The 57003-nt window shown below is 70.5% G+C and carries 52 protein-coding genes and 1 pseudogene; 35 read left to right on the top strand and 18 right to left on the bottom strand.

The genetic code is table 11. The features are described from left to right. Positions 1 to 49 precede the first annotated feature (49 nt). Both AB0C02_RS01990 and AB0C02_RS01985 read right to left on the bottom strand, forming a co-directional pair. Complete coding sequence (locus tag AB0C02_RS01990) at positions 50 to 982, bottom strand: hypothetical protein (protein WP_357540121.1); 933 nt, start codon at positions 980 to 982, stop codon at positions 50 to 52. Beyond that, positions 982 to 1977, bottom strand: coding sequence for a hypothetical protein (locus AB0C02_RS01985; protein ID WP_357540119.1), 996 nt, complete (start codon positions 1975 to 1977; stop codon positions 982 to 984). Before AB0C02_RS01985 ends, AB0C02_RS01990 begins: the two co-directional genes overlap by 1 nt. Positions 1978 to 2345: 368 nt before the next feature. Here AB0C02_RS01985 and paaA point away from each other — a divergent pair, with 368 nt between their 5' ends. Genes paaA through paaE form a run of 5 tightly spaced genes read left to right on the top strand, consistent with a single transcriptional unit; the run spans position 2346 to position 6028 of the window. Beyond that, positions 2346 to 3416 carry a 1,2-phenylacetyl-CoA epoxidase subunit PaaA gene (paaA, locus tag AB0C02_RS01980; protein WP_357540117.1) on the top strand — a complete coding sequence of 357 codons (1071 nt, stop codon included), beginning with the start codon at positions 2346 to 2348 and terminating at the stop codon, positions 3414 to 3416. Continuing rightward, positions 3413 to 3700: a 1,2-phenylacetyl-CoA epoxidase subunit PaaB gene (gene paaB / locus AB0C02_RS01975; protein WP_073834113.1), complete on the top strand. Its 288-nt coding sequence runs from the start codon at positions 3413 to 3415 to the stop codon at positions 3698 to 3700. Before paaA ends, paaB begins: the two co-directional genes overlap by 4 nt. After that, entirely contained in the window at positions 3697 to 4422 is a 726-nt protein-coding gene (gene paaC, locus AB0C02_RS01970) for a 1,2-phenylacetyl-CoA epoxidase subunit PaaC (protein WP_357540114.1), read from the top strand. The genes paaB and paaC overlap by 4 nt, the downstream gene beginning before the upstream one ends. Continuing rightward, positions 4419 to 4895, top strand: a complete 477-nt coding sequence (gene paaD / locus AB0C02_RS01965; protein WP_357540112.1) for a 1,2-phenylacetyl-CoA epoxidase subunit PaaD — start codon at positions 4419 to 4421, stop codon at positions 4893 to 4895. Before paaC ends, paaD begins: the two co-directional genes overlap by 4 nt. Further along, on the top strand, positions 4892 to 6028 hold the full coding sequence (gene paaE / locus AB0C02_RS01960) for a 1,2-phenylacetyl-CoA epoxidase subunit PaaE (RefSeq protein ID WP_357540110.1): 1137 nt from the start codon (positions 4892 to 4894) through the stop codon (positions 6026 to 6028). Before paaD ends, paaE begins: the two co-directional genes overlap by 4 nt. 98 nt (positions 6029 to 6126) lie before the next feature. Here the strand turns inward: paaE and AB0C02_RS01955 are convergent, their stop codons facing one another. Beyond that, positions 6127 to 6342, bottom strand: a complete 216-nt coding sequence (locus AB0C02_RS01955; protein ID WP_357540108.1) for a hypothetical protein — start codon at positions 6340 to 6342, stop codon at positions 6127 to 6129. A 310-nt stretch (positions 6343 to 6652) separates the two neighbouring features. On the opposite strand from AB0C02_RS01955, the gene AB0C02_RS01950 reads away from it, so the two are divergent. From AB0C02_RS01950 to AB0C02_RS01845, 22 genes and pseudogenes are all read left to right on the top strand, one after another. Continuing rightward, entirely contained in the window at positions 6653 to 7495 is an 843-nt protein-coding gene (locus AB0C02_RS01950) for a helix-turn-helix transcriptional regulator (protein ID WP_357540106.1), read from the top strand. A gap of 7 nt (positions 7496 to 7502) precedes the next feature. Next, positions 7503 to 7691 carry a DUF397 domain-containing protein gene (locus AB0C02_RS01945; RefSeq protein WP_357540104.1) on the top strand — a complete coding sequence of 63 codons (189 nt, stop codon included), beginning with the start codon at positions 7503 to 7505 and terminating at the stop codon, positions 7689 to 7691. A gap of 339 nt (positions 7692 to 8030) precedes the next feature. Beyond that, the gene (gene mqnC / locus AB0C02_RS01940) at positions 8031 to 9221 is read left to right on the top strand and encodes a cyclic dehypoxanthinyl futalosine synthase (protein ID WP_357540102.1); all 1191 of its coding nucleotides are present in this window, start codon (positions 8031 to 8033) and stop codon (positions 9219 to 9221) included. Between the two features lie 275 nt (positions 9222 to 9496). Beyond that, positions 9497 to 10699: a hypothetical protein gene (locus tag AB0C02_RS01935; protein WP_357540100.1), complete on the top strand. Its 1203-nt coding sequence runs from the start codon at positions 9497 to 9499 to the stop codon at positions 10697 to 10699. A gap of 156 nt (positions 10700 to 10855) precedes the next feature. Next, the gene (locus AB0C02_RS01930; protein WP_357540098.1) at positions 10856 to 11566 is read left to right on the top strand and encodes a demethylmenaquinone methyltransferase; all 711 of its coding nucleotides are present in this window, start codon (positions 10856 to 10858) and stop codon (positions 11564 to 11566) included. 109 nt (positions 11567 to 11675) lie between these two features. Beyond that, on the top strand, positions 11676 to 11894 hold the full coding sequence (locus AB0C02_RS01925; RefSeq protein ID WP_357540096.1) for a hypothetical protein: 219 nt from the start codon (positions 11676 to 11678) through the stop codon (positions 11892 to 11894). A gap of 134 nt (positions 11895 to 12028) precedes the next feature. Further along, positions 12029 to 13303: a geranylgeranyl reductase family protein gene (locus AB0C02_RS01920; RefSeq protein ID WP_357540094.1), complete on the top strand. Its 1275-nt coding sequence runs from the start codon at positions 12029 to 12031 to the stop codon at positions 13301 to 13303. 134 nt (positions 13304 to 13437) lie between these two features. Continuing rightward, on the top strand, positions 13438 to 13803 hold the full coding sequence (locus tag AB0C02_RS01915) for an NADH-quinone oxidoreductase subunit A (protein WP_357540092.1): 366 nt from the start codon (positions 13438 to 13440) through the stop codon (positions 13801 to 13803). Positions 13804 to 13817: 14 nt separating this feature from the next. Then, positions 13818 to 14495, top strand: coding sequence for an NADH-quinone oxidoreductase subunit B family protein (locus tag AB0C02_RS01910; protein WP_357540090.1), 678 nt, complete (start codon positions 13818 to 13820; stop codon positions 14493 to 14495). Further along, positions 14492 to 15229, top strand: coding sequence for an NADH-quinone oxidoreductase subunit C (locus AB0C02_RS01905; RefSeq protein ID WP_357540088.1), 738 nt, complete (start codon positions 14492 to 14494; stop codon positions 15227 to 15229). The genes AB0C02_RS01910 and AB0C02_RS01905 overlap by 4 nt, the downstream gene beginning before the upstream one ends. Beyond that, positions 15226 to 16554, top strand: a complete 1329-nt coding sequence (locus AB0C02_RS01900) for an NADH-quinone oxidoreductase subunit D (RefSeq protein ID WP_357540086.1) — start codon at positions 15226 to 15228, stop codon at positions 16552 to 16554. Before AB0C02_RS01905 ends, AB0C02_RS01900 begins: the two co-directional genes overlap by 4 nt. After that, a pseudogene (nuoE, locus tag AB0C02_RS01895) lies at positions 16551 to 17243 on the top strand (NADH-quinone oxidoreductase subunit NuoE); the annotation flags it as partial. The gene AB0C02_RS01900 and the pseudogene nuoE, both read left to right, overlap by 4 nt. Positions 17244 to 17251: 8 nt before the next feature. Further along, complete coding sequence (nuoF, locus tag AB0C02_RS01890; RefSeq protein ID WP_357540084.1) at positions 17252 to 18568, top strand: NADH-quinone oxidoreductase subunit NuoF; 1317 nt, start codon at positions 17252 to 17254, stop codon at positions 18566 to 18568. Then, a complete protein-coding gene (locus tag AB0C02_RS01885) occupies positions 18568 to 21045 on the top strand; it encodes an NADH-quinone oxidoreductase subunit G (RefSeq protein ID WP_357540082.1) in 2478 nt (825 codons plus the stop codon). The genes nuoF and AB0C02_RS01885 overlap by 1 nt, the downstream gene beginning before the upstream one ends. Further along, positions 21042 to 22400, top strand: a complete 1359-nt coding sequence (gene nuoH, locus AB0C02_RS01880; RefSeq protein WP_357540080.1) for an NADH-quinone oxidoreductase subunit NuoH — start codon at positions 21042 to 21044, stop codon at positions 22398 to 22400. The genes AB0C02_RS01885 and nuoH overlap by 4 nt, the downstream gene beginning before the upstream one ends. A 1-nt stretch (position 22401) precedes the next feature. Then, a complete protein-coding gene (gene nuoI / locus AB0C02_RS01875; RefSeq protein WP_357540078.1) occupies positions 22402 to 22977 on the top strand; it encodes an NADH-quinone oxidoreductase subunit NuoI in 576 nt (191 codons plus the stop codon). Continuing rightward, positions 22974 to 23744 (top strand): NADH-quinone oxidoreductase subunit J, encoded by a 771-nt coding sequence (locus tag AB0C02_RS01870; RefSeq protein WP_357540076.1) that lies wholly within the window; start codon positions 22974 to 22976, stop codon positions 23742 to 23744. The genes nuoI and AB0C02_RS01870 overlap by 4 nt, the downstream gene beginning before the upstream one ends. Next, a complete protein-coding gene (gene nuoK / locus AB0C02_RS01865; RefSeq protein ID WP_073834091.1) occupies positions 23741 to 24040 on the top strand; it encodes an NADH-quinone oxidoreductase subunit NuoK in 300 nt (99 codons plus the stop codon). Before AB0C02_RS01870 ends, nuoK begins: the two co-directional genes overlap by 4 nt. Before the next feature lie 26 nt (positions 24041 to 24066). Continuing rightward, positions 24067 to 26010 carry an NADH-quinone oxidoreductase subunit L gene (nuoL, locus tag AB0C02_RS01860; protein WP_357540982.1) on the top strand — a complete coding sequence of 648 codons (1944 nt, stop codon included), beginning with the start codon at positions 24067 to 24069 and terminating at the stop codon, positions 26008 to 26010. A 64-nt stretch (positions 26011 to 26074) separates the two neighbouring features. Then, positions 26075 to 27607 (top strand): NADH-quinone oxidoreductase subunit M, encoded by a 1533-nt coding sequence (locus AB0C02_RS01855; protein ID WP_357540074.1) that lies wholly within the window; start codon positions 26075 to 26077, stop codon positions 27605 to 27607. Beyond that, positions 27604 to 29157, top strand: a complete 1554-nt coding sequence (nuoN, locus tag AB0C02_RS01850) for an NADH-quinone oxidoreductase subunit NuoN (RefSeq protein WP_357540072.1) — start codon at positions 27604 to 27606, stop codon at positions 29155 to 29157. The genes AB0C02_RS01855 and nuoN overlap by 4 nt, the downstream gene beginning before the upstream one ends. A gap of 88 nt (positions 29158 to 29245) precedes the next feature. Next, positions 29246 to 30328: a polyprenyl synthetase family protein gene (locus AB0C02_RS01845; RefSeq protein ID WP_357540070.1), complete on the top strand. Its 1083-nt coding sequence runs from the start codon at positions 29246 to 29248 to the stop codon at positions 30326 to 30328. A 69-nt stretch (positions 30329 to 30397) separates the two neighbouring features. Here AB0C02_RS01845 and AB0C02_RS01840 read toward each other — a convergent pair whose 3' ends face one another. Continuing rightward, positions 30398 to 31585, bottom strand: coding sequence for an MFS transporter (locus AB0C02_RS01840; RefSeq protein ID WP_357540068.1), 1188 nt, complete (start codon positions 31583 to 31585; stop codon positions 30398 to 30400). A gap of 154 nt (positions 31586 to 31739) precedes the next feature. Between AB0C02_RS01840 and AB0C02_RS01835 the strand changes: the two genes are divergently transcribed. Further along, positions 31740 to 32522, top strand: a complete 783-nt coding sequence (locus AB0C02_RS01835) for a helix-turn-helix domain-containing protein (protein WP_357540066.1) — start codon at positions 31740 to 31742, stop codon at positions 32520 to 32522. A gap of 15 nt (positions 32523 to 32537) precedes the next feature. Here the strand turns inward: AB0C02_RS01835 and rarD are convergent, their stop codons facing one another. The 5 genes from rarD to eccE form a co-directional block, all read right to left on the bottom strand. Continuing rightward, the gene (rarD, locus tag AB0C02_RS01830; protein ID WP_357540064.1) at positions 32538 to 33461 is read right to left on the bottom strand and encodes an EamA family transporter RarD; all 924 of its coding nucleotides are present in this window, start codon (positions 33459 to 33461) and stop codon (positions 32538 to 32540) included. Continuing rightward, entirely contained in the window at positions 33458 to 33946 is a 489-nt protein-coding gene (locus tag AB0C02_RS01825) for a GNAT family N-acetyltransferase (protein WP_357540062.1), read from the bottom strand. The genes rarD and AB0C02_RS01825 overlap by 4 nt, the downstream gene beginning before the upstream one ends. Positions 33947 to 34016: 70 nt before the next feature. Then, positions 34017 to 34442, bottom strand: a complete 426-nt coding sequence (locus tag AB0C02_RS01820) for a GNAT family N-acetyltransferase (protein WP_357540060.1) — start codon at positions 34440 to 34442, stop codon at positions 34017 to 34019. An 80-nt stretch (positions 34443 to 34522) separates the two neighbouring features. Beyond that, positions 34523 to 34909 carry a phage holin family protein gene (locus tag AB0C02_RS01815; RefSeq protein WP_357540058.1) on the bottom strand — a complete coding sequence of 129 codons (387 nt, stop codon included), beginning with the start codon at positions 34907 to 34909 and terminating at the stop codon, positions 34523 to 34525. 65 nt (positions 34910 to 34974) lie between these two features. Further along, the gene (eccE, locus tag AB0C02_RS01810) at positions 34975 to 36765 is read right to left on the bottom strand and encodes a type VII secretion protein EccE (protein WP_357540980.1); all 1791 of its coding nucleotides are present in this window, start codon (positions 36763 to 36765) and stop codon (positions 34975 to 34977) included. 237 nt (positions 36766 to 37002) lie between these two features. Here eccE and AB0C02_RS01805 point away from each other — a divergent pair, with 237 nt between their 5' ends. Both AB0C02_RS01805 and AB0C02_RS01800 read left to right on the top strand, forming a co-directional pair. Beyond that, the gene (locus tag AB0C02_RS01805; protein ID WP_357540978.1) at positions 37003 to 37320 is read left to right on the top strand and encodes a WXG100 family type VII secretion target; all 318 of its coding nucleotides are present in this window, start codon (positions 37003 to 37005) and stop codon (positions 37318 to 37320) included. A gap of 19 nt (positions 37321 to 37339) precedes the next feature. Then, positions 37340 to 37633, top strand: coding sequence for a WXG100 family type VII secretion target (locus tag AB0C02_RS01800; protein WP_357540056.1), 294 nt, complete (start codon positions 37340 to 37342; stop codon positions 37631 to 37633). 105 nt (positions 37634 to 37738) lie between these two features. Here the strand turns inward: AB0C02_RS01800 and mycP are convergent, their stop codons facing one another. Next, positions 37739 to 38929 (bottom strand): type VII secretion-associated serine protease mycosin, encoded by a 1191-nt coding sequence (mycP, locus tag AB0C02_RS01795; RefSeq protein ID WP_357540054.1) that lies wholly within the window; start codon positions 38927 to 38929, stop codon positions 37739 to 37741. A 152-nt stretch (positions 38930 to 39081) separates the two neighbouring features. Here mycP and AB0C02_RS01790 point away from each other — a divergent pair, with 152 nt between their 5' ends. Next, positions 39082 to 41712 (top strand): SseB family protein, encoded by a 2631-nt coding sequence (locus tag AB0C02_RS01790; RefSeq protein WP_357540052.1) that lies wholly within the window; start codon positions 39082 to 39084, stop codon positions 41710 to 41712. Continuing rightward, entirely contained in the window at positions 41709 to 42074 is a 366-nt protein-coding gene (locus AB0C02_RS01785) for a hypothetical protein (RefSeq protein ID WP_357540050.1), read from the top strand. The genes AB0C02_RS01790 and AB0C02_RS01785 overlap by 4 nt, the downstream gene beginning before the upstream one ends. A gap of 1 nt (position 42075) precedes the next feature. Here AB0C02_RS01785 and AB0C02_RS01780 read toward each other — a convergent pair whose 3' ends face one another. The 3 genes from AB0C02_RS01780 to acs form a co-directional block, all read right to left on the bottom strand. Beyond that, positions 42076 to 43008 carry an alpha/beta hydrolase gene (locus tag AB0C02_RS01780; RefSeq protein ID WP_357540048.1) on the bottom strand — a complete coding sequence of 311 codons (933 nt, stop codon included), beginning with the start codon at positions 43006 to 43008 and terminating at the stop codon, positions 42076 to 42078. Positions 43009 to 43190: 182 nt separating this feature from the next. After that, the gene (locus tag AB0C02_RS01775) at positions 43191 to 45983 is read right to left on the bottom strand and encodes an immune inhibitor A domain-containing protein (RefSeq protein WP_357540046.1); all 2793 of its coding nucleotides are present in this window, start codon (positions 45981 to 45983) and stop codon (positions 43191 to 43193) included. 241 nt (positions 45984 to 46224) lie between these two features. Continuing rightward, positions 46225 to 48219, bottom strand: a complete 1995-nt coding sequence (gene acs, locus AB0C02_RS01770) for an acetate--CoA ligase (RefSeq protein WP_357540044.1) — start codon at positions 48217 to 48219, stop codon at positions 46225 to 46227. Positions 48220 to 48403: 184 nt separating this feature from the next. Here acs and AB0C02_RS01765 point away from each other — a divergent pair, with 184 nt between their 5' ends. Beyond that, a complete protein-coding gene (locus AB0C02_RS01765) occupies positions 48404 to 49150 on the top strand; it encodes an oxidoreductase (protein ID WP_357540042.1) in 747 nt (248 codons plus the stop codon). Between the two features lie 48 nt (positions 49151 to 49198). On the opposite strand, the gene AB0C02_RS01760 is transcribed toward AB0C02_RS01765, so the two are convergent. Together AB0C02_RS01760 and AB0C02_RS01755 are read right to left on the bottom strand one after the other, a co-directional pair. Then, positions 49199 to 50008: an HAD-IB family hydrolase gene (locus AB0C02_RS01760; protein ID WP_357540040.1), complete on the bottom strand. Its 810-nt coding sequence runs from the start codon at positions 50006 to 50008 to the stop codon at positions 49199 to 49201. A gap of 342 nt (positions 50009 to 50350) precedes the next feature. Beyond that, positions 50351 to 51235, bottom strand: a complete 885-nt coding sequence (locus AB0C02_RS01755) for a site-specific integrase (RefSeq protein ID WP_357540038.1) — start codon at positions 51233 to 51235, stop codon at positions 50351 to 50353. Positions 51236 to 51837: 602 nt separating this feature from the next. Here AB0C02_RS01755 and AB0C02_RS01750 point away from each other — a divergent pair. Next, positions 51838 to 52863, top strand: coding sequence for an IS110 family transposase (locus AB0C02_RS01750; protein ID WP_357540036.1), 1026 nt, complete (start codon positions 51838 to 51840; stop codon positions 52861 to 52863). Between the two features lie 33 nt (positions 52864 to 52896). Here AB0C02_RS01750 and AB0C02_RS01745 read toward each other — a convergent pair whose 3' ends face one another. Together AB0C02_RS01745 and AB0C02_RS01740 are read right to left on the bottom strand one after the other, a co-directional pair. Then, positions 52897 to 53334 carry a hypothetical protein gene (locus tag AB0C02_RS01745; protein ID WP_357540034.1) on the bottom strand — a complete coding sequence of 146 codons (438 nt, stop codon included), beginning with the start codon at positions 53332 to 53334 and terminating at the stop codon, positions 52897 to 52899. A 588-nt stretch (positions 53335 to 53922) separates the two neighbouring features. Next, entirely contained in the window at positions 53923 to 54717 is a 795-nt protein-coding gene (locus tag AB0C02_RS01740; protein ID WP_357540032.1) for a TIGR04255 family protein, read from the bottom strand. Between the two features lie 714 nt (positions 54718 to 55431). On the opposite strand from AB0C02_RS01740, the gene AB0C02_RS01735 reads away from it, so the two are divergent. Next, positions 55432 to 55899: a hypothetical protein gene (locus AB0C02_RS01735; RefSeq protein WP_357540030.1), complete on the top strand. Its 468-nt coding sequence runs from the start codon at positions 55432 to 55434 to the stop codon at positions 55897 to 55899. A gap of 234 nt (positions 55900 to 56133) precedes the next feature. Here AB0C02_RS01735 and AB0C02_RS01730 read toward each other — a convergent pair. Next, the coding region (locus tag AB0C02_RS01730) for a hypothetical protein (RefSeq protein ID WP_357540028.1) at positions 56134 to 57003 on the bottom strand (870 nt) is incomplete at its 5' end.

Raw genomic sequence — 57003 nt, 5'->3', positions numbered from 1 at the left:
GCCAAGTGGTGGCTGGTCGCTCACAGCTATCGCCGGTGTGGCAACTCGGTCAGGTGGCTGGTTGGAGCAGCGCCTCGGTGATCTTCTGGCAGTTGCCCATGGCGTAGTCCCAGCCCAGGTTGAGCGGGGAGCGGATCATCACGCCCATCGTCCAGGTGTCGCCGATGGCCAGGCAGCTGACGTGCATCTCCTGCTTCTCCGGCCGGTCGACCCAGCCGTTCTTGATGGCGATGGTCTTCTGCACCTTGGCGGGGAACACCTTGCGGATGCCGAAGTCACCGGCGCCGCGGACCAGCCGCATCTCGTTCAGCAGCCAATCGGTCCACTTCGGGCCGGCTGCGCGACCGTCGTCGATGCAGAGCGCGAGCCGGGCGGTGTCCTGGGGAGAGAGCATGGTCTCGCTCCAGCCGCCGTCGCTGGCGACCTTGCTGTCGGTCAGCCCGCATGTCTTGATCAGCCGCTTGATCGAGGCGGACCGGCCCACCTCGTTGTAGAACTGCTGGGCGAGGGTGTTGTCGCTGTCTCGGATGATCTTCGTGGCCTCGGCCAGCTTCGCGTTGCTCGGCGTCTGCCCGGCTTCGGCCGTACGGCGCAGGTAGTCGGCGACGATCCAGGACTTGACCATCGAGGCGGTGGTGCTGGTCTGGGTCATGTTCTTCGAGCCGATGATCTTCCCGGTGCGCTTGTCCAGCACGCTCCAGCCGTACCAGCCCTTGATGTCGAGGTCGTCGAGGCTCTGTGCGGTGAACGGCAGTGGCTCCAGCGACGGGGAGGGGCTCGGCTGGGGGCGGGTGCTGCGGTTGGCCGTATCCGTGGACCGGCCGCTCGCGATGGCGTGGGCCGTGTCGGCGGTGGGGCTCAGCGGGGAGCCGGGCACCCACCGGAGCGAGATGAGCACCAGGCCGACGAGGATCACCGCGACCGCGCTGAACGCCAGCGGCCGGTGGTGGCTGCCCGGCCGGCGTCGCTTGCCGCCGGCCATCAGAGCTTCCCCACGGGCTGCTGCGGCACCTTGAGGGCGGCACCGGGCTGCGGGGTTACGAGTTGGGTGGCGACGCTGGCGCAGACCTGCGCGCCGTATCCGAGGCCGCGGCTGGCCGGGTAGCGCATCATCACGGCGAGACTCCACTTGTTGGTGACGGCCAGGCAGTTGACGTGCCAGTTGCCGTCGTAGCCGAGCAGGGTCCAGCCGTTCTTGATGCTCACCGGCCCCTGCGCTTTGATCTCGGCGGGCAGGCCGTCGATGATGCCCCACCTGCCGCCGCCGGACGTGGCGTGCTGGTCCTTGACGCCGCCCCGGACATTGCTCATCTCGCGTAGGACCCACATGGTCCACTTCTTGCCGGCGGCCTTGCCGGAGGCGATGCAGTCACCGAGCCGGACGGTGTCCCGGGGCGACATCTCGGTGAAGCTCCACCAGCCTGCTTTCTCGGCCACGCTGCTGCGCCTGGTGTCGGTGAGACCGCAGATCGTGATGGCCCGCTGGATCACCGGGTCAGGCTTGCCGTCCTGCTGCGGCCGGTACGACCCGCCGGCGGCGAAGTAGACCTGGTCCGCCGCATTGTCATCGCTGTCCCGGATGGCCAGGCTCGCCGCCGTCTGCAACGTCGCCGACGGATCCTTGCTGCCGAGTTGGCGCAGGTAGTCGGAGACGATCCAGACCTTGAGCATCGACTCGGTCGAACTGGTCTCGCTCATGTTCTTCGAGCCGTCGATCTTGCCGGTCGACCGGTCCTTCAGGGCCCAGCCGAAGAAATCACCCTTGAAGTCCACCGAGACCGGCCCGGCGGCCAGGGTGGGCGGGGGCGGCGTGGAGGACGACGGCGTGAGCGGGGAGGGCTGCTCCGCGCCACCGCCGGCGCTGGCGAGGTTGCCCCCGTTGTTGTCGATAACGAGGCGGGCGGCGGCAGGCACCAGCATGACGACACCGACGAGGACCGCCACGACGGCGAGCGTCAGGGTCACGCGAGGTCGCATGGGTGGGTGAACTCCAGATGTCTGGCCGGGGGGACCGGCTTTTCCGAGAGATTCGGCCTGATCGCCCGGGCCCCGGGGGGATGACCTGGAACGGGTGGCGATCGTCGACAGCCGATCGGTGTGCCGGGGGAAGTCTACTTCCGGACAGGCCGGTTGCCAGGGGTCGGCACCTGGGAACTGGCTAGGAAGGCGGGGTAATCAACCCTTTGGCCCCCCTTGGGGGGATTCGCGGCCAATGCGTGGCCGACGTCACACCGGCGCGAGCTTCGGCGTCCGTCACTGAAAGCGGTCATCCAGTGGCGGAAGGTGGTCGGCGAAACCTGTTACACCCTCTGGTGTCGGCGGCCAAAAGCTGTAACACTGGCCTCATGTATGGCAACGACTTCGCTCCGCCCGAGGACGGTCCGGGCGGCGGCCTGCTCGGCGAGGTGGAGGCGGCGGAGGCGGCCCTGCGGGAGGCGGCGGCCCGGTCCCGGCATGGCGGTCCCGCCCCCGACGACGACCTCGAGGCTTACTTCGCGGACGTGATCGCCGCCGATCAGAAGATCGAGCCGCGCGACTGGATGCCGGAGGCCTACCGGAAGACGCTGATCCGGCAGATCGCCCAGCACGCGCACTCCGAGATCATCGGCATGCAGCCGGAGGGGAACTGGATCAGCCGCGCCCCCTCGCTCAAGCGCAAGGCGATCCTGCTGGCCAAGGTGCAGGACGAGGCCGGTCACGGCCTCTACCTCTATGCCGCGGCCGAGACGCTGGGGATCAGCCGGGACGAGCTGGTGGAGCTGCTGCTCGAAGGGCGGCAGAAGTACAGCTCGATCTTCAACTACCCGACGCTGACCTGGGCGGACGTGGGCGCGATCGGCTGGCTGGTCGACGGCGCGGCGATTGTCAACCAGGTGCCGCTGTGCCGCTGCTCCTACGGCCCGTACGCCCGAGCGATGATCCGGGTCTGCAAGGAGGAGTCGTTCCACCAGCGGCAGGGCTTCGAGATCCTGCACGTCCTGGCCCACGGCACCCCGGCGCAGAAGGCGATGGCCCAGGACGCGCTGAACCGGTGGTGGTATCCGTCGCTGGCGATGTTCGGCCCGCCGGACACCGACTCGACCCACTCCGCGCAGTCGATGGCCTGGAAGATCAAGCGGTTCTCCAACGACGAGCTGCGCCAGCGCTTCGTCGACATGTGCGTGCAGCAGGCCGAGATCCTCGGGCTGACCCTGCCCGACCCGGACCTGCGTTGGAACGACGAGCTGCAGTCGTACGACTACACCCAGCCCGACTATGACGAGCTCATGCAGGTGATCAAGGGCAACGGGCCGTGCAACCGGGAGCGGATGGCGCACCGGCGTCGCGCCCACGAAGACGGCGCCTGGGTACGCGAGGCCGCCGCGGCGTACGCCGCGAAGCGGGCCGAGAAGAACAAGGAGAAGGTGGCGGCGTGAGCAAGGAACAGACCCCGCTCTGGGAGGTCTTCGTGCGGGCCCGGCGCGGGCTGTCGCACACCCACGTCGGCAGCCTGCACGCGCCCGACGCCGAGCTGGCCCTGCGTAACGCCCGAGACCTCTACACCCGCCGTCAGGAGGGCGTTTCCATCTGGGTGGTGCCGGCCAGCGCGATCACCGCGTCCAGCCCGGACGAGAAGGACGCCTTCTTCGACCCGGCAGCCGACAAGGTCTACCGCCACCCCACCTTCTACGAGGTGCCGGACGGGGTGGCCCACCTGTGAACGGCCGATTCGACTTCACCCTCGCCCTCGGCGACGACGCGCTGATCACCGCGCAGCGGCTCGGCGAGTGGGCCTCCCACGCGCCGGAGATGGAAGAGGACATCGCGCTGGCGAACATCGCCCTCGACCAGCTCGGCGCGGCCCGGCTCCTGCTCACGTACGCAGGCGAGCTGGAGGGCGCCGGCCGGGACGAGGACGCGCTGGCGTACCTCCGCGATGACCGGGAGTTTCGCAACTGTCTCCTGGTCGAGCTGCCCAACGGCGACTTCGCGGTCACCATGGCGAAGCTGTTCTTCCTGGCCGCGTACCAGCTTCCGCTCTACACCGCGCTGGCCGGGTGCGCCGACGAGCGGCTCGCCGCGATCGGCGCGAAGGCCCGCAAGGAGTCCGCGTACCACCTGGACCACGCCGCGCTCTGGGTGAAGCGGCTCGGCGACGGCACCGAGGAGTCGCACCGCCGGATGCAGGCGGCGGTGGACCAGGTGTGGCCGTACACTCACGAGCTGTTCGCGGCGGCACCGGCGGCGCCGGTCGACCCGGCCACCCTGCGGGTCGACTTCGACTCCTGCGTCGACGACGTGCTGGCCGAGGCGACGCTGACCCGTCCGGCGGCCGGCTGGGCCCCCGGCGGCGGCCGGGACGGCGTCCACACCGAACACCTCTCATACCTGCTGGCCGAGATGCAGGTGCTGCACCGCGCCCATCCCGGAGCGCAGTGGTGAGTGACCCGAGGGCGGCCGTGGCGGCGGTGGTGGACCCGGAGATCCGGGTCATCACCATCGACGACCTGGGCATCCTCCGGTCGGTGGACGAGGACCCGGCCACCGGCCGGGTGGTCGTCACCATCACCCCCACCTACACCGGCTGCCCGGCGATGGACGTGATCCGCGCTGACATCCGCCGGGCGCTGGCCGCCGCCGGTCACGCCGACGCCGAGATCCGTACGGTGCACTCTCCGGCGTGGAGCACGGACTGGATCTCGGAGCAGGGCCGGGCCAAGCTCGCCGCCGCCGGGATTGCCCCGCCCGCGCCGGCCCGGGCCGGCAACGTCGTACCGCTGACCCTCGCCGTCCGCTGCCCGCGCTGCGGCTCGCCGGACACCGAACAGGTCAGCCGCTTCGGCTCCACCGCGTGCAAGGCGCTGTGGCGCTGCCGCTCCTGCCTCGAACCCTTCGACCATGTGAAGGCGCTGTGACTGTCACCATCACCCGACCGGTCCGTCGCCGGCCGGCCTTCCACCCGCTGCCGGTCGCCGCCGTCGATCGGCTCACCGACGACGCCGTGGCGATCACCTTCGCCGTACCCGAGGAACTGCGGGAAACCTTCGCGTTCTCCGCCGGTCAGCACCTGACCGTGCGTCGTCCCGCCGGAGGCGGGCTCACCGGCTCCGCCGGTGCCGACGGCGAGGACGTGCGGCGGTCGTACTCGATCTGCTCGACCCCGCAGGAGCTGGCGCGGCACGGACGGCTGCGGATCGGGGTACGGGAGATCCCCGGCGGTGCCTTCTCCGCGTACGCCTGCGGTGCCCTGCGCGACGGCGACACCGTCGACGTGCTGCCCCCGCTCGGCAACTTCACCACCGCGTTCGCGCCGGACCGGGTTCGCCGCTACGGCGCGGTGGTCGCCGGCTCCGGGATCACCCCGGTGCTCTCGCTGGTCGCGACCGCGCTGGCCGTCGAGCCGGCCAGCACCTTCACCCTGGTGTACGGCAACCGCACCGCCAACTCGGTCATGTTCGCCGAGGAGTTGGCCGACCTGAAGGACCGGTATCCGACCCGGTTGCACCTGGTGCACGTGCTCTCCCGCGAGCAGGGCGAGTCGCCGCTGCTGTCCGGCCGGATCGACGCCGACCGGCTGGCCCGGCTGCTGGACACCATCGTCCCCGGCGACACCATCGAGGAATGGTTCCTCTGCGGACCGTACGGGATGGTGGTGGACGCCAAGGCGGTGCTCACCGGCCGGGGGCTGCCGGAGTCGGCGGTCCGCACCGAGCTGTTCCACGTCGACGCCCCGCCGGAGCCGGTCCGCCGCCCCGACGACGAGCCGGGCGCCGGCGCCGAGGTGACGATCATGCTCGACGGGCGCTCGTCCAGCTTCACCATGGGACGCGACGAGCGGGTGCTGGACGCCGCGCTGAAGGTCCGCAGCGAGCTGCCGTACGCCTGCAAGGGCGGGGTCTGCTCGACCTGCAAGGCCAAGGTGGTCTCCGGTGAGGTGACCATGGCGCGCAACTACGCGCTGGAGCCCGACGAGGTCGCGGCCGGCTACGTCCTCACCTGCCAGGCGAGCCCGGTCACCGACAAGCTCGCCGTCGACTACGACGCGTAGACGGCCCGGCGTGGCTCGACGACCCGGGCACACGCTTCGTCGTCGCCTATGGAGCTGATAGCACCAACGACTCACCAGCGCGCCCCTGGCGCCGACGGTCAGTTCTGGTGGCGGAGGTTGGCGGTCCAATAGGTCAGGTCGGAGCGGTGCTCCGTCAGGGCCACCGGCTCGCCGCACGCCTCCTCGATCAGCTTGGCGGCCTCGTCCAGGTGGGCCGGGTAGTGGTCCCAGTCGGTGTCGTGGAACAGGTGGAGGCCGGCCTCGCCCCGGTCGTCGCCGAATGCCTCCGCGGCCTCCGGTGATACCAGCACCACGGTGTAGCGGGCTGCCTCGATCTCCGCCTCGGACGGCTCCGGCTGTTCCGTACGCCCCCGCCGCCGGAACCGTTCGATGACCGACGGAATCGGGCCGGGAGAGTCGGCCGGGTCGTAAGGCCGGAGCCAGGCGGGCTTGATGAGGCTTGCGAATCGTCGATTCCACGACGACCTCCTGTCGGTGGCAACGAGCCATAGCAACGTTGCTTGCGATGGTTGTGGAATGGTGAGATCAAGTCAATACTCAACGCGATGACTTCGTCACCGTGGCGAGATGCGCCGCGTTGCGCAGCGGAGGTGGCGGATGCCCATGGCGAACCAACCGACCGTCGTCGGCCGGGGCCTCGGTGGTGAGCTTCGGGAGTTGCGGCAGGCCCGCAAGCTGGCCCTGCGCCGGGTGGCGATCCGGCTCGGCTGGCAGCCGTCGAAGCTGTCCCGGATGGAGACCGGCATCCAGGGCATCCACGTCGAGGACGTCGCCTCGCTGCTGGTGATCTACGGCGTCACCGGCAACGAGCGGAAGCGGCTGCTCGGCATGGCGGAGCGGTCCGCCGAGTCCGGCTGGTGGGAGTTGATCGGCGGGCTCTCCGACGAGTCGCGGACGCTGATCCGGCTGGAGGCGGAGGCGACCACCATCGTCAACTGGGAGCCGCTGTTGGTGCCCGGCCTGCTGCAGATCCCGGACTACGCCAAGACGGTGATGCGCGGGTGCGGGATTCCGGAAGACGAGGCGCAGGCTCGGGTCGCCGCCCGGCTCGGCCGACAGGCCGTCCTCAGCCGCGCCGAGCCGCCTCGGCTGCACGCCCTGCTCGACGAGGCGGTGTTGCGCCGGGTGGTCGGCGACCGGCAGGTGATGGCCCGGCAGTTGCGGCACCTGGTGGCGGCAGCCGAGCGGCCGCAGGTCACGCTCCGGGTGGTGCCGCTGGCGGTCGGCGCGCACACCGGGCTCGACGGCTCGTTCGCGCTGCTTGACTTTCCCCGCAACCGATCCGTGGTCTATCTCGACCACAAGCTGTCCGGGTTGTTCCTTGAGGAGGGGCCGCAGGTGGCGTACTTCCGGGGCGAGGCGGATAGGCTGGCGGGCGTGGCATTGAGCCCCGCCGAATCGGCGCGGCTTGTTGCGCAGGTGGCAACGGAGCACGAACGGGAGTGAGCCGTCGATGATCATTGCCGAGCTGTCGGACGCGGTCTGGCGCAAGTCGAGCCGCAGCGGATCGAACGCCAACTGCGTCGAGGTCGCGGAGCTGCCCCGCGCGATCGCCGTACGCGATTCGAAGGACCCGGCCGGGCCGGTGCTGGCCTTCGAGCGCGCGGCCTGGTCCGCCTTCGTCGACGGCGTGCCAGAGTAGCCGGAGCGGTGGCAGCTACTCATCTACGACAATGCCGGACGGTTGATAGAAAGCCCGCCCTGCGCCTTGTGGAGGTAACCCCGATAGGGCTCCATCGCCGCCGCTGACATAGCGACATCGGCGTGGCGCAGGCGAGGGGGCACCTTCCTTGAGGCCGGTATGTCTCTGGGGCGTATTTGTGCCTAAGCGGCATATCGCTCGTACCCGTTCTTCAAAAGTAAGCACTACGCTCAGTTAGCTGTCACCTTGCAGATGCGGAGGGTGGTTGGCCACTCGGCCGGCGTCGTCCGCTGCGAGCCCTTGACGTCGGGGTTTGGTCGGGGACGTAGGCTCGGGGGCGTGACGGTGAGCCGGGAGATCGACGACATCCTGCAGCGCGGCGCGGACGGCGGGCGGATCACGCCCGAGGAGGCCCTGCTGCTCTACACCGAGGCGCCCTTCCACGCGCTGGGCGAGGCGGCGGACGCGGTGCGCCGGCGGCGCTACCCGGACAACATCGTCACGTACCTGATCGACCGCAACATCAACTACACCAACGTCTGCGTGACGGCGTGCAAGTTCTGCGCCTTCTACCGCGCGCCCAAGCACAAGGAGGGGTGGACCCACCCCACCGAGGAGATCCTGCGCCGCTGCGGCGAGGCGGTCGAGCTGGGCGCCACCCAGGTGATGCTCCAGGGCGGCCACCACCCGGACTACGGCGTGGAGTACTACGAGGAGCTGTTCTCCTCGGTCAAGCAGGCGTACCCGCAGCTGGCCATCCACTCGATCGGCCCGAGCGAGATCCTGCACATGGCCAAGGTCTCCGGCGTGAGCCTGGACGAGGCGATCGCCCGGATCAAGGCGGCCGGGCTGGACTCGATCGCCGGCGCCGGCGCCGAGATGCTGCCGGACCGGCCGCGCAAGGCCATCGCCCCGCTCAAGGAGTCCGGCGCGCGCTGGCTGGAGGTCATGGAGCTGGCGCACCGGCAGGGCCTCGAGTCGACCGCGACCATGATGATGGGCACCGGCGAGACGAACGCCGAGCGGATCGAGCACCTGCGGATGATCCGGGACGTGCAGGACCGCACCGGGGGCTTCCGGGCCTTCATCCCGTGGACGTACCAGCCGGAGAACAACCACCTCAAGGGCCGCACCCAGGCGACCACCCTGGAATACCTGCGGCTGATCGCGGTGGCCCGGCTCTTCTTCGAGACGGTGCCGCACCTGCAGGCATCGTGGCTGACCACCGGCAAGGACGCCGGCCAGCTCGCCCTGCACATGGGCGTGGACGACCTCGGCTCGATCATGCTGGAGGAGAACGTCATCTCCTCGGCCGGCGCCCGGCACCGCTCCAACCTGCACGAGCTGATCGGCATGATCCGTACCGCCGGCCGGATCCCCGCCCAGCGGGACACCCTCTACCACCGGCTTTCGGTGCACTGGACGCCGGCCGACGACCCGAGCGACGACCGGGTGGTGTCGCACTTCTCCTCGATTGCCCTGCCCGGCGGCGGGGTCGGGAAGTCGCTGCCGCTCGTCGAGGTCAACTGAGCCCTGTGCGACGCTCGACGTACGCGGGGTGACTGCGATCTGGTCGACCGAACGGCCACTACACGGTCTTCGCGGGGCTGTTTCCGATGCCCGTTCACCCGAGCGTCATCGGGCCCACCGCACAGCAAGACCCGTCAATCCAGGCAATCCTTAGCTGACTCTTAGGCGAGCAGGTGCTGGAGCCTCGGCGTGGGGGGTGGCGTGGGTGATCGCGAGTCGCTAACGTGCCGGCTCGTCCCCGTTACTTTCTTCGATCCCGCGGGGGGATTGAACTCATGATCTTCCGTCACCGGCCGCTGGTGCGGCTCGGCGCCGCCGCTCTGCTCGCCGCCGGGGCGTTCACGGCCTTCGGTGCGCCCGCCCACGCCGCCGGTACCGAGACCGACCTCGCGCTCGACGTGGTGGGCACCAAGGTCGCCGACGGTGTCAACGGCAAGGTGGCCTTCGCCAGGGTGACCAACAAGGGCGAGAACACCCCCTCCGAGCTGGCGGTCCGCGTCGACGTCTCCAAGCTCGACTGGTCGAAGGTCGTCGTGGACCCGGGCCCCGCGTGCGAGCCGGAGGGCCAGGCCACTCCGCCCGCCTTCCTCTGCCACGCGCCAAAGGACGAGCTGCCGGGCCCCGGGGAAACCTTCGAGCTGCCGTTGATCCTCCTCAAGCCGGACGGCCCGCTGGCGGCCCCCTACAGCGTCCCGGTCGGCTTCGAGATCGTCAGCAAGGACGACACCAACAAGGAGAACAACACCAAGTCGGTGAACGTCGAGTTCACCAAGGAGAGCGGCGCGGATCTGTATGTGACGGCCGACGACGTGAAGAACGCCGTCAAGGTCAAGAACGGCGACGAGATCGAGTTCGCCGGTGACCTGCACGCGGGCGACACGGCGGCGCTCATCTACGACGTGTGGAACCAGGGCGACCTGGCCACCGCCGGTTTCAAGGTGACGGTCAAGCTGCCCGAGGGCGTGACCTTCACCGAGACCGAGGACGACTGCGAGTACGCCGCGGGCAAGGGCTCGCTCGTCTGCACCTACCCCGAGCTGCCGTTCGTCCCGTGGAGCCAGGTCGGCGGGGGCGACGACGGCGTCCCCGGCGGCGTCTTCTGCCACCTGCTCTCGGTGGGCGCGGACGTCAAGGCCGGCGCGTTGACCGGGGGCACCGTCTCGGTCGAGCCGATCCTGCCGGCCAAGGGCGTCGAGATCACGTCGTTCAAGATCAAGAACAAGCCGGCGAACATGACTCTTCTGAAGAAGGCGGACCTCGACGGCGACCTCGACCCGAGCGACAACACCGACGGCTTCGCGGTCATCGTCGCGGCCGACGGCGGCGCCGGCGGTGGCCTGCCGGTGACCGGCGCCAAGGCCGGCCTGATCGGTGGCATCGGCGTGGCGGTGCTCGCCGTGGGTGGGGCGCTGTTCCTGATCGCCCGCCGGCGTCGGGTGGTTCTGGTGACCCCGGCCGACGAGAAGTCGACCGACTGACGGTCATCCTTTATCGGTCCGCGAGGGCCGTTTACATAACGCACGGCAGCAGGGGCGGGATGGGTCACCATCCCGCCCCTGCTGTCTGCGCTCACCGGCGGAATCGTCCGGGCACCCGTCGAACGCGGGTCGGCGACCGGCTGGCAGAGTGGAGGGGTGAGCCGTAACCCGCAGGGCCAGCGCGCCAGTCTGGACAAGCAGCCGCACGAGGTCGCCGCGATGTTCGACGGCGTGGCGGCCCGTTACGACCTGACCAACACCGTGCTCTCCTTCGGGCAGGACCGGTTCTGGCGGCGGGCCACCCGGGAGGCGCTCGGGCTGCGCCCCGGCGAGCGGGTGCTGGACGTGGGCGCGGGCACCGGCGTCTCGACCGAGGAACTGGCCCACTCCGGGGCGTACGCGGTGGGTGCCGACCTGTCGCTGGGCATGCTGCACGCCGGCAAGCGCACCCGTCCGGCGGTGCCGCTGCTGGCCGGGGACGCCCTGCGGCTGCCCTTCGCCGACGCCAGCTTCGACGCGGTCACCATCTCCTTCGCCCTGCGCAACGTGAACGACACCGATGCGGCGCTGCGCGAGCTGGCTCGGGTGACGCGGCCGGGCGGCCGGCTGGTGGTGTGCGAGTTCAGCACCCCGGTCAACCCCGCCTTCCGCACGATCTACCTGTCGTACCTGATGCGGTCGCTGCCGGCGGTGGCGCGGACGGTCTCCAGCAACCCCGACGCGTACGTCTATCTGGCCGAGTCGATCCGGGCCTGGCCGGACCAGGAAGCCCTCGCCGGGCGGATCGGTGCGGCCGGGTGGAGCCGGGTGGCCTGGCGCAACCTCACCGGTGGCGTCGTCGCGCTGCACCGGGCGGTCCGGGACTGACGGCAGGCCCGTTACTGACGGCCGGCCCCGACGGGCCGTCACCGGCAGTGATCCACCTAATTCCGTGAATATCCGTTTTTATTCTACTTAGTCCCGTAGGCTCGCCCCCATGACGGGACCAGACCAGGCGGCCTTGGAGGACGACGCCGCGGAACTCATCGCGCAGCTCAAGGAGCTGGCCGGCGCGGATCCCGCGGATGTGCGCCAGGTGGTCGCCGAGGTGCTGGCCGCGCTTGATCGGGCGGCCGGCGGCGCGTTGCGGGAGCACCTGCCGGAGGCCATCCGTCTGGACGCCGGCCTCGGACCTGCCGCATCGGCCCGTCCGTGACGCCAAAGTGGACTCCGACCGGCGCGTTTCCACGAAGTTAGGTATGCCTTACCCGGTGCCGGTGTAATCCCCGCCATAGACTCCAACCCGATCGGCTTGTGAAGCATTTCACGAGCGTACGGGAGGAGGCGCAGATGACCGCGGTGGAGAACGACGCCGACGTGATCGTCGTGGGCGCCGGTCCCGGAGGATCGGCAACCGCGTACCACCTGGCTCGGCACGGCGTACGCGTGTTGCTCCTGGAGAAGACCGAGTTTCCTCGGGAGAAGGTCTGCGGCGATGGGCTCACCCCCCGGGCCGTGCGGCAGCTCATCCGGATGGGCGTGGACACCTCGCCCGAGGCCGGCTGGCTGCACAACAAGGGCCTCCGGGTGATCGGTGGCGGGGTACGCCTCGAACTGGACTGGCCCGACCTGGCCAGCTTCCCCAACTACGGCCTGGTCCGGACCCGGCTCGACTTCGACGACCTGCTCGTCCAGCGGGCCGTCGCCGCCGGGGCGAAGCTGCGGACCGGCGTGAACGTGACCGGTCCGGTGCTCGGCGCCGACGACCGGGTGATCGGGGTGCAGGCCGAGGTGGGCCCGGACAAGGAACCGGCCACCTTCCACGCCCCGCTGGTGGTCGCCGCGGACGGCGTCTCCGGCCGCTTCCCGCTCGCCCTCGGCCTGCCGAAGCGGGAGGACCGGCCGATCGGTGTGGCGGTCCGCCGCTACTACCGCTCGCCCGCGAAGCACGACGACAACTACCTTGAGTCCTGGTTGGAGCTGCGGGCCAAGGGCAGCGACGCGCTGCTGCCCGGCTACGGCTGGATCTTCGGCCTCGGCGACGGCCGGGTCAACGTCGGCCTGGGCGTGCTCAACTCCTCCGCCGCCTTCGGCAAGACCAACTACCGGCGGCTGCTCACCGACTGGCTGGCCAACACCCCCGAGGACTGGGGGATGACCGACGAGACCAACGCGGAGGGCCCGATCGGCGGGGCCGCGCTGCCGATGGGCTTCAACCGGGTGCCGCACTACACCCGTGGCGTGCTGCTGGTCGGCGACTCCGGTGGCATGGTCAACCCGTTCAACGGCGAGGGCATCGCGTACGCGATGGAGTCCGGCGAGCTGGCCGCCGAGGTGGTGGTGCAGGCGCTGGCCCGGCCCGCCGGTGTCGAGCGGGAGCGGGCGCTGCAGGCGTACCCGCAGGAGCTGAAGGCCCGCTTCGGCGGCTACTACCGGCTCGGCGGGATCTTCGTGAAGCTGATCGGCCGCCCGGAGGTCATGCGGCTGGCCACCAAGCACGGCATGCCGCACCCGATGTTGATGCGCTTCGTGCTCAAGCTCCTGGCGAACCTGACCGACCCGCGGGGCGGGGACGCGATGGACCGGGTCATCAACGCGATGACGAAGGTGGCGCCAGCCGTATAGACCCCCGTCCCGAGGGGCGCCGTCGCCCCGCGGAACGGCCAGAGATCGACCCCGCCGGCCGAGGTCATGAGGGACGTGAATAGTGTGATTTTCGCTAACCACCGAGGTCAGGGAAGGACGAGCAGGAGACAACGATGACGCTCTCTCCTTACGCACCCATCATCGGGCTGTTCGCCCTCGCCGCGGGATTCGCGCTGTTCTCCGTGGCCTCCGCCCGACTCGCCGGCCCCCGGCGGCTGAACAAGGCCAAGCTCGAGGCGTACGAGTGTGGCATCGAGCCGAGCCCGCAGCCGGTTGGCGGCGGCCGGTTCCCGGTCAAGTTCTACCTGACGGCGATGCTCTTCATCGTCTTCGACATCGAGATCATCTTCCTCTACCCCTGGGCGGTCTCCTTCGACGCCCTGCCGATCTTCGGCTTCGTGGAGATGGTCATGTTCATCGTCGCGGTCTTCGTCGCCTACGCCTACGTCTGGCGGCGCGGCGGCCTGGACTGGGACTGAGGGAGGTACGGCAGATGGGCATCGAGGAGAAGCTTCCCTCCGGCGTCCTGCTCACCACCGTCGAGGCGCTGGTCAACTGGTCGCGGAAGTCGTCCGTCTGGGGGGCGACCTTCGGCCTGGCCTGCTGCGCCATTGAGATGATGGCGGCTGGTGGCCCGCACTACGACATGGGCCGCTGGGGCATGGAGGTCTTCCGGGCCTCGCCCCGGCAGGCGGACCTGATGATCGTGGCCGGCCGGGTGAGCCAGAAGATGGCCCCGGTCCTGCGCCAGATCTACGACCAGATGGCCGAGCCCCGCTGGGTGCTCTCGATGGGCGTCTGCGCCAGCAGCGGCGGCATGTTCAACAACTACGCCATCGTGCAGGGCGTCGACCACGTCGTCCCGGTCGACATGTACCTCCCGGGCTGCCCGCCCCGGCCCGAGATGCTCATCGACGCGGTTCTCAAGCTCCGCGAAAAGATCGGGCACGAGCCGCTGGGCCCGAACGGCCGCAAGATGCTCCAGGCCCGCCAGGAGCGCGGTGACGTGCCCGTGGTGCCGTACGGCTCGATGCCGTCGTCGTACCGCAACGACAAGGCCCGGCGTGCCGAGTGGACCAAGGCGGTCCGCGAGGGGCGCGAGGAGCAGCTGCGGATTGAGAACTGGATGAAGGCCCAGAACCACCTCCACCCGCAGGGGGGCCCGAAGTGAGCGCGACTGACGACAGGACCACCAACGGGGGCGTGCCGGTGCCGGCCACCCCGGCCGGGGCCACCGACGGCGCCCCGGCCGAGCACCCGCCGGCCAGCCCCGCCAGCCGCGGCATGTTCGGCGTGCGCGGCAGCGGCGACGTCTCCGGCTACGGCGGCCTGGTCCGCCCGCGCCAGCCGATCGAGGAGAGCCCCCGGCCGTACGGCGGCTACTTCGACGAGGTTCGGGACGCGCTGGAGGAGGCGTACCCCGAGTTCGGCGACGCGATCGAGAAGATCGTGGTCGACCGGGGCGAGCTGACCCTGCACGTCCGCCCGGAGCGGATCGCCGAGGTCTGCCAGGTGATGCGCGACGACCTGGCGCTGCGCTTCGAGCTCTGCTCCTCGGTGTCCGGCGTGGACTACCTGGGCGCGGACGAGCGCCGGCTGCACGTCGTCTACCAGCTCACCTCGATGACCTACCGGCGTCGGGTCCGGCTGGAGGCCGCGGTCTCCGCCGAGGACCCGCACCTGCCGAGCGTCACCAACGTCTACCCGACCGCCGACTGGCAGGAGCGGGAGACGTACGACATGTTCGGCATCGTCTTCGACGGCCACCCCAACCTGACCCGGATCCTGATGCCGGACGACTGGGAGGGGCACCCGCAGCGCAAGGACTACCCCCTCGGCGGCGTACCCGTCGAGTACAAGGGCGCTGAGATCCCGCCGCCGGACCGGAGGAGGTCCTACCAGTGACCACGTCGAACTACGCGGCCGAGCGCGAGACCACCGAGGGCAAGGTCTTCACCGTCACCGGTGGGGACTGGGACACGGTCGTCTCCGGCACCGACCCGATCAACGACGAGCGGATCGTCGTCAACATGGGCCCGCAGCACCCGTCCACGCACGGCGTGCTCCGACTGGTGCTGGAGCTGGAGGGCGAGACGGTCCGCGAGGCCCGCTCGGTCATCGGCTACCTGCACACCGGCATCGAGAAGAACCTCGAATACCGCAACTGGGTCCAGGGCTCGACCTTCGTGACCCGGATGGACTACCTCGCTCCGCTGTTCAACGAGACGGCGTACGCGCTGGCGGTGGAGAAGCTGCTCGGCATCACCGACGACATCACCGAGCGGGCCAACACCATCCGGGTGCTGATGATGGAGCTCAACCGGATCTCCTCGCACCTGGTCTGGCTGGCCACCACCGGCATGGAGCTCGGCGCGATCTCGATCATGCTGTACGGCTTCCGCGAGCGGGAGTACATCCTCGACATCTTCGAGACCATCACGGGCCTGCGCATGAACCACGCGTACGTGCGGCCGGGCGGGGTGGCGCAGGACGTGCCGGACGAGGCGATCGCCAAGATCCGGGACTTCCTCAAGATGATGCCGAAGAAGCTCAAGGAGTACGAGGACCTCCTCTCCGGCCAGCCGATCTGGACCGAGCGCACCAAGAACGTGGCCGTGCTCGACGTGACCGCCTGCCTGGCGCTCGGCGTCACCGGTCCGGTGCTCCGCTCCGCGGGTCTCGCCTGGGACCTGCGCAAGACCATGCCGTACTGCGGCTACGAGACGTACGAGTTCGACGTCCCGACCCACACCGGCGGCGACGTCTGGGGCCGCTACCTGGTTCGGCTCGCCGAGATCCGCGAGTCACTGAAGCTGGTCGAGCAGGCGGTGGACCGGCTCGGCAAGCGTGGCCCGGTGATGGTGTCCGACAAGAAGATCGCCTGGCCGGCGCAGCTGGCCATCGGCGTCGACGGGATGGGCAACTCGCTGGAGCACGTCGCCAAGATCATGGGTCAGTCGATGGAGTCGCTGATCCACCACTTCAAGCTCGTCACCGAGGGCTTCCGCGTCCCGCCGGGCCAGGTGTACGTCGGCATCGAGTCGCCCCGCGGCGAGCTGGGCGTGCACGCCGTCTCCGACGGTGGCACCCGGCCGTACCGGGTGCACTACCGGGAGCCGAGCTTCGTCAACCTCCAGGCGCTCCCGGCGATGGCCGAGGGTGGCCTGATCGCCGACGTGATCGCCGGTGGCGCCTCGCTGGACCCCGTGATGGGTGGATGTGACCGATGACGACTGCTTTTACTGAAGAGACTCGGGCCCGGGCGCGGGAGATCATCGCCCGGTACCCGGCGGACCGGTCCCGCTCGGCGCTCCTGCCGCTGCTGCACCTGGTCCAGTCCGAGGAGGGATACGTATCCCCGGCCGGTGTCGAGTTCTGCGCCGAGGTGCTCGGCCTGAACAAGGCCCAGGTCGGCGCGGTGGCCACCTTCTACACCATGTACAAGCGCAAGCCGACCGGCGACTACCTGGTCAGCGTCTGCACCAACACGATGTGCAACGTGCTGGGCGGTCAGGAGGTCTACGACACCCTGTCCGAGCACCTGGGCGTCGGGCACGACGAGACCACCGAGGACGGCAAGATCACCCTGGAGCACGCCGAGTGCCTGGCGGCGTGTGACTACGGCCCGGTGATGACGGTCAACTACGACTTCTTCGACAACGTCGACGCGCAGTCCGCGCTCGGCGTCGTCGAGGAGCTGCGGGCCGGGGGCCGGCCGATGCCGACCCGGGGCGCGCGGCTCTGCACGTTGAAGGAGATGGCCGTGCAGCTCGCCGGCTTCGCCGACGAACGGGAGGGCGCCGTCGCCGACGGCGGGCCGGGCGAGCCGACCCTGCGCGGCGTGCGGCTCGCCGAGCAGCACGGCATCTCGGTGCCTGGGTTCGACCCGAACACCCCGATCCGCAGCAAGGAAGCGGAGGCTCAGAAGTGACGACGCCTCGGCCGGAGACGCTGGCCAAGCTCACGCCGGTGCTGACCAAGCGCTGGCTGTCGCCGGACGCCTGGCGGATCGGCACCTACGAGAAGCTGGACGGCTACGCCGCCCTGCGCAAGGCGCTCAAGGCGCACCCGGACGACCTGATCCAGCTGATCAAGGACTCCGGGCTGCGTGGGCGCGGTGGCGCGGGCTTCCCGACCGGTCTCAAGTGGGGGTTCATCCCGCAGGGCGACGGCAAGCCGCACTACCTGGTGGTGAACGCCGACGAGGGCGAGCCGGGCACCTGCAAGGACCTGCCGCTGATGGCCCACGACCCGCACTCGCTGGTTGAGGGCGTGATCATCGCCTCGTACGCGATCCGGGCCAGCCGGGCCTACATCTACATCCGCGGTGAGGCGGTGCACGCCGCCCGCCGGCTGCGCAGCGCCGTGCAGGAGGCGTACGCCAAGGGCTACCTCGGGCGGAACATCCTCGGCAGCGGGTTCGACCTGGAGCTGGTGGTGCACTCCGGCGCCGGGGCGTACATCTGCGGCGAGGAGACCGCGCTGCTGGACTCGCTGGAGGGCTTCCGGGGCCAGCCCCGGCTGCGCCCGCCGTTCCCGGCGACCCACGGCCTGTACGCCAGCCCGACCGTGGTCAACAACGTCGGCACCATCGCCAGCGTGCCGTACGTCGTGCTCGGCGGCGCCGACTGGTGGAAGACCATGGGCACGGAGAAGTCCTCCGGCCCGATGATCTACTCGCTCTCCGGCCGGATCGCCAACCCCGGCCAGTACGAGTGCTCGATGGGGATCACGCTGCGCGAGCTGATCGAGCTGGCCGGCGGCATGCAGCCCGGGCACAACCTGAGGTTCTGGACCCCGGGCGGCTCGTCCACCCCGCTGCTCACCGCCGAGCACCTGGACGTGCCGCTGGACTTCGAGGGGGTGGCGGCGGCCGGCTCGATCCTGGGCACCACGGCCACGCAGATCTTCTCCGACCAGGACTGCCCGGTGTACGCGACCTACCGGTGGCTGGAGTTCTACCACCACGAGTCGTGCGGCAAGTGCACCCCGTGCCGCGAGGGCAACTACTGGATGGTCCGGGTCTACCGGCGGATCCTCGCCGGCCAGGGCACCCACGAGGACCTGGACACCCTGCTCGACACCTGCGACAACATCCTCGGCCGCTCGTTCTGCGGTCTGGGTGACGGTGCGACCAGCTCGGTGACCTCGTCGCTGAAGTACTTCAAGCAGGACTACCTCGACTACATCGAGGGACGTACCGCGCCGAAGCTGTCGGACAAGCAGCTGGTGGGAGCGCACTGATGACCGACGTAGCCAAGCAGACCGAGACCGTCACCCTGACCATCGACGGTGTTCAGGTCACCGCGCCCAAGGGGACGCTGCTGATCCGGGTCGCCGAGCAGCTGGGCACCGAGATCCCGCGCTTCTGCGACCACCCGCTGCTGGCCCCGGCCGGCGCCTGCCGGCAGTGCCTGGTGGAGGTGGAGGGCCAGCGCAAGCCGGTCGCCTCCTGCACTCAGACCGTCGCCGAGGGCATGGTGGTCCGCACCCAGCTCACCTCGCCGGTCGCCAAGAAGGCGCAGGAGGGGGTGATGGAGCTGCTGCTCCTCAACCACCCCCTGGACTGCCCGATGTGTGACAAGGGCGGTGAGTGCCCGCTGCAGAACCAGGCGATGTCCACCGGCCGCACGGACTCCCGCTTCCACGAGCACAAGCGGGAGTACCCGAAGCCGCTGCCGATCAGCACCCAGGTGCTGCTCGACCGCGAGCGCTGCGTGCTCTGCCAGCGCTGCACCCGTTTCTCTGAGGAGATCGCCGGCGACAAGTTCATCGACCTGATGAACCGGTCGTCCGCCGAGGAGATCAACATCTACCGGGACGACGCGTACGGCGAAGAGGGCGACGCCGGGAACGTCCCGTTCAACTCGTACTTCTCCGGGAACACGGTGCAGATCTGCCCGGTGGGCGCGCTGACCGGCGCGCAGTACCGGTTCCGGGCCCGCCCGTTCGACCTGGTCTCCACCCCGAGCGTCTGCGAGCACTGCTCGGCCGGCTGCGCCCAGCGCACCGACTGGCGGCGCGGCAAGGTGCTGCGCCGGCTGGCCGGCGACGACCCGGCGGTGAACGAGGAGTGGAACTGCGACAAGGGCCGCTGGGGCTTCCAGTACGCTCGCGCGTTCGACCGGCTCACCACCCCGCTGGTGCGGGACGAGCAGACCGGTGAGCTGCGCGAGGCGTCCTGGAGCGAGGCGCTGACCCGGGCCGCCGAGGGGCTGCGCGCCGCCCGCGACGGCGGGTCGGGCACGGCGGTGCTGACCGGTGGCCGGCTGACCGTCGAGGACGCCTACGCGTACGCGAAGTTCGCCCGGGTGGCGCTGCGCACCAACGACATCGACTTCCGGGCCCGCCCGGTCTCCCGTGAGGAGGCCGACTTCCTGGCCAGCAGCGTCGCCGGGGTCACCGACGTGACCTACTCGGACGTGGAGAACGCGCCCGCGGTGGTGCTGGTCGGCCTGGAGCCGGAGGAGGAGTGCCCGGTCCTCTTCCTGCGGATGCGCAAGGCGTACCTGAAGAACAAGCTCACCGTGTACGCGATCGCGCCGTTCGCCACCCGCGGCTTGGAGAAGCTCGGGGCCAAGCTGGCCCGGGTGGTGCCGGGCGAGGAGGCCAGCGTGCTGGCCGAGCACGCCACGGTGGCCGAGGCGCTGAGCCGGCCGGGGGCGATCCTGATCGTCGGCGAGCGGCTGGGTGCGGTGCCCGGCGGGCTGTCCGCCGCGGCGGACGTGGCCCGGCGTACCGGCGCGAAGCTGGCCTGGGTGCCGCGGCGCGCGGGTGACCGCGGCGCGGTCGACGCGGGCTGCCTGCCCAACCTGCTCCCCGGTGGCCGCCCGGTCACCGAGCCGGCCGCCCGCGCCGAGCTGGGCGAGGCGTGGGACATCGCGGCCGGGGTGATCCCGAGCCAGACCGGCCGGGACACCGACGGCATCCTCACCGCGGCGGTCAACGGTCAACTCGGCGCCCTCGTGGTGGCCGGTGTGGACCCGGCCGACCTGGCCGACCCGCGCCTGGCCGAGCAGGCCCTGGACGCGGTGCCGTTCCTGGTCAGCTTGGAGCTGCGGATGAGCGCGGTGGCCCGCCGGGCGGACGTGGTCCTCCCGGTCGCCCCGGTGGTCGAGAAGGCCGGCAGCTTCCTGGACTGGGAGGGCCGGCTGCGCACCTTCGACAAGGTGCTGGACACCGCGGCGATGAGCGACGGCCGGGTGGTCGACGCGCTGGCCGCGCAGCTCGACGTCCGGCTCGGCACCGGCGACGTGGCGGGCGTCCGCCGGGAGCTGGGCGGGCTGCCGCCGACCCGGGCGGACCGGCCGTCCGCGCCGTCGGTGGAGCCGGCCGCCGTCCGACAGCCCGGGCCGGGCGAGGCCGTGCTGGCCACCTGGCACCAGCTGATCGACCTGGGCACCCTCACCGACGGCGACGAGCACCTCGCCGGCACCGCCCGCCCGCCGGTGGTCCGGCTGGGCAAGGGCACCGCCGAGGCGATCGGCGTGGCCGATGGTGACCCGGTGACCGTGGGCACCGACCGCGGCGCGGTCACCCTGCCGGCGGCGATCACCGAGATGCCGGACGGCGTCGTCTGGCTGCCGACCAACTCGCCCGGCTCGACCCTTCGGCGCAGCCTCGGCGCGGCGGCCGGCGCGGTCGTACAGATCTCCGCCGGCGCGGTCGGCGATGCGGCCGGTCGCCCGGGTCCGCTCCTCAACGCAGGGGGTGTTCAGTGAGCCCGGTCATTCTGGCCGCGCAGGACCCGACGCTGGCCGACTTCGGCAAGGACCCCTGGTGGCTGGTCCTCGGGAAGATCGTCTTCGCGTTCGTCTTCGGCCTGCTCGCCACGCTGCTCGGCGTCTGGTTCGAACGGCGGGTCGTGGGTTACATGCAGGTCCGCCCCGGGCCCAACCAGGTCGGCCCGTTCGGTCTGCTGCAGACGCTCGCCGACGGTATGAAGATGGCCTTCAAGGAGGACATCCTGCCGCGGGCCGCGGACAAGGTCGTCTACTTCTTCGCGCCGACCATCTCGGTGATCTGCGCGGTCACCGCGCTGTCGGTGGTGCCGTTCGGCCCGATGGTCAGCATCGCCGGCCACCACACGCCGCTGCAGGTCACCGACGTGCCGGTGGCGGTGCTGGTGCTGCTGGCCTGTTCCTCGATGGGCATCTACGGCATCGTGCTCGGCGGTTGGGCCTCCGGCTCGACCTACCCGCTGCTCGGCGGCCTCCGGTCCACCGCCCAGATGATCTCGTACGAGGTCGCGATGGGGCTGAGCATCGTGGCGGTGTTCATGACCGCCGGCACGATGTCCACCAGCGGGATCGTCGCCGCCCAGAAGAGCGCCACCCAGCTGAACATCCTGGGCGTCGACGTCCCGGCGCCGGGCTGGTACGCCATCCTCCTGCTGCCGAGCTTCGTCATCTTCTTCATCGCCACCGTCGGCGAGACCAACCGGGCGCCGTTCGACCTGCCCGAGGCGGAGTCGGAGCTGGTCGCGGGCTTCATGACCGAGTACAGCTCGCTCAAGTTCGCACTCTTCATGCTCGCCGAGTACGTCTCGATGGTGACCATGTCCGCGGTCACCACCACGCTCTTCCTCGGTGGCTGGCGGGCCCCGGCCCCGATCACCACCGTCTGGGCCGGCGCCAACTCCGGTTGGTGGCCGATGCTCTGGTTCTTCGCGAAGGTGGTCCTGCTGGTCTTCGTCTTCGTGTGGCTGCGGGGCACCCTTCCCCGGCTTCGGTACGACCAGTTCATGCGCTTCGGCTGGAAGGTCCTGCTGCCGATCAACCTGGTCTGGATCCTGGTGCTGAGCGGGCTGCGCTCGATCGAGGGCTGGGAGACCAGGGACCGGCTGCTCGTCACCGGCATCGGCGCGGGTGTGCTGCTGCTGATCACGCTTTTCTGGCCGAGCAAGAAGAAGGAGCTGCAGCCGACGCTCCAGGAGCAGGTCAACAGCCGTCCGCACGGCAGCTTCCCGCTGCCGCCGATGGATCTTCAGGTACCGCCGAGCCCGCGCATCACGCGCGTGGTCGCCGAGCGGGAGCCGGCCAATGTCGTCGCCGGCTCGGACTCCAGGGAGGTGTGACGTGGGCACGATCACCGGAACGTTCAAGGGCTTCGGGGTCACCTTCTCGCACATGTTCAGGAAGGTCGTCACCACCGACTACCCGTTCAAGCCGCCGGTCTCGGCGCCGCGCTACCACGGGCGGCACATCCTCAACCGGCACCCGGACGGCCTGGAGAAGTGCATCGGCTGCGAGCTGTGCGCGTGGGCCTGCCCGGCGGACGCGATCTTCGTGGAGGGTGGCGACAACACCGAGGAGCAGCGCTTCTCCCCGGGTGAGCGGTACGCCAGCGTCTACCAGATCAACTACGCCCGGTGCATCTTCTGCGGGCTCTGCATCGAGGCCTGCCCGACCCGTTCGCTGACCATGAGCAACGAGTACGAGCTGGCCCGGGACAACCGGCAGGACCTGATCTTCACGAAGGAGCAGCTGCTCGCGCCGCTGCTGCCGGGCATGGAGCAGCCGCCGCACCCGATGCGGCTGGGCGACAGCGAGAAGGACTACTACGTCGGCGCGTTGACCAACCCGGGTACCTCGGCCGGTGCCGAGCGCTCGCCGATGAGCCCGGCCGCGGCTGGCAAGGGAGACACGGCATGATCACGCAGACGGTGCTCGCCGAGGCGGCCTCGGTCTCCACCGGCGAGGCGGTGACCTTCTGGATCCTCGCCCCGCTCGCGCTGATCGGCGCGATCGGCATGGTGTGGGCCCGCAACGCGGTGCACTCGGCGCTCTGGCTGGTGCTGACGATGCTCTGCCTGGGCGTGTTCTACGTCCTGCAGGCCGGGCCGTTCATCGGCATGGTGCAGATCATCGTCTACACCGGCGCGATCATGATGCTCTTCCTGTTCGTGCTGATGCTGGTCGGCCGGGACTCCTCGGACTCGCTGATCGAGACGCTGCGCGGGCAGCGGGTCGCCGCGGTGCTGCTCGGCCTCGGCTTCGCCGGCCTGGTCGGCAGCGGCCTCTACCGGGCCCTGGAGGGGGTCCAGGCCGTCGGCCTGGACAAGGCCAACGCCGACGGCAACGTGCAGGGCATCGCCCGGCTGCTCTTCACCAAGTACGTCTTCGGCTTCGAGCTGACCTCCGCGCTGCTGATCACGGCAGCCGTCGGCGCGATGGTGCTGGCGCACCGGGAACGGCGCAAGGAGGACCGGATGGACCAGGTCGCCACGATGAAGGCCCGGTTCCGCCCCGGCAACTACCCGGGCCCGAAGCCCGGACCGGGTGTCTTCGCCACCTCGTCCTCGGTGGCCACCCCGGCCCGGCTGCCCGACGGTCGGCTGAGCGACCGCAGCATCCCCGAGATCCTGCCGGTCCGCGAGCTGTCCGCCGAGGAGACCTCTTTGAAGGGGACGGAGAAGTGACCCCGGACTACTACCTGATCCTCGCCGCGGTGCTGTTCACCATCGGTGCCGTCGGCGTGCTGATCCGGCGTAACGCGATCGTGCTGTTCATGTGCGTCGAGTTGATGCTCAACGCGGCCAACCTGACGCTGGTCACCTTCAGCCGGATCAACGGCGACCTGAACGGCCAGATCATGGCGTTCTTCGTGATGGTGGTGGCGGCGGCCGAGGTCGTCGTCGGGCTCGCGATCATCATGTCGATCTTCCGGACTCGGCGCTCGGCGAGCGTCGACGACGCCAACCTGCTGAAGTACTGAGGGGTCCACCGGTGGATGAGATTCTGATGCATGCTTCGGCTGCTCCGGAAGGTGCCATCACCTTCGCTCCGGCCGACGGCCTGCTCGGCAGCGTCTGGCTGCTGGTGGCCGTACCGCTGGTCAGCGCGGCGATCCTGCTGCTGTTGGGCCGGCGCGCGGACCGCTGGGGCCACTGGCTGGGGGTGGGCGCGATCGCCGCCACCTTCGGGCTCGGCCTGACCTATTTCCTTCAGCTCCGCGGCCTGGAGAACAAGCAGGTCCAGCTGAGCCTCTGGCAGTTCATCGCGGTCGGCGACTTCAAGGTGGACTTCGGTCTGCTCTTCGACCCGCTGGCCGCGGTTTTCGTCCTGCTGATCACCGGGGTGGGCTTCCTGATCCACCTCTACGCGGTCGAGTACATGGCGCACGATGAGGGCCGGCGGCGGTTCTTCGGGTACTTCAACCTGTTCGTCGCCGCGATGCTGCTGCTGGTGCTCGGCAACAACTACGTGATGCTCTACTTCGGCTGGGAGGGCGTCGGTCTGGCGTCGTACCTGCTGATCTCCTTCTGGTACGGCCGGCCGAGCGCGGCCACCGCCGGCAAGAAGGCGTTCCTGATGAACCGGGTCGGCGACGCCGGCCTGGCCATCGGCATCTTCGTCCTCTTCGCCACCCTGGGCACCACCCAGTACGACCAGGTGTTCAACGGGGTCGGCTCGCTGTCCGCGACCACGGTGCTGGTGCTGGGCCTGCTGCTGCTGCTCGGGGCGACCGGTAAGTCCGGCCAGTTCCCGCTCCAGGCGTGGCTGCCGGACGCGATGGAGGGCCCGACCCCGGTTTCCGCGCTCATCCACGCGGCCACCATGGTCACCGCGGGCGTCTACCTGATCGCCCGCTCCAACCCGATCTTCTCGGCCAACGCCAACCTCCAGCTGGTGGTGGTCAGCGTCGGTGCGGTCACCCTGCTGATGGGCTGCCTCATCGGCGCGGCGAAGGACGACATCAAGCGGGTGCTGGCCTGGTCCACGGTGAGCCAGATCGGCTACATGTTCGTCGGTGTCGGCCTGGGTGGCGCGGCGTACGCGCTGGCCATCGTGCACCTGCTGGCGCACGGCTTCTTCAAGGCCAACATGTTCCTCGGCGCCGGCTCGGTCATGCACGGCATGAACGACCAGGTCGACATCCGCCGCTTCGGCGCGCTGTCGAAGCACATGAGGGTCACCTGGCTGACCTTCATGATGGGCTGGCTGGCCATCATCGGCATCCCGCCGCTCTCCGGCTACTTCTCCAAGGAGCCGATCATCGCGGCCGCGTTCGAGCGGGGGGACTGGACGTCCTGGCTGTTCGGTGGCGCCGCGCTGCTCGGCGCCGGGCTCACCGCCTTCTACATGACCCGGCTCTTCGTGCTCACCTTCCACGGCCCGGCGCGCTGGACCGAGGACATCGAGCACCCGCACGAGTCGCCGAAGCTGATGACCGTCCCGCTGATCCTGCTGGCGATCGGCTCGGTGGCCGCCGGCGCGCTGATGGCCACCACGGTGCCGGACTGGCTGACCGCCACCGCCGGCCTGGGCGGCGAGCACGCGGAGCACGACCCGGTCCTCGCGCACTGGCTGATCACCGCGCTGTCGATCCTGGTGACCGTGCTCGGCGCCGGACTGGCCTGGTTCCTGTTCCGCAACGGCACGGCCACCGCGCCGCAGCCGGCCGGCGTGCTGGTCACCGCCGCCCGCCGGAACCTCTACACCGACGCCGTCAACGAGGCGGTCTTCGAGAAGCCGGGCATCTTCCTCACCCGGGCGCTGGTCTTCCTCGACAACCGGGGCGTCGACGGGCTGGTCAACGGCCTGGCCGCCGCGGTGGGCGGGGGCTCGGGCCGGCTCCGGCGGCTGCAGACCGGTTTCGTGCGGTCGTACGCGACCTCGATCCTGACCGGCGCGCTGCTCGTGGTGGCGGCGTTCCTGGCGGTGCAGGCGGGGTGGTTGGCGTGATCGACCTCAACGCGGCCGCCCCCGCCGGCGGGCCACGCAGTCACGACGGAGGTAAGGCCGAATAATGTCCAACTTCCCGTTCCTCTCGGTGCTGACCGTGGCACCGCTGGTCGGTGCTCTGGTGGTGGCCCTGCTGCCCCGGCGCCGGCCGGACCTGGTCAAACTGGTGGCGTTCGGCTGGTCGCTGCTGGTCCTGGTGCTGTCGGTGGTCATGTGGATCACCTTCCAGGCCGACGGTGACCGGTTCCAGTTCCGCGAGTCGTACGCGTGGATCCCGACCTGGGGGGTCAACTTCACCTTCGCGGCCGACGGCATCGCGCTGGTCATGCTGATGCTGATCGCGATCCTGGTGCCGCTGGTGATCCTGGCCTCCTGGCACGACGCCGAGTCGTCGAAGCGCTCGGTGCCGGTCTACTTCGCGCTGCTGCTCATCCTCGAGTGCACGATGATCGGCGTCTTCGCCGCCGCCGACGTCTTCCTCTTCTACGTGTTCTTCGAGGTCATGCTGGTGCCGATGTACTTCCTGATCGGCAGCTACGGCGGCCATCAGCGGCAGTACGCGGCGGTCAAGTTCTTCCTCTACTCCCTGGTCGGCGGTCTGTTCATGCTGGCCGCGGTGATCGGCCTCTGGGTGGTCGGCGGGAAGACCTTCGACTGGCAGGCGCTGACCCAGGCCGAGATGGCCACCAACACGGCCCGCTGGCTCTTCCTCGGGTTCTTCGTCGCGTTCGCGATCAAGGCGCCGTTCTTCCCGTTCCACACCTGGCTGCCGGACGCCGGTGGCGCGGCCCCGGCCGGCGCGGCGGCGCTGCTGGTCGGCGTGCTGGACAAGGTCGGCACCTTCGGGATCCTGCGGTACTGCCTGCCGCTCTTCCCCGAGGCGTCGAAGTGGTTCGCCCCGTGGGCGCTGGCGCTGGGCCTGATCGGCATCATCTACGCCGCGCTGCTGGCGGTCGGGCAGAACGACCTCAAGCGGCTGGTGTCGTACACCTCGATCGCGCACTTCGGCTTCATCGGGGTCGGCATCTTCGCCTTCACCACCCAGGCCGGCACCGGTGCGGTGCTCTACATGCTCAACCACGGTCTGGCCACCGGCCTGCTCTTCCTGGTGGTGGGCATGCTGATCGCCCGCCGGGGCTCGGCGCTGATCAGCGACTTCGGCGGCGCGGGCAAGCTGGTGCCGGTGCTGGCCGGGGTGTTCTTCTTCGCCGGTCTCGCCTCGCTGGCGCTGCCCGGCACCGCGCCGTTCATCTCCGAGTTCCTGGTGCTGATCGGCACGTTCACCACCAACAAGCCGGTCGCGGTGATCGCCACTCTCGGCATCATCCTGGCCGCGGCGTACGTGCTGTGGATGGTGCAGCGCACCACCCAGGGCACCCTCAACCCGGCCCTGGCCGAGGTGGAGGGCATGCGCCGAGACCTCACTCTGCGCGAGAAGGTCGTGGTCGCCCCGCTGATCGCGCTGATCGTGCTGCTCGGCTTCTATCCCAAGCCGGTCACCGATGTCATCAACCCCGCCGTCAAGGCGACCATGCAGGACGTCGGTCGGACCGACCCCGCCCCGACGGTCGGTAGCGTCCAGGAGGCCGCAAAATGACCGAGTTGAAGTTGCCGTCGCTCGACTACGCGGCGCTCGCTCCGATCCTGATCATGCTGGGCGCAGCCCTGGTCGGCGTCCTGGTCGAGGCGTTCGTGCCGCGGCGGCTGCGCAACACGGTGCAGCTGCTGGTCGCCCTGGCGGCCGTGTTCGCCGCGCTGACCATGGTGGTCCGGGGCGCCGGCAGTCGGCTGATCACGGCCGGCTCGGCCATCGCGGTGGACGGGCCGACGCTCTTCCTCCAGGGCGCGATCCTCATCCTGGCCGCGATGGCGCTGCTGCTGATCGGTGAGCGCGCGGTGGAGCGGGGCGGAGCCTTCGTGGCCCACGCCGCGGTCACCGCCGAGTCGGCCGACGACCGGCGACAGGCCGAGGCGGCTGGCGGTGCCACCGAGGTGTACCCGCTGGCCACGTTCGCGATCGGCGGCATGCTGATCTTCGTGGCGGCGAACGACCTGCTGACCATGTTCATCGCGCTTGAGGTCTTCTCGCTGCCGCTCTACCTGCTCTGCGCGCTGGCCCGCCGCCGGCGGCTGCTGAGCCAGGAGGCCGCGCTGAAGTACTTCATGCTCGGCGCGTACGCCTCGGCGTTCTTCCTGTTCGGCGTGGCGCTGATCTACGGCTTCACCGGGGGCCTCCCGGACCGGGCGGCCGGCGTCGACTTCGCCACCGTGCACGCCGCCGTCGGCGGTTCCACGTCCAGCGCGGTGCTGCTCTTCGCCGGCATGGCGCTGCTCGCCATCGGTCTGCTCTTCAAGGCCGCCGCCGCGCCGTTCCACGTCTGGACCCCGGACGTCTACCAGGGCGCCCCGACCCCGGTGACCGGCTTCATGGCCGCCTGCACCAAGGTCGCCGCCTTCGGCGCCCTGCTCCGGGTCTTCCACGTCGCCTTCGCCGGTGCCGCCTGGGACTTCACCCCGGTGCTCGGCGCGGTGGCGGTGCTGACCATGCTGGTCGGCGCGGTGCTGGCGGTCACCCAGACCGACATCAAGCGGCTGCTGGCGTACTCGTCGATCGCGAACGCCGGTTACCTGCTGGTGGGCGTGCTGTCGCCGGGCAAGGACGGGCTCTCCGGCACGATGTTCTACCTGGTCGCGTACGGCTTCTCGGTGCTCGCCGCGTTCGCCGTGGTGACCCTGGTCCGGGACGCCGACGGGGAGGCCACCCACCTGTCCCGCTGGGCCGGGCTGGGCCGCCGGTCGCCGTTCTTCGCCGCGATCTTCACCTTCATCCTGCTGGCCTTCGCCGGTATCCCGCTGACCAGTGGGTTCACCAGCAAGTTCGCGATCTTCGCCCCGGCGCTGGAGGCGAATCAGGCCTGGCTGGTGATCGCCGGTGTGCTGACCAGCATGGTGCTGGCTTTCCCGTACCTGCGGGTCGTGGTGATGATGTGGCTCTCCGAGCCGGGCGACGCCACCCCGACCGTCGCGGTCCCGGGCGCGCTCACCTCGGCGGCCCTGGCCATCGGGGTGCTGGCCACCCTGGCGCTCGGTGTCGCCCCGGCACCGCTGCTCGACCTGGCCAACGGCGCCGCCGAATTCGTGCGATGACAATGGTTCTCCCGCCGGGGGCCGGTACGCCGTGGCGTGCCGGCCCCCGGTCCGTATCCCCTTACTGGGCAGGTCGAACGGGTGTGGCATGGTGGAAGGCGTGGTGATTCCGGCTGGCGAGCGTTCAGGTGTCACCGGCTCCGGCGGTCGTCGGGGTCCGGCGGGCACAGGTCAGTTCGGCGCGCTCGGCCTGCACCTCGCCGACCCGCGCGTCGAGGCGTCCGTGCTGGGCCTGCTGGAGCGGGTCGAGAGTGAGCTGCGCTCCAGCGTGGCCAGCGCCGACCCGCTGGTCACCGAGGCATCCCGGCATCTGGTCGAGGCCGGCGGCAAGCGGTTCCGCCCGCTGCTGGTGGCGCTGGGCGCCCAGTTCGGCGACCCGACCGCCGCGCAGGTCGTACCGGCCGCTGTGGTGATGGAACTCACCCACCTGGCGACGCTCTACCACGACGACGTGATGGACGAGGCCGCCGTGCGGCGGGGCGCCCCGAGCGCCAACTCGCGCTGGACCAACTCGGTCGCCATCCTGGTCGGCGACTATCTCTTCGCCCGGGCCGCGGACATCGCGGCCGACCTCGGCCCCGAGGCCGTACGCCTGCAGGCACGCACCTTCGCCCGGCTGGTGCACGGGCAGATCGCGGAGACCGTCGGCCCGCGCGGCGGCGACCCGGTCGCGCACTACCTGTACGTCATCGCCGAGAAGACCGGGTCGCTGATCGCCACTTCGGCCCGCTTCGGTGGCATGTTCGGCGGGGCCTCCGCCGAGCACATCGACGCCCTGGCCGGATACGGCGAGACCATCGGGTTGGCCTTCCAGCTCTCCGACGACCTGCTGGACATCGCCTCCGAGTCGATGCAGTCGGGCAAGACGCCCGGCACCGACCTGCGCGAGGGCGTACCGACCCTGCCGGTGCTCTACGCGCTCGCCTCGGACGACTCCGACGCCGCCTCGGTGCGGTTGCGGGAGATCCTGGCCACCGGCCCCCTGGTCGACGACGCGCTGCACGCCGAGGCGCTCGGTCTGCTCCGCGAGTCACCCGCGCTCAAGCGTGCCCGGGAGACCGTCCGCAGCTATGCCGAGGACGCCCGCGCCCGGCTCGCCCCGCTGCCCGCCAACCCGGCCCGCCAAGCCCTCGAATCCCTCTGCGACTACATAGCCGACCGCACCAGCTGATCCCCCCTCTCTCCTTGGCGAGTTGATCAAGAAGTTTGCGTCGAGACAGCACAGACGCAAACTCCTTGATCAACGGGGTTGGGGGTGGGACAGGCGGCGGTTGGCGAGGAGCATGAGGGCGGCGGCCAGGAGCATGGCGGCGGCGGCACTTGCCCACATCGTGCGGTAGCCCTGCTGATTGGCCAGGGTGCCCAGGGCCAGGGGGCCGAGGCAGCCGCCCGCGTACACGCCGGTCTGGGTGATCGAGGTGGCGGCGGCCGGGGCCTGCGGATGGAGCCGGACCACCGCGAAGTTCAGCAGCCCGGGCCAGGCCCAGCCGAGCCCGAAGCCGAGCACCACGCCGGCGACCAGCGACACGGCGCCGGTCAGGGCCAGCAGGGCCAGCCCGACCGCGCCGACCACCAGCATCCCGGCGATCAGCGCGACATGCCCGGTCTCCCGGCGGTCGGCGAGCCAGCCGGCACCGACCCGGGCCACCACGCAGACCACGCTGCCCAGGGTCAGGGTGAGGCCAGCCAGGGCCGGGGACAGGCCCCGACCGGCCGACGAGTCCACCACGAAGGTGCTCAGCGCGTTGGCGGCGCCCGCCGCCAGCGTGGCGGCCAGGCCTACCACCACCAGCGCCCCGGTGGCCCCGCCGGACCGTCCGGTGGCCGACGGCCGGGCCGGGTCCTTGCCTGCCCCGGGTACGGCGGGCAGGGCGGCCAGCGCCGCCCCGGCGGCGGCCACGAACGCCCAGCGCCAGCCGGCGGTCAGCGCGATGGTGGGCACCGCCGCGCCGGCCAGCAAGGTGGAGAACGGGATGGCCGCCTGCTTCACGCCGAAGGAGAGCCCCTGCCGGTGGGCGGGCACGTGCCGGGCCAGCGCCGCGTTGCTGGCGAGCTGCCCGAGGGCGTTCGCGGCGGCGCTGAGCCCGAGCAGGCCGACCAGCATCGGGTACGACCGGGCCAGCCCCGCCACGGCCAGTAGCGAGCCGGCCGAGAGCAGGATGCCGGCGCGGGCCACCACGGCCGCGTCGTACCGCTCCACGAGCACCCCGGCAGGCACCGACGCGAGCGCGCTGACCCCGAAGTAGACCGACACCGCCAGGCCCAGCCCGGCGGGGGAGAACCGTAGGTCGTGGCCCATCTGCACGGCGAGGCCGCCGACCAGGAAGACGGGCAGGACGCAGGCGATCGTGGTGGCGACCGCACCCGCGCTGGCGCGGATGGTGGGCCGGGACGTGGCGGGTGGGGGGCGCAGGGCGGTGTCGGTCATGGTGCGGCAAACCTACGCCGGTCACGTTTTGGCCGCCGATCGTGTCTGTCGGTGCACAGGCTGTGCCCGCCGATCTGGCATCCTCGATCCGAACAGGCATTTCGCACGCGGCCTGTTTTTCATATGGTGTAAGTCCCCGGCGGCGGAGGTGGTTGTGCGTGACCCCTTGGCGGAACCTTCGGACCTGATCCGAAGTGTCTCCCGCGCGCTTCGAGTGCTCGAGTCGGTCGGCCGTGCGCCGAGGGGACTCACCGTCAAGCAGATCGCCCGTCGGTGCGAGCTGACCGTCGCCACCACCTACCACCTGGTGCGCACCCTGGCGTACGAGGGCTACGTGATCCGGCGGGAGGACGGCACGTACATCGTCGGGTTGGAGGTGGCCGACCGCTACCGGGAGCTGGTGACCGCGTTCCGGGGCCCGCCGGCGGTCGGCGAGTCGCTGCGGCGGGCTGCGGCGGAGACCGGCTGGAGCCACTACCTGGGGCGCTTCGTGGGCGGCCAGGTGGCGGTCACGGCGGTCGCCGAGGGGCCCCGCTCGCCGTACCTGGAGGATCTGGTGCCGGGCTTCGACGAGGGGGCGCACGCCACCGCCCTCGGCAAGAGCCTGCTCGCCACGCTCACTCCCGAGCAGCGCGTCCGCTACCTGCGCGAGTACGGCATGCGCCCGTTCACCAGCGCCACCCTGACCACGGGCGAGGCGTTCGAGGCCGACCTGGCCGCCGGCGACCGGCGCGGCATGCAGCTGGAGCTGGGGCAGTTCCGCCAGGGGGTGGCCTGCGCGGCGGTGCTGGTCACCCCGGACAAGGACATCGAGCGCCGGGTGGTGCTGGCCTGCGCGCTGCCGGCCAGCGAGATGATGACCTCCGCCCGGGTGGTTCGGGCCAAGCTGCTCAGCGCGGCCCGCGCCATCGCCGACGGCCTCGCCGCCGAGCACTGATCCCGGCCGGGCCGGTCAGTGGGTCGGGACGGGAACCGGCGTAGCGGCCCGTGCCGCGGCGCGGGTGCGGTGAGCGGTGCGGAGGGCGTCCGTGGTGAAGACCAGCAGGGCGAGCCAGACCAGGGCGAAGCCGACCAGGCGGGCGGGCGGCATCGGCTCGTGGTAGATCAGCACCCCGCAGCCGAGCTGGAGGATCGGGCCGACGTACTGCAGCATGCCGAGGGTGGACAGCGGCAGCCGGTTGGCCGCCCCGGCGAAGAGCAGCAGCGGGATCGCGGTGGCCGCGCCGGCCAGCACCAGCAGCACGGTGTGCCCGACGGAGACGTGCCCGAACGTCGCCGTGCTGCCCCGGGTCAACCAACCCAGGTAGGCCAGCGCCGGCAGCGCCAGCACCGCCGACTCGACGAAGAGCCCCTCCGCGGCGGGCAGCGCCAGCCGCTTCTTGACCAGGCCGTACCCGGCGAAGCTGAAGGCCAGCACGAGCGCCAGGTAGGGCGGGCGGCCGTAGTCGACGGTCAGCACCGCGACGGCGAGGCCGCCCACGCCGAGCGCCACCCACTGCGCCGGGCGCAGCCGCTCGCGCAGGAAGAAGACCCCGATCAGCACGATGACCAGCGGATTGATGAAGTAGCCCAGGGCGGTCTCGACCACCCGGTCGGAGTTCACCCCGTAGATGTAGGTGCCCCAGTTCACGGCGATCAGTGCGGCGGCCGTGCCGATGCCGGCCATGGCTCGGGGCCGCCGGGCCAGCGACCGCAGGAAGCCGATGTTGCGCATCGCGGCCAGCACCAGCGCCACGAAGACCACCGACCAGACGATCCGGTGCGCGAGGATCTCCATCGGCCCGGCCGGGCGGAGCAGCTTCAGGTAGATCGGGAAGAAGCCCCAGATCAGGTACGCGCCGAAGCCGTAGAGATAACCGAGACGGGTCTGGTTCACCCCTCCACCGTAAGTGGTGAAGTCGGGCTTTGGTCCTTTCCGGTGACCTGGGTCACCCGCTGGTCGAGATGCATCCACCGGTCCGGCTCGACCGGGGTGAAGCCGACCTTGGCGTACACCCCGTGCGCGTCGGCGGTGGACAGCACGATTCGGCGTACGCCCAGCTCGGCCAGGTGGTCACGGACCGCGCCGGCCAGCCAGGTGCCCAGCCCCCGACCCCGCTCGGCCCGGTCCACGTAGACGTCGCAGAGCCAGGCGAAGGTGGCCCGGTCGGTGACCACCCGGGCCACCGCCACCTGCTGCCCGTCGCCGGGCCGGTAGACGCCGAAGCCGATCGAGCCGGCAAAGGCCCGCCCGACCGTGGCCCGCTCCCGCCCGATCGCCCAGTACGCGTCGGTGGCGAGCCACCGGTGCACCCGGTCGAGGTCGAGCCGGGCCGGATCGGTGCTGAGCTGGTAGCCGTCGGGGCGGGTCAGGGCGAACACGCTGTCACGCTACTGCCGGTGAACCCGCCCCTCACCAGCCAATTCCCGCCCACTGGCCTGGCCGGCCGGTTCAGGGCGACAGCGGCTTGACCCAGCGCCGCCACCCCGGTTGGCGTCGGTAGCCGGTGGCCGTCCAGGCCCGCCCGCCCAGCTCGTTGCCGTGGAGCACCATCGCGTCGACGCGCCGACCGCCGAGCCGGGCGATGCGCAGCTCGGCGGCGGCCAGCAGCGCGCGGCCGACGCCTTGCCGGCGGCGGTCCGGGTGGACGGCGAACCGGTAGAGGTGTGCCCGCCAGCCGTCCCAGCCAGCGATCAGCGAGCCGATCGCCGCGCCCTGGTCGACTGCCAGCAGCAGGGCGTCCGGATCGCGCGCGACCAGCCGGTGCACCGCCTCCGCCGTGTCGTGCCGGTCGGTGCCCTCGGCGGCGAGTCGCCAGAAGGCCAGCACCGCCTCGACGTCCTCGCTCGTCCCGGCCCGGATCTGGAACCCCGTCATGCCGCGCTCCGCTGTCGGAGATCTTGGACAGTTGCCGCTCGCTGCTGACGGCAACTCTCCAAGATCAAGGCTGTTGGTCGTCAGTCCCGGTCGAAGATGCTGCCGAGGAGCCAGGTCACGATGCCGACGAGAAGAGCGCCCAGCACGGCGGCCGGCCAGAAGCCGTCCACGTGGAACGGCAGCCCGGCCTCACCGGCGATCCAGCTCGTCAACAGGAAGAGCAGGCCGTTGACCACCAGCGCGATCAGGCCGAGGGTGAGCAGGTAGAAGGCGCAGCCGACGGTCTTGATGATCGGCTGGAGCACCGCGTTGACCACCCCGAAGATCGCCGCGACCAGCAACAGCGTGGTCACCTTCTCGGTGGTCGTCGTGGCGCTCAGGGTGATGCCCGGGATGATCAGGGTGGCCAGCCAGAAGGCCACCGCCGTCGAGGCCACCCGGATCAAAAGACCCTTCAGGAATTCCATGGCCCGGATCGTGCCACGCTCCGTCCACCGGGGAAACCCGGGAAGATCGACGAATCGTGGTCGGCTCAGCGGCGACCCGGCCGACCGACCAGCTGCGACTCGATCGGCGTCGGTGACAGCAGCGCCCAGCGGAGCGCGCGACGGTTCACCACCGCGACCATGTCGTCCCGGATCCGGGTCAGCCACTCCGCGGAGCCGCCGAGGCCCAGTGCCGCACCGGCCAGCGCCGCCTCGTCGGGAGCGAGCGGTTGCAGGATCGCCAGGTCTGCCCGGGCCAGCAGCGCGGTGTCCGCCGGGGTGAGCGCGTCCCGCACCACCAGGACGGATTGCCAGGCCGCCGCCGGCCCCACCTCCGGTGGCGCCGGCCCGGCGTCGACCACCAGCAGCAACGGGTGCAGCGGTGAACCCGGCGCGCCGCCAACCGGCCGGCCGGGCGGGATCAGCGGCACCGCGTCGCGGGGGGCACCCACCCCGCGCACGAACGGCTCCCACACCCTCGGCCGGGTGGTCTGCACCACCACCCGGGCGCCGAGCGCCAGCGCCCGCAGCGCGACGAGCTGCGCGGCGCGTACCCCGCCGAGCAGCAGCAGCCGGGTCGTCCCGGGGCGGAACAGGCGTACGGTCACCGCGCCGCCATGCCGGTGGGTGCCCACCATCAGCCCGGACTCGCCGAGGCAGAGCTCCAGCGCCGCCAGGCCGGCCGGGGCCGGGGGACTCGCGCCCCGGGCCACCGCCAGCGGCAGGGTCGCGGCCAGACCGGCCAGGTGCTCGCCGTCGAGCCGCCGAAGCTCCGCGCCGAGATCACCGACGAGCCGGCGCAGTGCCCCCTCGGTGGTGGACAGCTCCGTCGTGGTCCGAGCGGCCACGCGTACGGTCAGCTCGGTGGGCACCGGCCCGGTATCGGCGCGCGGGCCGACGCAGAGCGAGACGGTGGTGGCGGTGGCCGGCAGGGCGAGCAGCCGGGGAACCAGCCGTCGAGCCGGGTCGGTGCGCGGATCCGGCCAGCGTCGCAGCCGCCAGGTGGTCTGCGGGAGCCCGCCCACCGTCACCGCCGGCCAGCTCTCGCGGACCGGTGCTCCGTGGTCGTGGTGGGCCAGTTCGGCGACCACCCGCAGGGCCGCCGCCCCGCCCAGCGGCCGGCCGGTCAGCGGGCCGAGTCGGCGCACGATGCGGCGTACCGTGCCGGAGAGTGCCCGGCGCAGCTCCTCGTCCGACCAGCCGTCGCCCCGCAGTGTCCGGACGGCGAGCACCGCCCGGGCCCGGCTCGCCAGCCGCCCGTCGGTGAGCTGCCGGTACGACGCCCCGGCCGCGCCCGAAGCGCCGGCCGGTGCCGGGGCGGGGGAGGCGGAGAGCAGCAGCTGGAGCCGGACCGGCGGGCTCTCCGGCCCCGACGGCGGCAGCAGCGACAACGGTGCGGGAAGGGGCTGCGGTCCGGCACCGAGCAGGTCGTCCGGGTCACCGATCTCCAGCAGCGCGGTCATCCCGTCGGCGTCCTCGATCACGGCGGCCAGGCCGCCGGCCAGCTCGGCCGGGCGCACCGTCGCGCCGGGGACCACCAGGTCCAGCACGGCACCCGCCCCGGACGCCGCCGGCAGGGCCCGCCGACGGGTCAGATACGCCAGCCCCACCAGCAGCCACTCGTAGAGCCACCGGCCGCGCAGGCGCACCCAGGCAGCCGGCAGCAGCAGCATCGTCGACAACAGGGCGGCCGCGGTCACCGCCACCCCCCGGCCGACGGCGGCGGCCAGCATCGCCACCGCGACCTGTGCCGCCACCACCTGCCCGGCCCGTACACCGGCGGTCGTCCACCGCGGCGGTCGACTAGCCGCGGGCACCGCCCGGGCGGTGGCGGTCATGGTCACCGCGCCCTCCTCGCCTGTTCACCGCGTGACGTCAGCGTGGCTCATCGTAAGGCTTCTTTGTCCACAGGGGAGTCAAGGGGGTGGCATATCCGGAACCGGGCGGCTACCGTCAGCGACGAGCTGCGCCGAGTGCGGTCGTCCCCACCCCTCGAATCAGGATCTGCGCCCGGCGAGTCCACGGTGGTCGCTCCGACGACCAGCCACGACCGAGGAGACGAGGTGACGTCCAGGGTGTCCCAGACCCAGGCGGAAGCGGCGGTGATGCAGCAGACCGCCGCGAAGTTCGAGCAGGTGGATCAGTCGTTGCAGAGCATGCTGAGCGGCCTGATGGCCGAGCTGGAGGTGTTGCAGCAGGCCTGGCGGGGCGCCGGTGGGCGCTCGTTCGAGCAGGTCAAGCAGCAGTGGGCGCAGGACCAGGCGGCGCTGCAGCGCGCCCTGCGGGAGACCGCCACCGCGATCCGCACCGCCGGTGCGCAGTACGACGTCTCGGACAGCGAGGCCGCCAGCCGGGTCGCCGGCACTCACCGCGGCATCCAGCTGCCGCTCTGACGACGGAAGGACGGATGTGATGGACCACGGTGTGCTGGTCGTCAACTTCGCCGCGCTGCATCAGGCCGGCGCGGACATTCAGAAGGCGCTGAACACCCTCGACAGCCAGCTCGGCCAGCTCGAGCGGGATGCCGCGCCGCTGGTCGCGAGCTGGTCCGGCGAGGCTCGCCAGGCGTACGAGCAGCGGCAGGCGCGGTGGCGGGGCGCCTCGCAGGACCTGCAGGCCATGCTGCGCGACATCAAGCTGGCGGTGGAGGAATCCGCCGCTGACTACCTCGACACCGAGAAGCGGAACGCCAACCTCTTCCAGTAGTCGTCGCCGCCCGCGTCCAGGATCCGCACCACCTCCCGGCCCCCGGTAGTGCGGGTCCTGACGCTTGTGTGGATCCCGGCCGGTGGCGCGGCGCAGCGGCCGGGGTCAGGACGGGCCGGCCGGACGCCAGCGGCGGCGGGCCCCGCGGGGCAGCACCACGGCGAGCAGCACCACCACCAGGGTCGCCGTGCCGGTCGCGCCGGCCACCAGCAGCGCCCGGTCCCGGGCCGCCGCCCGTCTCGTCCGCTGCGCCACCTCGACCGGGTCCGGCCGGTCCACCGCCAGGGTCGCCGCCCGGCGTGGGTGCGCCACCGCCGGCCCGGGTGCCTCCGTGACCGCCCGGTACGGGTTCAGCACCCCGGCACCGGTCTCGCCCCCGCCCCCCGGGGCCGGGTCTGCGCTGTCCACGATTCGCCAGGCCACCTCGGTCGCGGTCAACTCGGGGCGGTACTGGCGCAGTAGCGCCGCGGTGGCCGCCACGAAGGGCGCCGCGTAGCTTGTCCCCTCCGCCCGCCGGTGCCCCTGCCCCGGCGCCGCCATCAGCACATCGCTGCCCGGCGCGACGAGGTCGACGTGCGGGCCGGTCTGGGAGAAATCGGCGCGGGTGCCGTCCGCCCCGAGCACCCCGTCGTACGCGGCCGGGTACGGCCGGGGATTCCCGCTGTCGTGGAGGTTGCCGGCGGCGGCCACCACGACGACGTCATGGTGCGCCGCGTACGCGATCGCGAGGCGGACGGCCGGGTTGTCCGCGTACAGCACGACGGAGAGGTTGAGCACGTCGGCACCGTGGTCCACCGCCCACCGGATGGCCCGGGCGAAGTCGGCCGCGCCGACCGTACGCCCCGACTCCCGCCCCTCGACCACCTGCTGTTCGCTGACCCGTACCGGAAGGATGCGGGCACCCGGCGCGAGCCCCTGGAACGCCACCCCGGGCCGGGGCGTCGCCGCGATGATGCTCGCCACCCCGGTGCCGTGCCCGGCGCAGTCCCGGGTGCCGTCGCCGCCCGGATCGAGGAAATCGGCGCCGGCGAGCACCCGCCCGGCCAGTTGCGGATGACCACGGTCCACGCCGGAGTCGACGACCGCGACGGTCACTCCGGCGCCGGTCGCGAGCGGGGCGAGGCGGTCCGGCGCGTACCGTTGCTGCGGCCACGGCTGTTCGGTCACGGGGCGGGCCGGGGTGGGTGGCGCGGCGCACGCCGACGGCGCGCGGGCCGCCGCCGGGCCGGCCGGTGGCAGGGCGGCGAGGACGGCTGCCACAACGGCCAGGGCCGGTCGCGTGATGGGCCGGGACATCGACCGCCTCCGTAACGTGTCGGCTCCGAAACGGGATGTTAACTGCTCGTCGGCGGCCCGACGCACCGCCGACGGCCAGCCATTGTGATGTGGCTGCCACCTTGTAGGTTGTAGGCGATGCCTATGGCCTGTACACGGAGGGAGAGGTGGCCGTGACCGGATGGGAGCCGGCCACCGAGGCCGAGGTGGCGATGGGGGACGCGCTGCGCGCGCAGGACCAACAGCTCTACTTCCGTATCCTGACCCGCGTCGATCTGCTGCTGCCGGTCGCCGGGGAGTCGCCAGCCGGGCGCTCCTCGGTGGGCTGGGGCACCTGGACCAGCGACGGCCGGACGCACATCCTCGCGTTCACCTCCGTCACCGCGTTGCGGGCCTGCCTGGGCGACAACGCCGGCCCCACCCGCCGCGTCCCGTACGCCGAACTGGCCGCCGGGTGGCCGAACCACGAGTGGTGGCTGGCGGTCAATCCCGGTCTGCCGATCGAGGGCTATCTGCCGGCCTGGTTCGTGGCGCAGCTCTTCCGGGGGGACGTCCGGCTGCCGGGCCGGACCATGGGCACCCGTGCCCGCCTGGAGCGGGTGGGGACCGCCGCCTGGGTCCGTGGTGCCGGTGCCTCCGACCAGGGCGTCACGGCCTCGCCGCCGGCGGCCGCGCCCACGGGCCGGCCGCCGGCCGCGTCGGTTCCGCCCGCGGCCGTTCCACCGGCGTCGGTTCCGCCCGCGCCCATTCCGCCCGCGCACGTTGCACCGGTGCCGGTTCCGCACGCGTCCGTTTCGCCCGCGTCCGTTCCGCCAGCAGCGGTTTCGCCCGGCTCGGGCGGTCGCGTCTCGGCAGTCGCGGACGAGCCGTCGACCGTTCCGATCTCCATTTCGGCAGCCCGGCCCACCGTGTCCGGCGCGACCGGGCCGGCCGGTCCACCGTTCGCCCCGACGACCGACCACCGCGGGCCGGACCGCCCGGCCCCCCTCGACCGGCAACCCGGCTGGGCGGCCCGTACCGCCTTCGCCGGTGGCGCCGCCGGCCGGGCCGAGTCCGGCTCCGACAACCTCTCCGGTTGGCTCGACGACCTGCGCCGGCGTCCGGACGAGCCGGACCCGTTCGCCGACAACGGCCGCACCGGTGTGGCGAACGGCCGTTCCGGCGAGCCCCCGCCGCCCCCGGCCCGGTCGTTCTTCGAGCCCGCCTCGGGCCGCTCGTCCCGCCGACCGTCGTCCCTGGATCCGGCGCACCGGGCCGGTGAGCGTGCGGTACCGCCGTCCCGGCTCGCCCGGGGCGGCCAGCCGTTCCCGCGTCGCCGGCCGTTGAACGAGCCGGTGCCGGAGCAACCCGCCAGGCCGTTGGGGATGGATAGCGGGGAGACCACGCAGGCACTCCACCACGACGCGCCGGCCCGGCCGTTCCAGCCCACCTCGGCGGCTTCGACCGAGGAGGCGACCCAGGCGTTGCCCCGTCGTCGCCCCCTCTCCGCCGACGGGCCGGGTGCGGACGAGCGGACCCACCCGACCCCGAAAGACCCGGGGAACGGGGCTCTCCGGTCGGACGAGGCGGAAGAGCTGCCCCCGTCGATCGCCGAACCGGTGTCCGGGCCCCCCACACCGCAGCGGGGCTTCAAGCCGATCGTCATCGAGGGCACCGTGATCGAGGCCCGGGACCTCACCGGTCCCGAAGAGCCGCCGTCGATCCGGCCGGCCGTTGATCCGATGTTCGAGGCGCCCGAGCCTGCGGTGTCGCTGTTCGAGGTGCCCGCGCCGGAGGCGGCCGAGCCCACGGTGTCGCTGTTCGAGGCGCCCGCGCCGGAACCGGTGCCGGCCGATTTCGCACCGGCGAACGACGTCGAGGAGGAACTGCTCGGCGCGGTGGGTAGCGGCAGCACCGACGGTTTCCTCTCCACTCTGCTGCTGGCCCGGGTGCTGCTGCCCGTCGCGGCCGGCTCCGCGCTCGAGAGCCGCCCCGGCGACCCCGGCTTCGTCTGGCGGACGGAGCAGCTCGACGGCGAGACGTACGTGGTGGTCTACACCTCGCCGGAGCGGCTGGCCGATCGGGTCGACCCGCCCGTCGACACCGTACGCGTGAAGTTCGTTCAGCTCATCCGGCGCTGGCCGGACGAGAGTTGGTCGTTCGCGGTGAATCCGGGCACCCCGGTCGGGGCGAAGTACCCCGGCGAGCAGGTCCTCGCGCTGGCCAACTGGGCTGCCGAGGTCGGGCTCGGCGACGACCCGGAGAGCGAGCCGGAGCCGCCCGCCACCGAGGCCGACCCGGTGGCCGAGACCCGGCCCGCCGCGCCGCCGGTCGACCCGAGCCGCCCGGTGACGATGCAGAAGGCGATCGCCCCGAGCCAGCTCGCCTACTACCTGGAGCGTGGCTACGACCGGGTTTCCGGCTTCGTGCACCGGGCCAGCGAGCTGGCCCACCTGAGCACCCCGGCTCAGCTCTACGACGCGCTCGGCCTCGGCCACCCGGACTCGCCGTTTGGTCGGGAAGCCGAGGAGATTTACGTGTTGCGCTGGCCGGCGTACCGCCCGAGCCTCTACCGCATCCCGTACGGCGGGCAGAACGAGGCCGCGATGCGGGCGATGGAGGGCTGGGTGATCGAGCGTCCCCCGTTCCGCGGCAACGGCTTCGCGCCGGGAGAGAGCACCGACGTGATCGCCGAGTTCAAGGTGGACAGCGCCCGGCTGCCGCACGGCGCCGAACTGTGCCGGATCGGGGCGGACGGCAGCGACCGGGTGGTGGCGGTCCTGGACACCGACACGCTGCTCTGGCGACGGGTCGGTGAGCCGTGACCCGGGACGGCTATGTGGCCCGCTGGCAGGGCCGGGAGTACCAGGCCAGCCCGGACGGCGACGACGTCCGCCTCTACCAGCCCGAACCGGGTGAGGGCTTCGACGAGGTACGCCCCGGCCGCCACCTCCGGGTGGTGCCGGCCGCCGAGATCGACGAGTTGGTGTACGTCCGGACCACCTGCACCTGGCAGGGGCAGCCGTTCATCGTGCTGGCCGAGCAGGACGGCTGGCTGCGGGTGGAGTACACCGGTGGCCGGTGGCCGGTGGCCCGCGCGCTGGGTCTCGAGGCGTTCGACTTCGGGGTCTACCAGGGCTGGGCGCCGGCGAACGAGGTCGTCGACCTGCGGGAGCGGCGGCTTTGAGTCAGGCCTTCGCCCAGCGCAGGATCTCGCCGAGCACCACGTCCGGGGCTTCCAGGTGCGGGAAGTGGCCGACCTCGTCGAGCAGCCGCCACTCGTACGGGGCGGTCACATAGCGGCCCGAGCCCTGTGCGGTACGCGGCAGGGACGCCTGGTCCAGCGCGCCGTGCAGTTGAAGGGTGGGTGTGACCAACGGCCGCTGCATCAGCTTGACGAACCGGTAGCCGTGCAGGCGCAGCACCGACCGGAACGCCCAGCGGTAGCCCTCCATGGCGCAGAAGGCCGCCTGCGGGATCTGCATCGCCTCCCGGCAGGACCGGGCGTACGCCGCGAAGCCGGGGCCGTTCACCCAGCGCGGCCCGCCCCAGCGGCGCAGGATCGCCTCCACCTCGGCGGCGTCGTCGCGGGTCAGCACGTGCTCGTACCGCGGAAGCTGGAATTTCAGGGTCGGGGTGGAGGCGGCGAACTGGCCGCGCGGGTCGGCGAAGATGGCGGCCCGCAGCCGGAGCGGGTGCGGCGCCCCGAGCACCACCAGCCGGCGAACCAGGCTGGGGTGGAACGAGGCGGCGGTCCACGCGATGAGGCCGCCGGCCCCGGAGCCGACCAGGCTCGCCGACCGCTCGCCGAGCGCCCGGATCAGCCCGGCCACGTCGGCGGCGAGGGTGTAACCGTCGTACCCCCGGGGTGGCTTGTCGCTCGCGCCGTAACCGCGCAGGTCCACCGCGACCGCCCGGAAGCCCGCGTCGGCGACCGCCGGGAGAATCTCCTGCCAGGCCAGCCAGTATTCCGGAAAGCCGTGCAGGAAGAGCACCATCGGGCCGGCGCCGGCCTCGACGACGTGGAAGCGGCTCCCGTTGGCGCCGACGAACCGGTGCGTCCACGGCCCGTCGGGGAGGACGCAGGACTCGTCGACGGGTCCGCGTCGCTGGTCGGTCATGGGGCACAGCCTAGGGGCGGTAGCTCCCCGGTGGCCGCGCAGGTGGTGCGGATCAGGGGATTCTCCGGGACACCACCGGAGGGGTGGCCCCCGAAGGGCGATGCCCAGGCAGCGGGCCCGCCCGGAGCAGTGCGCTCCGGACGGGCCCGCCCGACGTGCTTGATCCGCGACAGCGGGTCAGGTCACCGCTTCGCCGGGGTCACGAACACGGTGGCGTACGAGTTGTCCTTGGCAACATGCTTGATGGTGATCGCGACGCCGTAGGCGACGCCCGCGTCACCCGGGTTGCCGGTTCCGAGCACGATGGCCCCGCCGCCGAGCGTCGCCCCGTAGTACCCCGTGGCCGGGGTGCCGTCGGGGTTCACCACGCGAGTGGTGTAGAACGCGTTGTTCTTCGACGGCAGCACCACCGAGGCGTCGTTGTCCCGGGCGTACGCCGTGCCGTTGCGGATCTCGATGCCCGGGTACCAACCCTTGGCGTCGGTGAAGGCCGACACCGGAGCCTGGGCGCCGAAGCTGGTGCAGTACTCGCTGTACAGCTCGCCCGCCGCCTCCAGGCACTCCTTGAACGGGTACGTGGGGTTCAGCGAGAAGGCCGCGTTGGACGACTGCGGCCGGCTGGGCAGGTTCTTCAGCACCGACGGGTCCTTGCTCGCCGCCACGCCGGTGCGGCGCAGCGGGTCGAAGTGCGAGTCGACGATGAGCAGGCCGCCCTTGGCGCCGTAGCTGGGTAGCGAGGTCATCTGTGCGGTGACGTGGTTGACGTTGCCCAGCATGGTGTCCCGGTACCAGACCAGCATGCCCGGGGCGTTGTACGCGACCCGTTCGACCTTCCACGCCTCGTGCGAGTAGGCCGTGGTGTAGGTGTACTTCAGGCCGGCGTCGAAGCCGTCGAAGTTGCGCCACTCGGCCAGGTAGTACTGCGCCTTGACCTGGGTGCCGCTGTCGATCTGCCAGCCCGCGCCGCTGGTGTCGGTGAAGGTGCCACCGGTGAGGGTCCAGCCGTTGGCGCCGTGCTCGACGTCGTCGCTCCAGGTGGTGGCCCCGCCGCCGGTGACCGAGAAGTCGTCGGCGAACCAGCCGCGCTCCACGAACGCCGCGTCCGTGCAGTACCGCAGCCGCACCTGCACCGTCTGACCGGCGTACGCCGACAGGTTGATGTAGTCGTGCCGCCACCCGTTGGTGGTGCCGGTCAGGCCGTACTTCTTGCCGCCGTAGTCGGCCATCCGCCCGTTCGGGTCGGGGTAGCCGTCGTTGGTGGAGACCAGCTTGCCGGATTCGTCGTACACCTTCTGCTCGGTCCAGGTGGCGCCGCCGTTGGTGGAGACCTCGACGAAGCCCATGTCCCAGTCATCCTCGATGACGTAGTTGTTCCACATCCAGAACTTCGCGTCGGCCGCCGCCGGAACGTTCACCTGGCGGCTGAGCTTGACATCGGCCCAGTTCTGGTCTGCGCCGCTGTACCACATGTTGGCCCCGCTGTGCGGCTCGGCCAGGCTGATCACCTTGTCCGGCAAGTCGATCTTGATGCCGTCCTCGGTGCCGACCGGCGTACGCGAGGTCTGGCCGAGCTGCACCGCGTGCCCGTTGCTACCCGGCTTGAAGGTCAGCGGATCGGCCCAGCCGAGCACCCACTTGTCCCAGAGACCCATGTGGGTGGGCAGAGCCTGGAAGATCTCACCGGAGTGCGAGCCCGAGGCCATCAGGTCCCAGAAGTCGACGTCCGAGTCGGCGTTGCCCGAGGTGTCGTAGAGGTCCGGCAGGCCGAGGTCGTGCCCGAATTCGTGGGAGAACACACCGACGCCGGCGTCCTCCGGCTGCACGATGTAGTTCGACACCTTCAGATTGGTGCCCGGGATGGTGTAGCCGCCGGCCACCGAGGACGAGTGCGCCCAGACCGCGTTGACGCCCTGGTCGCCGCCGCCGCTGGACTTGCCCTTGCCGGCGTGCACCAGCACCAGGTGGTCGATGACGCCGTCCGGCTCGTTGTAGTTGCCGTTGCCGTTCCGGTCGCTCTGGTCCTCGATGTCGTAGTCGGCCCAGGGGAAGTTCGGGTCCATCTGGGCCAGCGCGTCGATCGCGTCGATGGCGAGCCGCGCGGCGCCCAGCGGGTTGTCCGGGTGGCCGTTCATCGACTGCTGCCGCCCGGCTACCCAGTTGCCGTTCTCGTCCTGGGTGCAGCGGGAGGCGGCGTACCAGGCCTCCGAGTGCGGCAACTTGATCCACGGGCTGGCCTGCCCGTCGACCGTGTACGCGCCCTTGGACATCTCCAGGTACATGTTGTGCATGGTCCGGCCGGCCAGGCTGATGCCGGGCTTGCCGTCCGGCCCGGTCAGGTCCTTGCGGACCCGCTCGGTGATGCCCTCCTTGGTGTAGAGCATCTTGTCGTAGTGCGCCGGCGAGAAGTCCGGCACCCACATCGAGTTGTTGTCCTTGTGCGGCAAGGTGGCCGGGTTGGCGATGTGGTTGTGCGTCGGGCCGTTCTGGACGGTGCCCGGGACGCAGGTCCGGTCGTCGAAGACCGTCCTGGGGACCATGACGTTGGTGAAGTCGTCGTTGGCCTGGTCGTTGAACTCCACGAGCAGCGTGAGCAGCTTGGCCTTCTGGGTGCTCTTGGCCTGCTTGATCTTACGTGGGCTCTGGCCAGTCTTGATCGCCTTGGCCTCCAGCTTGGCCAGCTCCCGCGCGGTCGCCGGGTTGCCGCCGGCGTACTTGCGGTCATAGGCCCGGGCCTCGTCGGCGGGCGAGGTGTAGACGCCGTCCTTGCCCTTGACCTCCTTGCCGCCGGTGCCCGGTTGCACCTCAGGCTCGGCGTAGTTGATGTAGTACTCGTCCGCCCCGATCGTGGCCGGTGCCGGGCCGGACGTCTGGGCGGCCGCGCTGCCTGTCACGGTCAGTGACGCGGCGGCGAGGGCGACGGCGGGCAGCGCGACGAGTAGGCGCCGGCGTGACCCGGATTGCGGAAATGTGTGCATGCCACTCCGTTCGTCGGGCATGGGAGGAGAAACGGACGGTCAGTCATCGCAATGATGATCGTCAAACCGTCCGATGTGGCTGAACCTAGAGGAAAAGACGCCCCCGCCGACAGAGGTGCGCCTTCCCTCTGTCCGTTCAGCCCGTCGCGCCTCCACCGAACCTCCGAGACGGATGATGGAAAAGACGACGGCGGGTGACGGCCCGTCCGGACCGTCACCCGCCGCAGCCGTACGCCTGTCGTCAGTCCTCGTCGGACTTGCCGCCACCCAGGCCGGCGGAGATCAGGTCCATCACCGAGGAGTCCTGCAGGGTGGTGACGTCGCCGAGCGAGCGGCGCTCCGCGACGTCCCGCAGCAGCCGGCGCATGATCTTGCCGGAGCGGGTCTTCGGCAGCTCGGCCACCAGCATGATCTGCCGTGGCTTGGCGATCGGGCCGAGCGTCTTCGCCACGTGGTTGCGCAGGTCGGCGATGAGCTGCTCGCCGGCCTCGCCGGAGGTCTCCGCGTTGCCGCGCGGGATGGCGAAGGCGACGATCGCCTGGCCGGTGGTCGGGTCGGTCGCGCCGACCACTGCGGCCTCGGCCACCGACGGGTGACTGACCAGGGCGGACTCCACCTCGGTGGTGGAGATGTTGTGCCCGGACACCAGCATCACGTCGTCGACCCGGCCGAGCAGCCAGATGTGCCCGTCGTCGTCCTTCTTCGCCCCGTCGCCGGCGAAGTAGACCCACTCGTCGCCACCGCTGCCCCCGGCTCCCGCGCCGAACCGCGACCAGTACGTCTCGATGAACCGGTTGTCGTCGCCCCAGATGGTGCGCAGCATCGACGGCCACGGCTGGGTGAGCACCAGGTAGCCACCGCCACCGTTCGGCACCGACTGGCCCTGGTCGTCCACCACGTCGGCGGCGATGCCGGGCAACGGGGTCATCGCCGAGCCCGGCTTGGCCTCGGTGACCCCCGGCAGTGGGGAGATCATGATCGCGCCGGTCTCGGTCTGCCACCAGGTGTCCACGACCGGCAGCTCACCCCGGCCGACGTGCTGGCGGTACCAGATCCACGCCTCCGGGTTGATCGGCTCGCCGACGCTGCCGAGCAGCCGCAGCGAGCGCAGGTCGTACCCGGCCGGAATATCCTCGCCCCACTTCATCATGGTGCGGATCAGGGTCGGTGCGGTGTACAGGATGGTGACCCGGTACTTGTCGACGATCTCCCAGAACCGGCCCTTGTGCGGGGTGTCCGGGGTGCCCTCGTACATGACCTGGGTGACGCCGTTGGAGAGCGGGCCGTACACGATGTAGGAGTGCCCGGTGACCCAGCCGATGTCGGCGGTGCACCAGTAGACGTCGGTCTCCGGCTTCAGGTCGAACACCGCGTGCGCGGTGTACGACGCCTGGGTCAGGTAGCCGCCAGTGGTGTGCAGGATGCCCTTCGGCCGGGCGGTGGTGCCGCTGGTGTAGAGGATGAAGAGCGGGTGCTCGGCATCGAACGGCTGGGCGGTGTGCTCCGGGGAGGCGGTCTCCACCGTCTCGTGCCACCAGTGGTCCTTCGCCGACCAGGCGACCTCCTCGCCCGTGCGGCGGACGACCAGCACGTGCTCCACCGACGGGCAGTTGGCCACCGCCTCGTCCACGGTCGGCTTCAACGCCGACGGCTTGCCCCGGCGGAAGCCGCCATCCGCGGTGATCACCACCTTGGCGGTGGCGTCCTGGATCCGGTTGGTCAGCGCGTCCGCGGAGAAGCCGCCGAAGACCACGCTGTGCGTCGCGCCGATCCGGGCGCAGGCCAGCATCGCCACCGCCGCCTCGGGGACCATCGGCAGATAGATCGCCACCCGGTCGCCCGCGGTCACGCCCAGGTCGGTCAGCGCGTTCGCCGCCTGGCAGGTGAGCCGGTGCAGGTCGGCGTAGGTCAGGGTGCGGGTGTCGCCGGGCTCGCCCTCCCAGTGGATCGCCACCTTGTCGCCCCGGCCGGCCGCCACGTGCCGGTCCAGGCAGTTGTACGCCACGTTGAGCTGGCCGCCCACGAACCACTTGGCGAACGGCGCGTTCGACCAGTCGAGCACCTGATCCCACTGCTTCGCCCAGGTCAGCCGGCCGGCCTGGCGCTCCCAGAAGCCGAGCCGGTCGCCCTCCGCCTCGGCGTACGCGTCGGCCTTGACGTTGGCGTTCGCGGCGAGTTCGGCCGGCGGCGGGAACTGGCGCGTCTCGTTCAGCAAGTTGGCCAATGCCTCGCTCATGCGGTGACTCTCCTTCGTCGCGTGACCTACGTCTCCTATCGGCATGAGGTTAGTCCCGCGCACCCGCCGCCGCGACGCCGGCGAGGCCGCACGCGCCCAACGGCCCCCGGCGCGCGCCGAGAAGTAAGGAAGGGGGAACGGGGGTTGGGTGGGTGGCGCCCGGCGGGGTGGATAGCGTGACGAGGTGACCAGCGACCCGCTCGCCCCCCTGCTCGCGCTCGCCGACATCGCCCCCGCCGTCGAGCGGGCCCGCGACCGGGTCGACCAGACCCACCGGCACCGCGCGCTGCGCCGCCACGGCGGCCAGGTCGCCGCCGAGGTCAGCCTCCGCAGCGCGGTGGCCAGCGCCGCCCTGGAGGGCCGGGTGCACGACCGTGAGGAGGTACGCGCCGGCACGGTCACCGACCCGGTGCTGCAGGGGGCGCTGCGGGTGGCCGGGGCGCTGCCCGGGCTGAGCGAACTCTGGCCGAGGGCCCCCCGTCAGGTCCTCGCGCGGCTGCACGTCCTCGCCGCCCGGGACGTCGTCGCCGAGGCGGAACTGGGCCGGCCGGTGGCCGACCCGGTGGTCGCGGCGCGGCTCGACGGGCTGGCCGGGCTGGTCGCCGGTGGCACGAAGGCGCCGCCGCTGGTGCTGGCCGCAGTGGTGCACGGTGAGCTGCTGAACCTGCGCCCGTTCGCCGGTCCGTCCGGGGTGGTCGCGCGGGCCGCCGCCCGGTTGGTGCTGATCTCCACCGGTTTCGACCCGCGCGGGCTGGTCGCCGTCGACGTCGGTCACCGTGAGCGTGAGCCGGAGTACGTCGGCGCGGCCGGCGCCTTCGCCACCGGCACACCCGACGGGCTGCGCTCGTGGCTGCGCCGCTACATGGCGGCGGTCGAGGTCGGCGCAGACCAGATCACCTCGATCGGTGACGAGGTACTCGCCTCCTCGTGACCCGTTTCGCGGTGGGGTGACTTCGTCCGCGGTGACGGTGCCGAGGAATCAGGCGGTGGGTGCGGCGGCGGTGCGGGTGCGGCGGTGCCGGCCGTACCAGGCGATCCCGATGGCGACCCCGACACCGACCCCGAGCGCCGCGGCGGCGACCGGCACTGCGGGGCGCTCACGCAGCCGCCGGCCGAGCGGGACCGGGTGCCGGAACTCCAGCACCGGCCAGGAGTTCTCCAAGGCCAGCTTGCGCAGCGCCCGGTCCGGGTTGACCGCGGTCGGGTGGCCCACGCACTCCAGCAGCGGCCGGTCGCTGTACGAGTCGGAGTAAGCGTACGAGTCGGCCAGGTCGTATCCGCGCTCGGTGGCCAGCTCGCCGACCGCGTCGACCTTGCTCGGGCCGGCCGCGTAGAACTCGACCTCGCCGCTGTAGCGGCCGTCCTCGACCGCCATCCGGGTGGCGATCACATCGGTGATGCCGAGCAGCTCGCCGATCGGCCGAACCATCTCCTCGCCGGAGGCGGAGACGAGCACCACGTCCCGGCCGGCGGCCCGGTGCTCCTCGATCAGGGCGGCGGCCTCGGCGTACACATAGGGGTTGATCAGCTCGTGCAGTGTCTCCGCGACGATCTGACGGACCTGTTCCACCTGCCAGCCCTTACAGAGCGTGGCAAGGTAGTCCCGGGTCCGGGCCATGGTCTGCTCGTCGGTCCCGCCCAGTCGGAACATCAGCTGCGCGTACGCCGACTTGACCACGTCACGCCGAGTAATCAGCCCGTCCCGGTAGAACGGCCGACCGAACGCCAACGCGCTCGACTTGGCGATGACGGTCTTGTCGAGATCGAAAAAAGCGGCACCTCGGCCCACGGCGCGAAGTCTAGCCCGACAGGGAACAGTGAGCGGGTGCCCGGGGTGGCGCGGCCGGCGGTGCGGACATCGGGGTCAGTCGACCGTGATGCCGGTCACATTGTGCGGATGCAATTTAGCGGTGGGTGGAGCGGACACCACTCGACGTATAAGGGTTGGCTGCGGCATGCTTGTGCTCGCGACGGGAGTTCACGTCCCGTCTGCCAGAAGGCCCTCGGCGGTTGCACCCCCCGTGACCGCTGAGCGGGTTCGGCTCGACCCCCCCGGAGCCGAACCTCCCGACGACCCCCGTCACCCCCCGACGGGGGTCGTCCCTATCTGGGAGCGCTACCCCGTAGCAGGTCACAGGCCCTCCTCGTCCTCGTACAGTGCGCTCTCCGCCGGCGGTTTCCCGTCCAGAGTCAGCAAATCGTCAGCAGGCAGCGTGAAGGCATCCAAGATGCGAGCGGCATAGTCGTCCGGGGTGTGCGTATAACGATTGAGCGTCGTTGACGCCTTCTCGTGGCCCATCACTCGCTGCACCAGGTTGACCGGGACGCCGTCGGTGACCAGCCACGTGGCGTAGGTGTGCCGCAGGTCGTGGAAGCGCATCCCGCCGACAGCCTTGGCCGCCACGCAGGCGACCGCTTCTCTCTCAGTGGTGAACTCCGCTGACCACTCGACGCCCTCCCGATCGGGCCACACCGCGCGGTAGCGGTGCGGACCGGTCTTGAGGACCTGGCCGAGCAGGCCGGCGCGGACCAGCGAGGGCAGCCACACACGGCGGCGGAAGTTCGACCGACGCAGCGGGCGATCGACCCGATCATGGAAAACCAGGGATCGCGACGCCGGGGTTACATCCTCGGCCGGCAGGAGGGCACGTAGCTCCGCGACGAGGAAGCCCGGCAGCGGCACCGTTCGGACGCCAGCACGGGTCTTCGGGTACGGACGGAGGACCACGCCGCCGTGCGTCTCCTCCGCGACCTGGACCACCCGCAGCACGGCCCGGTTGAGGTCAAGCGACGACCAGGTCAGACCCGCACACTCTCCCCAGCGCAGGCCCGCGCCGGCGGCTGCGCAGACGATCGCCCGGTGGCGGGGCGGCACAACCGGAAGCAGCTTGCCGAAGAAGTCCTCCCGGCTGAGCGTCACCGGCTTGACCTCACGCGACCGGTCGCGGGGGAGCTTCACTCCCTCGGCCGGGTTGATGGCGATCAGTCGCGCCTGAACGGCCGTGCGGAGGATCATCGACAGCAGCTGGTAGCACTTGGCGACCGTGGTCGGAGCGCGGCCACGAGCCCGCGCGGCGCAGGGGAGCGGACGCCGGCCGCGTCGGCGAGCCGGCGGCGGTCTCGGGGTTGCGGCTACTGCGCCTCGGGCGGGGGCGCTCCGGCTCCAGGATGGCCGGGGCTGCGTCGGCGCGTCGCGGTCCGTGGGTGGTTGCGGAAGGGAGCCATCCCGCCTGCCATCGACCCGGGCAAGCCGAGCAGACCACCGCCCGACCCGCCAGCGTCCGAACTTGGGCCAAGGTCCGCTTGACGTGGCGGGCCGGCCGGCGGCCCGCTCCCCGGAGGGCGGGTCGATGGCAGACAGTGAGGATGGTGGGGTGGGTCGCCGGGCCGGTCTGACTCACCGGCAGACCGACGAACGTTGTCCTTATCCCGATTCGTCGGCCGGCCCGGTGGCCCCGCTAGCTGCATATCACCGGCCAGGCGTCGTGACCTGATAGGAGCCTGTGCGAGAGGCGCCCACCACTGTGTTGTCCCTCTGCCTGACCGCTGATGTGTCCACAGATCTCTACGCGGACGAGAAGGGCGGACCTCACCAGCATGGCAGCCAAGAAGCGACCCGTGATCGGTGGTGTCGATACCCACCGCGATACTCACCACGCCGCCGTCATCGACAGCACAGGCGGACTGTTGGCCGACGCCGAGTTCCCCGCGACCACCGCCGGCTACGCGGAACTGCTGGTCTGGATGCGCTCCTTCGGCCGTCCCGTCGCCGTTGGCGTCGAGGGCACGGGCAGCTACGGCGCTGGTCTGGCCCGTCACCTGGCCGCCGAGAAGATCACCCTCGTCGAGGTGGACCGGCCTGACCGCCGGACCAAGGGCAAGTCTGACCCGATCGACGCCATCGCCGCTGCTCGGGCCACCCTCGCCGGCACCGCCATGGGCACCCCGAAGACCCGCAGCGGCCCCGTCGAGGCGATCCGCGCCCTGCGGGTCGCCCGGCAAGGCGCGGTCAAGGCCCGCACCGCTGCGATCAATCAGATGCGCGGCCTGGTCACCGCCGCCCCCGAAGCTGTACGCGCCCAGTTGACCAAGCTCAGCGCCGCCGTGCTGATCAAACGATGCGCCACTCTCGCCTACGACCCGGCCCTGCTGCACGACCCCGAACACGCCACCGCCGCCGCGCTGGAAGGACTGGCCCGTCGGGCCACCGCTCTGACCGAGGAGATCACCACCCTGGACCGGCAACTCACCCCGCTGGTCCGCCGAGCCGCGCCCCGTACCAGGGCCCTGTTCGGCGTCGGCACCGACGTCGCCGCGCAACTGCTCACGACCGCCGGCGACAACCCCGACCGACTTCGATCCGAAGCAGCACTGGCGCACCTCTGCGGCGCAGCCCCCATACCCGCCAGCTCAGGACGGGTACGCCGCCACCGCCTGCACCGAGGCGGCGACCGCGGCGCCAACCACGCCCTGCACACCATCGCGCTGTGCCGCCTGCGCTACGACCAGAGAACACGCGCCTACCTGCACCGACGCATCTCCGAGGGCCTGAGCAAGCAGGAGATCCTGCGCTGCCTCAAGCGCTACATCGTCCGCGACGTCTACACCGCCCTACGCGCCGACTTCGCCGCCCTCACCCCTTGACATCCGTAGGAGCATCGGGATGACGAAGTGGCGCTAGCTGCGCCCGTCTAGGTCGATATACTGAGCTGCTTCGATCAGGCCAAGTTGAATCTCACGCCGCTGTTCTTTTGCAGGCTTAATGACGCCCTCTACCCGCACTAACGCATGGGCAACACCAATCTCTGGGTCCTCTTTGTCCTCTTCGTCTATGACGCCTGCCTTAAGGGCCCGAACCGCACCCACACCGATCTTGAACAAAACGTATCCGTCGTTTCGACGGACCTGTTTAGGTGTCAAGCCGTGCTGTACGCACAGCAGATGCCGATAAACCGACATCCCGTCGCCATCGAACCGAAAGGCATTTCGACCGATCACGGGCTTTGAGTCGAGGACATCTTTTTGCTGAAAAAAGTCAGGCCGCCGAGGCACCCGACGGTAAAGCCATTCCGAGTCTGGAATTTGAGGATCATTCCATGGAGGGGTTTCTTCCATAGCTCCTACCGAGCGAAAAGCGCGCGCCAAGTGGGGTTTTCTAGACCGACCCGAACCGACAAATCGAGAAGCAGGCGACGTAGTTTGTGTTCGCTCTGAGGAGAGACTTCCCCCGTGAGGACCTCGTGGCCATCTTCGTCCGACGCATAGAAAAGGGCATTACCTTCGCCGTCGACCTCGATCTCAATCCTCTGTTTGCGCGCGTGCCACTCCGCTAGGACTCCGCCCTCCCCATCTGGAGATAAGAACGGAAAGACGGTGCGCCTGTCTGAGACCTTCTGCAAGAACTCGAACATAGAGATCACAGCATTGGTGGTGCATGCTTCACCACCCTCCCCGTCCCAGTCATACGGGAGGGATCGTAGATGATGCAGCTTCACCTCTGCGTAACGCAACAGCTCGTATGGAGAACTTGCGGACTTTCCTCTAGGGCGTGTAGCGGTCTGTGGTTCGGGCTGCGACTCATAGACGTACCAGACGCCGGAGGACGAGTCTGGGCGATAGCACGGATCGCGGACCGCTGAAGATCTTGAAAGCGAACCAGACCGAGCCAAGCCGTGCTGCTTAGCGTGCGCTGCGCTTTCATAGCTAGGCGTCCTCACTACGCAACCCCCATTTCGTCCTCATGTCGTTGTTCGTCAGTTCAAAGAACTTTCTAACAACAGCGTCGTGAGCAATCGCCAGCGGCCGATCCACACTCGGGGCATCTTGGAGAGAGATGGCCCCCTCAATCTCAAGAGACGCACATGGGTCGTCCCGCTCTCGATCCCTGTCGAACGAGGGGTCGACCATAATCGTCAGGGCTACGTCTTCCTCAAGCTCAGGCGAGCAGTAGTGCAGCCGAAGACCAGCCAATTCCGGCGGGTCCAATTGAGCCAATGAAGTCTGCCAGTTAGTAAGAATGCCAACGGCAAGGCTCTCGGGCAGCACCCCTTCGATCAGATTCGTGTATGAGACATGGATGTCGGTGGGTTCGATCTCTTGTATGAGCGAACTGGAAACGGCTCGGCGGAATTCCGCGAACCGCAGCAGCAGCTCCGCCACAAGTTCATCGTAGCCAGGATATGTCTTTGGTCCTTGGTGGAAGCGCCATACGATACCAAATCGATCATTCTGAAGCTCGATAGTCTGATCGCCCCGAGCGTTCGTGAAGGCCGTTAATGGCATTGGCCAAAAAGAATTTCCACCAAGATACTGACGCATTGGCGCATCGCCTCGCAGGGCCGGGCGAGGTGGCACCTCACTGACCTTTGGGTAGGATTCATTCCAATCGACGCGGAGTTGCGCAAGATTGAGAGACTGCAATGTGGCGACTCGCTCGAAGAACACAGTGAGGCTCACTTCGCGGACGGGTGGCTCCTCGAAGCGGAGGTCACTTCCCATGTTGAGCGCTCCTAGCTTGATCTACGGCTATCACTCACTCTAACGACCAAGCATAGTGGATGGTGTCCGCTACTTGTCTCGTCTTTGCAGCGACGATCAGGTATCACGAAGGATCTTGACGGCCTACGCGGACCCCTCTGATGTCCAGCTTTAAGGGCACAAGAACGGGCAGGGGCGGCCGTGGCTCGAACGTACGTTCGGCGTGCGATCGCCGAGATCAACCGAGGGTGTACAGCAGAGAAGTGCACCAACGAATCCGACTGCCGGAGCACCCGAGCCTCAGACCAGACAGTCGAGGCTTATGACCTGCACGCGGAGTCGTCTACCACCGCCTCGCCGGCAATCCATAGATCCAGGTTCTGGAGTCAGGGTCCGGAACATGTGCGGAATGATCAAGCGTGGCGGCGGGGGCCGTCGGGTGGTTGCCCTGGTAGTGCGAGGGGTGGCCCAGCAGGCGCTACCCCGTTCCTAAACCGTGTCCCTGGAGGGCGTCGTGGGCCGGCCAACCGTCGGCGTAGCTGTTGCCCAGAGCCTCTAACGTGCTCTCATGTGAGTAGGTCTGAGATCTGGGCGCCGGTAGTGGCGGCTATTGGAGCTACGCTCCTTACAGCGCTGGCGACGTTTGGAGCGCTGTGGGTGCAGCGGCGGTGGTCCGCTAGGGAGGCCTCCCAGCAGGACCGGATCGCGGCTTACCAGGAGCTGTTGGCGCGGACCATGACCCTCGCGTTGCGGGCGGACGCCGCCCGCCAGGCGATTCGCTTCCGGTCCGGCCTCGCGGAGGGTCTTAGCGTCACACTTCGTCAACGACGACCACTCGACCCGTTCGAGCTTCACGACTGGCTGAGCGAAGACTGGCGACCCGTCAGCGATGCTTGGTCACGAGTTCATGTCGTCGGGTCGCAGCGCGCGATCGACGTCGCCGATCGTCTACTAGACGCATGCGGTGACCTCCTTGCAGCCGCCACTGCCTTTGATCAAAGCCGCAACCGCTTCACCCGGGCAGTCCGCGGTGAGGCACAGTCTGATGAGCAAGCTGAGGCATATCGGGCTGCATTCAGACGCGTGGCCGGCGAGCGAGTAGCCCTCGCGCGGCTTGCCCGCGATGAGGCTGGCAACGAGGAGGTCGTGTTCGCATTCGACCGGGCAATGGCCGAGTCCGAGTCCGAGACCCGGCCGTCATAGCACCCAGCGGCCAGGGTTCGGTCCGGCCGCAGGTGCCGCCGGGAACGCAGCCGACAGCAACGCTGACAGCAACGCCGCCGGACAGGGGCGTATCAGCGAGCGTGGAGATGGACGCAACTCCGAGCTGGCGACCGTTCCCGGACGCGGGCGGACCTGCTGCACAGAGCTTGTAAGCGAGGACTCACGCCGCCAGTCATGCAGGACTTGAGCCGTAGGTGCTTCAGAGCGGCGGGGCTAGCGGTCGGTGCGGCTGAGGGTGCGGCTGATGGCAGGGACGACGGCCAGCACGAGGGCGTAGCCGAGGATCTGCAGGCCCAGCGCGATGGCGTAGCTGGTGCCAGTGAGGGTGACGCTTTCGCGGATGCCGAAGGGCGCTGTGGGCACGGTGGCGTCCAGGGCGAGGAGCAGGGCGTTGGCGTTGGTGTTGCTGGTAGGTGCTTTGGGTGCTACGTCGTGTAGGAATGCGGTGCCGGTGATGACGGCGGCGATCAGCCAGCAGAAGGCGCGCCAAGGCGCATATCCGTAGCCGGAGAGGGCGTCGATGAGCCAGCCCGGGATGCGCCAGGCGGCGGCGAGTAGGGGGCGCAGGTAGCGCGGTGTCCGCCAGGTGCCGGGTGTGCTGCGGCGGCGGGTGCGTTGTTTGGCCAGCAGCACACGCCGGGCGTCGCGGTCGTGGCCGATGCTGCGGTAGTAGGCGGCGAGCTGCTCATAGGGTTGGGGATGGAAGCCGGCAGGGTCGCGGCGTAGCCAGGTGATGCGGTGGCGAGCCGGCGGGTCGGGGTCGGGGTCCAGATCGTTGTACGTGAGTCCGGCCAGCCGCATGGGCGGCTGGTTTAGCACGGCGGGCACGTCGAGGACGCCCAGGCGAGCGTTGGCCAGGTCGAGTCGGCCTTTGGCCTGTGGCGGCAGCCGTACGTGTGGACATTCGACGCCCCCCAGGGCCAGAGCAAGTCCACGGGGGTTGGTCAGGGTGGCGCCGTTGAAGGCGAGTTGGCCGCCGATGTGGGCGCCGGGGAGGCGTATCTCGCCGGTGGCGGTGAACCCGTCGATGCAGAACACGTCCTGGTCGACGGTGAGCCGGTCGGCGCTGAGAGCGACGCCGTA

It is taken from the genome of Micromonospora sp. NPDC048999, from assembly GCF_040649295.1.
Classification (GTDB): domain Bacteria; phylum Actinomycetota; class Actinomycetes; order Mycobacteriales; family Micromonosporaceae; genus Micromonospora.
Note: the sequence above shows the minus strand (reverse complement) of the source record. Positions and strands in the feature narration are given on the sequence as shown.

Bases quoted from the DNA above. Each gene is read 5' to 3' on its own strand.
- AB0C02_RS01990 (WP_357540121.1), bottom strand. From the start codon at position 982: ATGGCCGGCGGCAAGCGACGCCGGCCGGGCAGCCACCACCGGCCGCTG.
- AB0C02_RS01985 (WP_357540119.1), bottom strand. From the start codon at position 1,977: ATGCGACCTCGCGTGACCCTGACGCTCGCCGTCGTGGCGGTCCTCGTC.
- paaA (WP_357540117.1), top strand. From the start codon at position 2,346: ATGTATGGCAACGACTTCGCTCCGCCCGAGGACGGTCCGGGCGGCGGC.
- AB0C02_RS01950 (WP_357540106.1), top strand. From the start codon at position 6,653: ATGGCGAACCAACCGACCGTCGTCGGCCGGGGCCTCGGTGGTGAGCTT.
- AB0C02_RS01945 (WP_357540104.1), top strand. From the start codon at position 7,503: ATGATCATTGCCGAGCTGTCGGACGCGGTCTGGCGCAAGTCGAGCCGC.
- AB0C02_RS01935 (WP_357540100.1), top strand. From the start codon at position 9,497: ATGATCTTCCGTCACCGGCCGCTGGTGCGGCTCGGCGCCGCCGCTCTG.
- AB0C02_RS01925 (WP_357540096.1), top strand. From the start codon at position 11,676: ATGACGGGACCAGACCAGGCGGCCTTGGAGGACGACGCCGCGGAACTC.
- AB0C02_RS01920 (WP_357540094.1), top strand. From the start codon at position 12,029: ATGACCGCGGTGGAGAACGACGCCGACGTGATCGTCGTGGGCGCCGGT.
- AB0C02_RS01915 (WP_357540092.1), top strand. From the start codon at position 13,438: ATGACGCTCTCTCCTTACGCACCCATCATCGGGCTGTTCGCCCTCGCC.
- AB0C02_RS01910 (WP_357540090.1), top strand. From the start codon at position 13,818: ATGGGCATCGAGGAGAAGCTTCCCTCCGGCGTCCTGCTCACCACCGTC.
- AB0C02_RS01885 (WP_357540082.1), top strand. From the start codon at position 18,568: ATGACCGACGTAGCCAAGCAGACCGAGACCGTCACCCTGACCATCGAC.
- AB0C02_RS01870 (WP_357540076.1), top strand. From the start codon at position 22,974: ATGATCACGCAGACGGTGCTCGCCGAGGCGGCCTCGGTCTCCACCGGC.
- nuoL (WP_357540982.1), top strand. From the start codon at position 24,067: ATGCATGCTTCGGCTGCTCCGGAAGGTGCCATCACCTTCGCTCCGGCC.
- AB0C02_RS01855 (WP_357540074.1), top strand. From the start codon at position 26,075: ATGTCCAACTTCCCGTTCCTCTCGGTGCTGACCGTGGCACCGCTGGTC.
- nuoN (WP_357540072.1), top strand. From the start codon at position 27,604: ATGACCGAGTTGAAGTTGCCGTCGCTCGACTACGCGGCGCTCGCTCCG.
- AB0C02_RS01845 (WP_357540070.1), top strand. From the start codon at position 29,246: ATGGTGGAAGGCGTGGTGATTCCGGCTGGCGAGCGTTCAGGTGTCACC.
- AB0C02_RS01840 (WP_357540068.1), bottom strand. From the start codon at position 31,585: ATGACCGACACCGCCCTGCGCCCCCCACCCGCCACGTCCCGGCCCACC.
- AB0C02_RS01820 (WP_357540060.1), bottom strand. From the start codon at position 34,442: ATGACGGGGTTCCAGATCCGGGCCGGGACGAGCGAGGACGTCGAGGCG.
- AB0C02_RS01815 (WP_357540058.1), bottom strand. From the start codon at position 34,909: ATGGAATTCCTGAAGGGTCTTTTGATCCGGGTGGCCTCGACGGCGGTG.
- eccE (WP_357540980.1), bottom strand. From the start codon at position 36,765: ATGACCGCCACCGCCCGGGCGGTGCCCGCGGCTAGTCGACCGCCGCGG.
- AB0C02_RS01800 (WP_357540056.1), top strand. From the start codon at position 37,340: ATGGACCACGGTGTGCTGGTCGTCAACTTCGCCGCGCTGCATCAGGCC.
- mycP (WP_357540054.1), bottom strand. From the start codon at position 38,929: ATGTCCCGGCCCATCACGCGACCGGCCCTGGCCGTTGTGGCAGCCGTC.
- AB0C02_RS01780 (WP_357540048.1), bottom strand. From the start codon at position 43,008: ATGACCGACCAGCGACGCGGACCCGTCGACGAGTCCTGCGTCCTCCCC.
- AB0C02_RS01775 (WP_357540046.1), bottom strand. From the start codon at position 45,983: ATGCACACATTTCCGCAATCCGGGTCACGCCGGCGCCTACTCGTCGCG.
- acs (WP_357540044.1), bottom strand. From the start codon at position 48,219: ATGAGCGAGGCATTGGCCAACTTGCTGAACGAGACGCGCCAGTTCCCG.
- AB0C02_RS01755 (WP_357540038.1), bottom strand. From the start codon at position 51,235: ATGATCCTCCGCACGGCCGTTCAGGCGCGACTGATCGCCATCAACCCG.
- AB0C02_RS01745 (WP_357540034.1), bottom strand. From the start codon at position 53,334: ATGGAAGAAACCCCTCCATGGAATGATCCTCAAATTCCAGACTCGGAA.
- AB0C02_RS01740 (WP_357540032.1), bottom strand. From the start codon at position 54,717: ATGGGAAGTGACCTCCGCTTCGAGGAGCCACCCGTCCGCGAAGTGAGC.
- AB0C02_RS01735 (WP_357540030.1), top strand. From the start codon at position 55,432: ATGACCCTCGCGTTGCGGGCGGACGCCGCCCGCCAGGCGATTCGCTTC.